General features: G+C 63.1%; 49 protein-coding genes, 1 tRNA gene and 1 pseudogene. 25 read left to right on the top strand and 26 right to left on the bottom strand.

What is annotated here, in order from left to right; translation table 11 throughout:
- The 4 genes and pseudogenes from CMN27_RS05405 to CMN27_RS05390 form a co-directional block, all read left to right on the top strand.
- Positions 1–331 (top strand): annotated as a pseudogene (locus CMN27_RS05405) (hypothetical protein); the annotation flags it as partial.
- 26 nt (positions 332–357) lie between these two features.
- Positions 358–609 carry a type II toxin-antitoxin system prevent-host-death family antitoxin gene (locus tag CMN27_RS05400; protein WP_293624661.1) on the top strand — a complete coding sequence of 84 codons (252 nt, stop codon included), beginning with the start codon at positions 358–360 and terminating at the stop codon, positions 607–609.
- Entirely contained in the window at positions 606–860 is a 255-nt protein-coding gene (locus CMN27_RS05395) for a Txe/YoeB family addiction module toxin (RefSeq protein ID WP_293624659.1), read from the top strand. Before CMN27_RS05400 ends, CMN27_RS05395 begins: the two co-directional genes overlap by 4 nt.
- 3 nt (positions 861–863) lie before the next feature.
- Positions 864–1,148, top strand: coding sequence for an RHS repeat-associated core domain-containing protein (locus CMN27_RS05390; RefSeq protein WP_293624657.1), 285 nt, complete (start codon positions 864–866; stop codon positions 1,146–1,148).
- Positions 1,149–1,369: 221 nt separating this feature from the next.
- Here the strand turns inward: CMN27_RS05390 and corA are convergent, their stop codons facing one another.
- Positions 1,370–2,326 (bottom strand): magnesium/cobalt transporter CorA, encoded by a 957-nt coding sequence (corA, locus tag CMN27_RS05385; RefSeq protein WP_366515406.1) that lies wholly within the window; start codon positions 2,324–2,326, stop codon positions 1,370–1,372.
- 841 nt (positions 2,327–3,167) lie between these two features.
- On the opposite strand from corA, the gene CMN27_RS05380 reads away from it, so the two are divergent.
- The 8 genes from CMN27_RS05380 (at position 3,168) to CMN27_RS05345 (ending at position 12,732) form a co-directional block, all read left to right on the top strand.
- Positions 3,168–3,437: a DUF4212 domain-containing protein gene (locus tag CMN27_RS05380; RefSeq protein ID WP_293624653.1), complete on the top strand. Its 270-nt coding sequence runs from the start codon at positions 3,168–3,170 to the stop codon at positions 3,435–3,437.
- Positions 3,438–3,446: 9 nt separating this feature from the next.
- Positions 3,447–5,213, top strand: a complete 1,767-nt coding sequence (locus CMN27_RS05375; RefSeq protein ID WP_293624651.1) for a sodium:solute symporter family protein — start codon at positions 3,447–3,449, stop codon at positions 5,211–5,213.
- Positions 5,214–5,578: 365 nt separating this feature from the next.
- Positions 5,579–6,832: a DUF445 family protein gene (locus CMN27_RS05370; protein WP_293624649.1), complete on the top strand. Its 1,254-nt coding sequence runs from the start codon at positions 5,579–5,581 to the stop codon at positions 6,830–6,832.
- 23 nt (positions 6,833–6,855) lie between these two features.
- Positions 6,856–7,605 (top strand): Abi-alpha family protein, encoded by a 750-nt coding sequence (locus CMN27_RS05365; RefSeq protein WP_293624647.1) that lies wholly within the window; start codon positions 6,856–6,858, stop codon positions 7,603–7,605.
- A gap of 145 nt (positions 7,606–7,750) precedes the next feature.
- Complete coding sequence (locus tag CMN27_RS05360) at positions 7,751–10,612, top strand: PAS domain-containing protein (RefSeq protein WP_293624645.1); 2,862 nt, start codon at positions 7,751–7,753, stop codon at positions 10,610–10,612.
- Positions 10,613–10,759: 147 nt separating this feature from the next.
- The gene (locus CMN27_RS05355; RefSeq protein ID WP_366515405.1) at positions 10,760–11,587 is read left to right on the top strand and encodes a M23 family metallopeptidase; all 828 of its coding nucleotides are present in this window, start codon (positions 10,760–10,762) and stop codon (positions 11,585–11,587) included.
- Between the two features lie 140 nt (positions 11,588–11,727).
- On the top strand, positions 11,728–11,958 hold the full coding sequence (locus CMN27_RS05350) for a DUF2188 domain-containing protein (protein WP_293624641.1): 231 nt from the start codon (positions 11,728–11,730) through the stop codon (positions 11,956–11,958).
- A gap of 402 nt (positions 11,959–12,360) precedes the next feature.
- A complete protein-coding gene (locus tag CMN27_RS05345) occupies positions 12,361–12,732 on the top strand; it encodes a hypothetical protein (RefSeq protein ID WP_293624639.1) in 372 nt (123 codons plus the stop codon).
- Between the two features lie 424 nt (positions 12,733–13,156).
- On the opposite strand, the gene CMN27_RS05340 is transcribed toward CMN27_RS05345, so the two are convergent.
- The 6 genes from CMN27_RS05340 to rpsU all read right to left on the bottom strand — a co-directional run bounded on the left by CMN27_RS05340 (position 13,157) and on the right by rpsU (position 21,213).
- Positions 13,157–13,233: transfer RNA gene (locus CMN27_RS05340), tRNA-Ile, on the bottom strand.
- A 336-nt stretch (positions 13,234–13,569) separates the two neighbouring features.
- On the bottom strand, positions 13,570–15,891 hold the full coding sequence (locus CMN27_RS05335) for an EAL domain-containing protein (RefSeq protein ID WP_293624637.1): 2,322 nt from the start codon (positions 15,889–15,891) through the stop codon (positions 13,570–13,572).
- Between the two features lie 772 nt (positions 15,892–16,663).
- Positions 16,664–18,469, bottom strand: a complete 1,806-nt coding sequence (gene rpoD / locus CMN27_RS05330; protein WP_293624635.1) for an RNA polymerase sigma factor RpoD — start codon at positions 18,467–18,469, stop codon at positions 16,664–16,666.
- A 114-nt stretch (positions 18,470–18,583) separates the two neighbouring features.
- Entirely contained in the window at positions 18,584–20,347 is a 1,764-nt protein-coding gene (gene dnaG, locus CMN27_RS05325; protein WP_293624633.1) for a DNA primase, read from the bottom strand.
- A gap of 115 nt (positions 20,348–20,462) precedes the next feature.
- Complete coding sequence (locus CMN27_RS05320) at positions 20,463–20,909, bottom strand: GatB/YqeY domain-containing protein (protein WP_293624631.1); 447 nt, start codon at positions 20,907–20,909, stop codon at positions 20,463–20,465.
- Positions 20,910–20,997: 88 nt separating this feature from the next.
- A complete protein-coding gene (gene rpsU, locus CMN27_RS05315) occupies positions 20,998–21,213 on the bottom strand; it encodes a 30S ribosomal protein S21 (RefSeq protein WP_006915178.1) in 216 nt (71 codons plus the stop codon).
- Between the two features lie 108 nt (positions 21,214–21,321).
- Between rpsU and tsaD the strand changes: the two genes are divergently transcribed.
- The 4 genes from tsaD (at position 21,322) to CMN27_RS05295 (ending at position 24,234) form a co-directional block, all read left to right on the top strand.
- Complete coding sequence (gene tsaD, locus CMN27_RS05310; RefSeq protein ID WP_293624629.1) at positions 21,322–22,356, top strand: tRNA (adenosine(37)-N6)-threonylcarbamoyltransferase complex transferase subunit TsaD; 1,035 nt, start codon at positions 21,322–21,324, stop codon at positions 22,354–22,356.
- Positions 22,357–22,456: 100 nt separating this feature from the next.
- A complete protein-coding gene (folB, locus tag CMN27_RS05305; RefSeq protein ID WP_293624627.1) occupies positions 22,457–22,813 on the top strand; it encodes a dihydroneopterin aldolase in 357 nt (118 codons plus the stop codon).
- The gene (gene folK / locus CMN27_RS05300; RefSeq protein WP_293624625.1) at positions 22,810–23,310 is read left to right on the top strand and encodes a 2-amino-4-hydroxy-6-hydroxymethyldihydropteridine diphosphokinase; all 501 of its coding nucleotides are present in this window, start codon (positions 22,810–22,812) and stop codon (positions 23,308–23,310) included. The genes folB and folK overlap by 4 nt, the downstream gene beginning before the upstream one ends.
- Positions 23,311–23,427: 117 nt before the next feature.
- Complete coding sequence (locus tag CMN27_RS05295; RefSeq protein ID WP_293624623.1) at positions 23,428–24,234, top strand: undecaprenyl-diphosphate phosphatase; 807 nt, start codon at positions 23,428–23,430, stop codon at positions 24,232–24,234.
- 13 nt (positions 24,235–24,247) lie between these two features.
- Here the strand turns inward: CMN27_RS05295 and CMN27_RS05290 are convergent, their stop codons facing one another.
- The 9 genes from CMN27_RS05290 to CMN27_RS05250 all read right to left on the bottom strand — a co-directional run bounded on the left by CMN27_RS05290 (position 24,248) and on the right by CMN27_RS05250 (position 35,950).
- A complete protein-coding gene (locus CMN27_RS05290; protein ID WP_293624621.1) occupies positions 24,248–25,471 on the bottom strand; it encodes a multifunctional CCA addition/repair protein in 1,224 nt (407 codons plus the stop codon).
- 12 nt (positions 25,472–25,483) lie between these two features.
- Complete coding sequence (locus tag CMN27_RS05285) at positions 25,484–27,433, bottom strand: transglycosylase SLT domain-containing protein (RefSeq protein WP_293624619.1); 1,950 nt, start codon at positions 27,431–27,433, stop codon at positions 25,484–25,486.
- A 318-nt stretch (positions 27,434–27,751) separates the two neighbouring features.
- A complete protein-coding gene (locus CMN27_RS05280; RefSeq protein WP_293624617.1) occupies positions 27,752–28,714 on the bottom strand; it encodes a hydrogen peroxide-inducible genes activator in 963 nt (320 codons plus the stop codon).
- A gap of 29 nt (positions 28,715–28,743) precedes the next feature.
- Entirely contained in the window at positions 28,744–29,667 is a 924-nt protein-coding gene (gene hemF, locus CMN27_RS05275) for an oxygen-dependent coproporphyrinogen oxidase (RefSeq protein WP_293624615.1), read from the bottom strand.
- Between the two features lie 2 nt (positions 29,668–29,669).
- Positions 29,670–30,269, bottom strand: a complete 600-nt coding sequence (locus CMN27_RS05270) for an L-threonylcarbamoyladenylate synthase (protein WP_293624613.1) — start codon at positions 30,267–30,269, stop codon at positions 29,670–29,672.
- Positions 30,270–30,299: 30 nt separating this feature from the next.
- Positions 30,300–32,816 carry a DNA topoisomerase I gene (locus CMN27_RS05265; protein WP_293624611.1) on the bottom strand — a complete coding sequence of 839 codons (2,517 nt, stop codon included), beginning with the start codon at positions 32,814–32,816 and terminating at the stop codon, positions 30,300–30,302.
- Positions 32,817–32,966: 150 nt separating this feature from the next.
- A complete protein-coding gene (locus CMN27_RS05260; RefSeq protein WP_293624609.1) occupies positions 32,967–33,437 on the bottom strand; it encodes a DUF494 domain-containing protein in 471 nt (156 codons plus the stop codon).
- Between the two features lie 49 nt (positions 33,438–33,486).
- The gene (gene dprA / locus CMN27_RS05255) at positions 33,487–34,608 is read right to left on the bottom strand and encodes a DNA-processing protein DprA (protein ID WP_293624607.1); all 1,122 of its coding nucleotides are present in this window, start codon (positions 34,606–34,608) and stop codon (positions 33,487–33,489) included.
- Between the two features lie 202 nt (positions 34,609–34,810).
- Positions 34,811–35,950 (bottom strand): LysM domain-containing protein, encoded by a 1,140-nt coding sequence (locus tag CMN27_RS05250; protein ID WP_293624605.1) that lies wholly within the window; start codon positions 35,948–35,950, stop codon positions 34,811–34,813.
- A gap of 296 nt (positions 35,951–36,246) precedes the next feature.
- On the opposite strand from CMN27_RS05250, the gene def reads away from it, so the two are divergent.
- From def to CMN27_RS05230, 4 genes are all read left to right on the top strand, one after another.
- Positions 36,247–36,768, top strand: a complete 522-nt coding sequence (gene def, locus CMN27_RS05245) for a peptide deformylase (protein ID WP_293624603.1) — start codon at positions 36,247–36,249, stop codon at positions 36,766–36,768.
- Positions 36,769–36,771: 3 nt separating this feature from the next.
- Positions 36,772–37,692, top strand: coding sequence for a methionyl-tRNA formyltransferase (gene fmt / locus CMN27_RS05240; RefSeq protein ID WP_293624601.1), 921 nt, complete (start codon positions 36,772–36,774; stop codon positions 37,690–37,692).
- Positions 37,685–39,016, top strand: coding sequence for a 16S rRNA (cytosine(967)-C(5))-methyltransferase RsmB (rsmB, locus tag CMN27_RS05235; protein WP_293624599.1), 1,332 nt, complete (start codon positions 37,685–37,687; stop codon positions 39,014–39,016). The genes fmt and rsmB overlap by 8 nt, the downstream gene beginning before the upstream one ends.
- 98 nt (positions 39,017–39,114) lie before the next feature.
- Complete coding sequence (locus tag CMN27_RS05230; RefSeq protein WP_293624597.1) at positions 39,115–39,681, top strand: type 1 glutamine amidotransferase domain-containing protein; 567 nt, start codon at positions 39,115–39,117, stop codon at positions 39,679–39,681.
- A 78-nt stretch (positions 39,682–39,759) separates the two neighbouring features.
- Here the strand turns inward: CMN27_RS05230 and CMN27_RS05225 are convergent, their stop codons facing one another.
- The 10 genes from CMN27_RS05225 to trkA all read right to left on the bottom strand — a co-directional run bounded on the left by CMN27_RS05225 (position 39,760) and on the right by trkA (position 48,725).
- Complete coding sequence (locus tag CMN27_RS05225) at positions 39,760–40,470, bottom strand: SIMPL domain-containing protein (RefSeq protein ID WP_293624595.1); 711 nt, start codon at positions 40,468–40,470, stop codon at positions 39,760–39,762.
- A 625-nt stretch (positions 40,471–41,095) separates the two neighbouring features.
- On the bottom strand, positions 41,096–41,881 hold the full coding sequence (hisF, locus tag CMN27_RS05220; RefSeq protein ID WP_293624593.1) for an imidazole glycerol phosphate synthase subunit HisF: 786 nt from the start codon (positions 41,879–41,881) through the stop codon (positions 41,096–41,098).
- Positions 41,878–42,633 (bottom strand): 1-(5-phosphoribosyl)-5-[(5-phosphoribosylamino)methylideneamino]imidazole-4-carboxamide isomerase, encoded by a 756-nt coding sequence (gene hisA, locus CMN27_RS05215; protein WP_293624591.1) that lies wholly within the window; start codon positions 42,631–42,633, stop codon positions 41,878–41,880. The genes hisF and hisA overlap by 4 nt, the downstream gene beginning before the upstream one ends.
- A 60-nt stretch (positions 42,634–42,693) precedes the next feature.
- Positions 42,694–43,338, bottom strand: a complete 645-nt coding sequence (gene hisH / locus CMN27_RS05210) for an imidazole glycerol phosphate synthase subunit HisH (RefSeq protein ID WP_293624589.1) — start codon at positions 43,336–43,338, stop codon at positions 42,694–42,696.
- A 30-nt stretch (positions 43,339–43,368) separates the two neighbouring features.
- On the bottom strand, positions 43,369–43,962 hold the full coding sequence (hisB, locus tag CMN27_RS05205; RefSeq protein WP_293624587.1) for an imidazoleglycerol-phosphate dehydratase HisB: 594 nt from the start codon (positions 43,960–43,962) through the stop codon (positions 43,369–43,371).
- Between the two features lie 111 nt (positions 43,963–44,073).
- Positions 44,074–44,514 (bottom strand): D-aminoacyl-tRNA deacylase, encoded by a 441-nt coding sequence (gene dtd / locus CMN27_RS05200; protein ID WP_293624586.1) that lies wholly within the window; start codon positions 44,512–44,514, stop codon positions 44,074–44,076.
- The gene (locus CMN27_RS05195) at positions 44,511–45,467 is read right to left on the bottom strand and encodes a homoserine kinase (protein ID WP_293624585.1); all 957 of its coding nucleotides are present in this window, start codon (positions 45,465–45,467) and stop codon (positions 44,511–44,513) included. The genes dtd and CMN27_RS05195 overlap by 4 nt, the downstream gene beginning before the upstream one ends.
- Complete coding sequence (locus CMN27_RS05190) at positions 45,467–45,790, bottom strand: tetratricopeptide repeat protein (protein WP_366515404.1); 324 nt, start codon at positions 45,788–45,790, stop codon at positions 45,467–45,469. Before CMN27_RS05190 ends, CMN27_RS05195 begins: the two co-directional genes overlap by 1 nt.
- A 34-nt stretch (positions 45,791–45,824) precedes the next feature.
- Positions 45,825–47,294: a TrkH family potassium uptake protein gene (locus CMN27_RS05185; protein ID WP_293624583.1), complete on the bottom strand. Its 1,470-nt coding sequence runs from the start codon at positions 47,292–47,294 to the stop codon at positions 45,825–45,827.
- 51 nt (positions 47,295–47,345) lie between these two features.
- The gene (gene trkA / locus CMN27_RS05180; protein ID WP_293624581.1) at positions 47,346–48,725 is read right to left on the bottom strand and encodes a Trk system potassium transporter TrkA; all 1,380 of its coding nucleotides are present in this window, start codon (positions 48,723–48,725) and stop codon (positions 47,346–47,348) included.
- A 208-nt stretch (positions 48,726–48,933) separates the two neighbouring features.
- Between trkA and hisI the strand changes: the two genes are divergently transcribed.
- Genes hisI through tatC form a run of 5 tightly spaced genes read left to right on the top strand, consistent with a single transcriptional unit; the run spans position 48,934 to position 51,232 of the window.
- Entirely contained in the window at positions 48,934–49,368 is a 435-nt protein-coding gene (gene hisI / locus CMN27_RS05175) for a phosphoribosyl-AMP cyclohydrolase (protein ID WP_293624580.1), read from the top strand.
- Positions 49,361–49,702 (top strand): phosphoribosyl-ATP diphosphatase, encoded by a 342-nt coding sequence (locus CMN27_RS05170; RefSeq protein ID WP_293624578.1) that lies wholly within the window; start codon positions 49,361–49,363, stop codon positions 49,700–49,702. Before hisI ends, CMN27_RS05170 begins: the two co-directional genes overlap by 8 nt.
- A 16-nt stretch (positions 49,703–49,718) precedes the next feature.
- Positions 49,719–50,021, top strand: coding sequence for a twin-arginine translocase TatA/TatE family subunit (gene tatA, locus CMN27_RS05165; protein ID WP_293624576.1), 303 nt, complete (start codon positions 49,719–49,721; stop codon positions 50,019–50,021).
- Positions 50,022–50,039: 18 nt separating this feature from the next.
- Positions 50,040–50,462 (top strand): Sec-independent protein translocase protein TatB, encoded by a 423-nt coding sequence (gene tatB / locus CMN27_RS05160; protein WP_293624574.1) that lies wholly within the window; start codon positions 50,040–50,042, stop codon positions 50,460–50,462.
- Positions 50,459–51,232 (top strand): twin-arginine translocase subunit TatC, encoded by a 774-nt coding sequence (gene tatC / locus CMN27_RS05155; protein WP_293624572.1) that lies wholly within the window; start codon positions 50,459–50,461, stop codon positions 51,230–51,232. Before tatB ends, tatC begins: the two co-directional genes overlap by 4 nt.
- Positions 51,233–51,654 lie beyond the last annotated feature (422 nt).

Below are 51,654 nucleotides of genomic sequence, written 5' to 3'. Positions count from 1 at the left end.
GTACAGCAACCGTCGCCATCGACGCACGGGTCACCTGTTTCAAGGCCGCTTCAAGGGCATTCTCGTCGACGGTGATAGCTATCTGCTGGAGTTGTCGCGATATGTTGTGCTCAATCCCGTTCGCGCACGTATGGTCGGGACTGCGAAGAACGGCAACTACGTGCTGGGCAGCGAGCGCTTTCAAAGCGAAGTCGAAGCGATGCTGGGTAGACGGGTCACGCCCGGCAAGGCAGGGCGGCTTAGACCGAGAAATCACGATTTGTCCCGTTACCTCGTTCCTTCGTTTGCCGCTGATTGCCAAAGCGTTAGGCGTACAATATTCTGTACATGAACATATACAGGTACATGGATGCTTCTATGGATGCCATCAGCTACACGGCCGCGCGGACCAATCTGGCGAGAACGATGGAGCAGGTCTGCGAAGATCATTCGCCCATGATCATTACCCGGAACAAGGCACGATCCGTGGTCATGATGTCTCTTGAAGACTATGAAGCGTTGCAGGAGACGGCGTATCTTCTTCGTGCCCCTAGGAATGCCCGTCGTTTGCTGGAGTCCGTTGCAGAGCTGGATCGTGATGGCGGGCAGGAGAGAGAGCTTATTGAATGAGGATCGTTTTTTCGGAAAACGCCTGGGCGGACTATTTGTACTGGCAGCAAACTGACGAAAAAACCCTGCGCCGAATCAATAAGCTGATTAAAGAGATACAACGAGAGCCGTTCAACGGTGTGGGCAAGCCGGAACCGCTGAAACATGGCCTCGCTGGCTACTGGTCCCGCCGAATTAACGAAGAACAACGTATCGTTTACCGGGTTGCCGACGGCGCCTTGCTCACTGCGCAGCTTCGGTACCACTATTGATTCATGCCGCTGGGGTCGGTCACGGTCAGGACCGACAGTTCGGGCGGCGTACAGAACCACTACTCGTACGACGCGTTCGGCAAACGCCGCGTCGACGACTGGGTTGCCAATCCCAGCGACTCGTTGCTCTACGATCTGGCGATCGAGCCCAAAAGGGGCTTCACCGGCCACGACCATTTGGACAACGTGGGGTTGATCCATATGAACGGCCGGGTCTACGCCCCGATTCTGGGGCGGTTCACGTCGCCGGATATCTATGTGCAGTTCCCGGAGACCACGCAGGGGTGAGGCGTCCCGGCCGTAACGGGCATCCAGACCGGAGGCAATCGTGAGGGAGGCGTTCGATGACTCGACCACTCGTCGCTACGAGCAGCAACGCTGTCTGGAATTCAATTATCCGAACTCTGGATATTGGAAATTACTAAGCGCTATGCCTCATGGATCGTCGAGGGTTTTCTACCACGACATCCCGCGCAAACCAATCCGAGGTCCGGTAGTGGGCTTTTTAGCTACAGCCAATTCTTATACTTGAAATAGGCGTAGGGCGCGATGCCGGCGAGTACCATCGCCACCAGTGCAATGGGATAGCCGTAGGTCAGGGCCAGCTCCGGCATGTGTTCGAAGTTCATGCCGTAGATGCTGGCGATAAGCGTGGGCGGCAGAAAGACGACCGCAGCGATCGAGAATATCTTGATGATCTGGTTCTGTTCGATATTGATGAAGCCCTGCGTGGAATCCATCAGGAAGTTGATCTTGTCGAACAGGAAGGCGACATGACTCATGAGCGTTTCTAGATCGTGTAGGCACTCACGTGCGGTGCTCGCGGCAACGGATGTAGTTGGTAGATGCCCCAGTAGAAACGATAGCGAGCGCTGCGTGTCCATCAGGCACAGCCGGATTTTGCCGTTGGAATCCTCGAGCTGGGCAAGTTGGTCGATGGCGTCTTCAAGGTCGGCTTCTTCATCTTCGAGTACCAGGTGGCTGACTTTTTCCAGTCGGTGGTGGAGGTCTTCCACCGTGTCGGCCAGATTCTCGACCTTTTGATCGAACAGGGTAGCCAGAAGGCTGGCTGCGGATTCAGCTTCGACCTGATGGCGGCGGGCGCGGATGCGGAGCAGTCGAAAGTCGGCGAGATCGCCCCCGCGAATCGATAACAGGCGCTCTTTCTGAAGGATGAAGGCGACGGTTTGTGTTCGATGTCGGCCTTCGCTCTGCGCCAGGAACAGCGAATGCACATGAATGCCGGCCGCGTCCACGAAATAGCGGGCCGAGGATTCGATGGAGTCGACGTCGTCGCCGTCCGGCAGTTCGACGGCAAGAAAGCCGGCCAAGGCCTCGCGCTCTTCGGCCGACGGGTCGTGAGCGTCAAGCCAGGTAGCGCTGGCCAGGGTGGCCTGATCCGGCAGGCCAGCCTCGTAACCTCGCTCGACGATGGTCTGATCAACGATTTCGAATGTGCGCAGCATACCGGTCACGCGGGTGTAGGCGGCGCCGGATAGTATCAAGAAAATGTTAAGACGGAATAACGCTGTTGCACATGACGGTTCGAGTGAGTTCCGCGAAGCAATGATTGCCGGTTTGCTTTTCGCTAAAGGCTATTGCGGGATACCCGGGGACAGTATGAGACGTCCCGGCTGTAACGGGCTCCCGGATCAGGACACAATCCTGACGGGGCATCATGACCGAACGACAAACGCTTTCAGCCGACGCCCCCGGTGGGATTAATAGCCGCCTCGACCCGGAGCGTTTCGGTTCAAATTGCCGCTTCTAGAGATATTCGTGCGGCCTGAACGGTTGAAGTCAGGCCGCCATTTTCCTCATTCGGCCGCTGGAAAAGCTGATTGACTGCATTCCTGTGTTCGCGCGGCGATGTCGTCTCTTGATTCGTAAATGGTCGTGGTTAGTTCAATGATGACCGAATTGGGCGCCATATCTGTCGCGGTGCCGCCGGATACTTGATCCGGCGCCAGAAAAGCTGCATCTCTCAGCGGTTTCCCACCTCATCGGCCCAACGTTGGGGCACTTTCGCCGGTCGTTTTTCAAGCGGTGCGTTCGTATACGCGGCCTGCCAACCCTAAACGTTTTCTGGTGGTAGGCCGGCTGAGTAAGCTCGAAGCATCGATGAAGGCGGTTTCGCTCACGGCGTGGTCTGAAAGCGTTACAGCTCATGCATGCTCAATACATTTACTTCTTCGGCGCTTTTTCGGCTTTGGCTACTCAAATGGTGGAATAGCCGAAAGTATCATTGCCGGTCGTACCCCGCTGGTCGAGGATTGCCCAGGACAATTCATAACAATGGAGGGGGATATGTCCGATCGGCCATCCGATTCGGCGGCAGCCTACTGGCAGGCCAATATCAGGCTTGTACTGAAGCTGCTCGTCGTTTGGTTCGTGGTGTCCTACGGCTGCGGCATTCTGCTCGTGGACGTGCTCAATAACTTCTATATCGGCGGTTACCCGGTGGGCTATTTCTTTGCTCAGCAGGGCGCCATCTATGTGTTTTTGTTCCTGATCTTTTTCTATGCATTTCGCATGAACAAGATCGATCGGGAATTCGGCGTAGAAGAAAAGGATTAGAGCACACCCATGGATACACAAACCTGGATATATCTCGCCGTGGGCGGCAGCTTTCTGCTGTATTTCGTGATCGCGATCGCCTCGCGTGCCGGCAGCACCGAGGATTTCTACGTTGCCGGCGGTGGTGTCGGCCCGGTCGCCAACGGCATGGCCACGGCCGCCGACTGGATGAGCGCGGCGTCGTTCATTTCCATGGCTGGGCTGATCGCGTTTTTGGGCTATAACGCCTCGCCCTATCTGATGGGCTGGACCGGCGGCTTCGTGCTCCTCGCGCTGCTGTTGGCACCGTATCTGCGCAAGTTTGGCAGCTTTACCGTGCCCGCCTTCATCGGCGCACGCTACTACTCGAACGTGGCCCGTACGGTTGCGATCATCTGTCTCATCGTGGCCTCGATCACCTACGTGATCGGCCAGATGAAGGGCGTGGGCGTGGCCTTCGGCCGTTTTCTGGAGGTTGAATTCGAAACCGGTGTGCTTATCGGCATGGGCGTGGTGTTCGTCTATGCGGTGATGGGCGGCATGAAGGGCATCACCTATACCCAGATCGCCCAGTACATCGTGCTGATCTTCGCGTTCACGGTGCCGGCGATCTTCATCTCGATTCAGCTCACCGGTGTGCCGCTGCCGCAGATCGGTCTGGGCTCGACCATGGCCGACGGTAGTGGCGTCTACCTGCTGGAGAAACTAGACGGGGTGATTACCGAGCTCGGCTTTGATCGGTTTACCAACCCCGAGCATTCGACGCTCAATATCTTCATGCTCACGCTGTCGCTGATGATCGGCACGGCGGGCCTGCCGCACGTGATCATCCGCTTCTTTACCGTGCGCAAGGTCAGCGACGCGCGTAAGTCGGTGGGCTGGGCGTTGTTCTTCATCGCCATTCTCTACACCACGGCCCCGGCTGTGGGCGCGATGGCACGCCTGAACCTCATGGAAACGGTACAGACCGGGCCGGTCGGCACCGAGAATTCCAACCTGGAATACGAACAGCGCCCGCAGTGGTTCAAGACCTGGGAAGGCACCGGCCTGCTCGGCTTCGAGGACAAGAACGGCGACGGCCGGATTCAGTACTACAACGACAAGAATCCGGATTTCGCCGCGACTGCCGAAGGCTATGGCTGGCAAGGCAACGAAATGGTCAACGTCGACCGCGACATCATGGTGCTGGCCAATCCGGAAATCGCGCAGCTGCCGGCCTGGGTGATCGCCCTGGTGGCCGCAGGCGGCGTGGCGGCGGCCCTGTCGACCGCAGCCGGGCTGTTGCTGGCGATCTCCTCGGCCATTTCGCATGACCTGCTCAAGAGCATGCTCAGGCCCGATATCAGCGAAAAGGGCGAGCTCATGGCCGGGCGTATCGCCATGACCGGGGCGATCCTGGTGGCCGGCTATCTGGGGATCAATCCACCCGGCTTTGCAGCCGAAGTGGTGGCCCTGGCGTTTGGCCTGGCGGCATCGTCGCTGTTCCCGGCGCTGCTCATGGGCGTGTTCTCCAAGCGCATGAACCGCGAAGGCGGGATTGCCGGCATGCTGGCCGGCCTGACCGTGACCATCGTCTATATCTTCCTGTACAAGGGGGTATTCTTCGTGCCGGGAACCAACCTGTTCGCCGATAGCGCGGCGAACTGGATGTTCGGCATTCAGCCCGAGTCGTTCGGCGCCATCGGTGCGCTGATAAACTTCGTGGTGGCGTTCCTGGTCTCGCGTGCGACCGCGGCACCGCCGGCGCATGTGCGCGAGCTGGTCGAGAACGTCCGCGTTCCGGGCGTCTTGCGCTAGCCGTTGCGCAACGCCGGCTGCTGCTTGAGGCCCCGCTTCGCGGGGCCTTTTTATTGCGGCGTATGCCTGACGCGGCGCCTTTCTGTGCAGGCCGTCGCGATTGCCAGCGCACGGCGCTTTTATGCCTCTGGCCACGCCGCAAGCCATGGTCCAGGTGCGCCGGTTTGGTCTTCAGTGCCCTGTCGTGGCCGGTTCGCCGAGGCGGGATCTGGCAATTATGGGAAAAATCGCCCGCAGCAGGCGACAACCCCGCTCAATAACTGTATGTTGATTCGAAAACGCGATCTTTTTAGAGCCGGTGACCGGCCGCCGAATCGCGACTATAAGAATAAGAACCCGTCAATGCAGGATACGAGGAGATCGGCATGATGGACCTGGCGTTTCTTGGAACGGCGACGTTCTGGAAGTATGCGTCCATGCCGTTTATCAGCGCGATAATCGGCTATATCACCAACCGGGTCGCGATCTGGATGATGTTTCATCCGATCGAGTTCGTGGGTATCTGGAAGCCTTTCCTCGGCTGGCAGGGCATCGTGCCGCGCAAGGCCGCCAAGATGTCGGCGATTGCCACCGATACCATCACCGAAAATCTCATCGACAGTGAAGAAATCTTCGCCCGCCTGGATCCGGACGAAGTCGCCGCCAAGCTCACCGGTCCGCTCAACGAAATGACCGCGGACCTGGTCAATGAGGTCATGGAAGAGCATCACCCCAGCGTGTGGGCGCGCACGCCGGAGGCGGTTCGCGACACCATCGTGGCCCGGGTTCAGGCGGCCGTACCCGGCGCCATTGCCGATACGGTGCGCGACCTGCGCAGCGATGTGAATCAGGTGTTCGATCTCAAGGACATGGTCGTCACCAATCTGGTGCACCACAAGGAGCTGATGAATCGCATCTTTCTGGAAACCGGGAAGGAGGAGTTCAAGTTCATTGCGCGCTCCGGGGCCTATTTCGGCTTCCCGCTGGGTGCCCTGCAAATGGTGGTCTGGATATTTTTCCAACCCTGGTGGCTGCTACCCGTATTCGGGATGATCGTGGGCTGGTTCACCAACTGGGCCGCGCTCAAGATGATCTTCAATCCGAAGAAGAAGTATCGCGTCGGCCCGTTCGAACTGCACGGGCTGTTCTTCAAGCGCCAGGCGGACGTCGCCCGAGCTTATGGCGATCTCGTGGCCAACGAGGTACTTGCCCCCGCCAATATCCTGCAGCAGGTACTCAAGGGCCCGTATTCGGATCGTATCTTCACCATCATCGCCCACCATGTGGGGGAAACGGTGGATGAGAGCGCGGGGCCGGTCGGCTCTTTCATGAGCTGGACGGTTGGCGACGTGAACTATATCCGGCTCAAGCAGACCGCGGTCGAGCGCTTGATCGAGTACACACCGGATGCGCAGGGCAGCGCGTCGCCGACCATGCAGGAATTCATCAGCTATACCAATCGCACCATGGCCATCGAACAGACGTTGGTCGAGCGCATGCAGCAGCTCTCGCCACGCAAGTTCGAGGGCATGCTGCGCCCCGCCTTCGAGGAAGACGAATGGATTCTGATCGCGGTGGGGGCCGGTCTGGGGCTGGCGGTGGGTGTGTTCCAGTTCATGGTCCTGTTCGGCGGCGGGTAAGCCGGGACAGCAAGGAGGCCTGTGTGAATCAATACGATTATGAACAGCAGCGCTACGATGCGTTTGCGCCGGAATTCGAGACGGAAAAGAGCGCGCCTCTGCCGCTGGAGTTATTGCGTCGAACCGCGCTGTGGCTGGGCCGCCGGCCGGTGGCCGGGCTGGGTATTCGCGCGCTGCGTCGTGCCGAATACCGCGCGCTCAAGAGCCTGGGCGACCGACTCGATCGTGCCGGCATCCGCCCGGCTGATCCGCTCGGCAACTCGAGCCCGAACAGCGACACGCTGCCGGCGCAGATCTTCGCCGAGCTGCTGGATGCCTCTCGCGGTACCGACCAGCAGGCGATCGAACAGGATTTCTATGTGCGGCTGCTGCGACAGCTCAATCCGTCGCAGGCCCGCATTCTGGTACTCATGGCCGACGGCAGTACCTGGCCAATGGTGCATGTAAACGCCGGGTCGCTGCCGGGCATTGGTAGCACCCGCGTGTTGTCTTATGCCTCAAGCGTTGGCAAGGAGGCCGGGGTGCTTTTACGCGCCCAGGTGCCGAACTTCATTGCCCATATGTATTCGCTGGGCCTGCTAACGGTCGGGCCGCAGGCACGCGAACTCGAACCCCAGTATGAAATCCTCGAGGCGGACACACTGGTGCGCGACGCCATGGAATACATCGAGGACGAGCTCAACCAGTATTCGAACATCGAGCGCTGCACCATCCGCTTGAGTGAATTCGCCGAGTCGCTGTGTGCGGTGGCTTTGCCGCACGGGCGCGTCTGACAGCACAAGGCCAGCAAGACGAAGCTGAAAAGGCAAGGTGCTGAAAACGTTGCAGTAAGAAGCTGTATAATGACGTAATGCCGTGTTTCTCGCCGCCGAACGAAGACTCGTTGAGCGCTTGCTGTAATTGCTCAGAGCCAGATCGATGCAGCTAAAAGGATTCGAAGTTCTCGAGCGCCATGGGCGTGCAGGCGTATGGTTCTACGACTTGGAAACCGGGCAGATTCGCTGGTCCGATGGGGTGTATACGCTGCATGGCGTCGAGCGCCGGACGTTTACCCCGCAGATCGACTCCGCGTTGGCGTTTTATACCGAGGATTCGCGAGAGGCCTTGAATAAGGCGCTCGCCGCGGCGCGCGAGACGGGTACGGGCTACAGCCTCATCGTCGAGCTGGTTCGCGCGGATGGCACGCATCGCTATATTCAGGCGATCGGCCAAGTCGAGCTACGCGACGGACGATTGCCTTTGCTGGCTGGCGCCGTAATTGACGTGCACGACCAAAACGAGGCCCTGGTTGCCAGTGCCGCGCGCGAGCGGCGGCTGCTTGGCGAGAATACGCGCTGGCGTACGGCCAGTGAAAACGCCGGGCTGGGTTTGATCGATATCGACATCGACGAAGATGTCTATCGACTCTATGGGCGCTTTAATAGCCGTATTGGGCTGAGTTTCGCTGACGAAACGGCCATTGAACGCGGCAAATGGTATTCCTGGATACACCCCGATGAACGCGATGCTCGCAGGGCCCGAATCGAGGCGCATCTGGCCGATCCGTCTTCGGAGTACTCGTTCGAGTACCGCCTGCTGTTGCCGGATCGTGCGCCGATATGGCTGCGCGAGCAGGGCAGCGCCGCGGATACGCAGCCGGCTCGGCGCATTATCGGAACCGTGTCCGATGTGACCGAGCAACACGAGGCACAGGATGCACTGCGCCGATCCAAGCGCCGGCTGACCCAGACGCTCGCCCACGCGCCGACCGGGATCGCGCTGGTATCGCCAGAAGGCCGCTGGATTTCCGTCAACCGCGCTCTCTGCGAGATTCTCGGCTACGACGAAGTCGAACTGCTGCAGCTGACGTTCCAGGACATTACCCATCCGGACGACCTGGAAACCGACCTCGATTACGTCGACGACCTGCTCAGTGGCCGCAAGCTCGCCGGCCGTATGGAAAAACGCTATTTCCATCGGCAGGGACACAGCGTCGATGTGCAGCTGGATGTGTCACTGCTTCGTGATGACGCCGGCGAGCCGCTGTATTTCATCTGCCATATTCAGGATATTTCCGAACGCAAGCAGGCCCTGCACGAACTGTTCGAGGCCAAGGAACTGGCCGACATCACCTTCGAGTCGATCGGCGAAGGCGTGATACGGGTCGATGCCGCAGGCCGTATCACCGAACTCAATTCAGCGAGCGCGGACCTGCTGGGCTGTACGCGTGAACAGATCGTCGGCGCCGAGTTCGGCGACGTCGTCCAGTTCTACGACGCCGACGACGAAGTGGCGCTCGACGATCCGTTGCCGAAGGTACTCAAGGACGGCGATCGTGTAAGGGTGCCGATCTTCACTCGTCTGCGACGTCGCGACGGGCAGTTCATCTCCATCGTCGATTCGATCTCGCCGATCCACGACGATACCGGCGCCATACGGGGCGCGGTGTTCGTGTTCCAGGACATCAGCGAAGCACGGCGGGCGACGCAGGAACTGGCCCACCAGGCGAGCCATGATGTGCTGACCGGGCTGCCCAACCGGCGCGGGTTCGATGAAGCGCTCATGCGGACCTGGCTGCGCGTGCAGCAGGGCGCGCTGCATGCCTTCGTGATGTATCTCGACCTGGATCATTTCAAGGCGGTCAATGACAGCTGTGGCCACGCGGCGGGTGACGAACTCCTGCGCGAGATCGCCCAGGCCATGCGCTCGCTGCTGCGCGATAGCGACGTGCTCGCCCGTCTTGGCGGTGACGAGTTTGCGGCCGTGGTCCATGCCAGCGATGCCGAGGGCGCACGTATCGTGGCAGACAAGATCATCCAGCGGGTCCGCAGCCATGAGTTTCGCTACGAAGGGCGTGTTTTCAACGTGGGTGTGAGCATCGGTGTGGCCGAGCTCGACCCCGCGCTGGATTCGACCGATTCCGTGCTGCTGCATGCGGACACCGCGCTCTATGCCGCCAAAAACGCGGGCCGCAACCGCTACGAGCTCTACCAGGAACGTGCCGACGCCGGCGAGCGCGCGATAGAAAATGAGGGTGCGGCCGAGCAGCTCCAACGTGGTCTGGACGAGGATCAGTTCGCGCTCTATTTACAGGCCGTGGTCGACGCCGAGGGCAACCCCGTGGGCTACGAGGCGTTATTGCGTCTGTGCGAACCCGACGGCGTGATTCGCCCGGAAACATTCCTGCCGATTGCCACCCGGCTCGGGATGATGAGCCGTATCGATCGCTGGGTGCTGCAGCATGCGCTCGAACTGATCGATGATTACCGGGAGCGGGGCCTCTGGCCGGAAGGGTTCTATCTGAGCATCAACATCAGCGCCGTCAGCATGGCGGACCCGCTCTTTCACCGTCAGCTCATCGCCATGCTCGATCAGTGGCAGGCCGAGGCAGGCCAACTGGTGTTCGAGGTGACCGAGAGCGAAGCCCTGTTCGGAGAACACTATCCTGCGTTGACCGAGCATCTGCGAGCGCGCGGCTTCCAAGTATGGTTGGACGACTTTGCCGGCGGCCATGCCGGGTTCGACGTGCTCAAGCAGGCGGTGGTGGACGGCATCAAGATCGATCGCGGCTTTGTGCGCAATCTCGAACACGATCCGATCGATCGGGCCGTGCTGCGCTCGATCGCGGATGTGTCGGCAACGCTGGATTTGCACGTCGTCGCCGAAGGCGTCGAAACCCAGGCAGCACTCGAGCTGCTCAAACGGGCGAACGTCAGGTACTTTCAAGGCTATTATTTTCACCGACCGGAGCCGGCCGAGGCCGCGCTCATGAAACCCGCTTCCGCGGGCGCGCCGTTGTAGAAGGCCGGGGCCGTCAACCCATCGCGACGGCGAATGCCGGGCACTTTCGACAGGCGCGTCTGCGATAGTGGGATCCGCTAAGCGGGCCCGTGAATTCCGTCTCGACAAGGTACGCGATCAATGAACCCTAAGCCTTCGACAAACCGCATGGCGCGTGGTGCGGCCATGGTTCTGCTGCCCCTGCTCTGGCTCACGCTTGCTTGGGCCAAACAGGCGTCTGCAGCCGAGGTGGTGGCACCGGCCCATGTGCAGCAGGGGGCGCTGGTTTATGCCCGCGTCCCCTCGGGCAGCCGGGTGAGCTACGAGGGCCGTTCTCTCAACGTGACCGATTACGGCACCGTGGTGTTTGGCATCGGGCGCGATGCCAAGGGCGTGGCCCGCCTGCACGTCACCCCGCCCGGGCAGGCCGAACAGGTCGTGACGGTCGAGATTCGTCCGCGCGACTGGCCCATCGAGCGGGTCAACGGCGTACCGCCCAAGACTGTTTCGCCCCCGCCGGACATCGCGCGCCGTATCGCCCGCGAGCAGAAAAAGGTCACGGCGGCACGCGCCGACTCGAATCAGGGGCTGGGTTTTGCCGAACACTTCATCTGGCCGGTCCGCGGGCGGATCAGCGGACGCTTTGGCAATCAGCGGGTCTACAACGGCACGCCCGGCTCGGCTCATTCGGGTATGGACATCGCCGTGCGCACTGGCACGCCAGTGAAAGCGCCGGCGTCCGGCACCGTCGTGCTGGCCGAACCGGATATGTACCTCACCGGCGGTACCGTACTCATCGACCATGGTTATGGCGTCGGCTCGAACTTCCTGCATCTGTCCAAACTCGATGTCGCCGTGGGCGATAGCGTCGCGCAGGGCGACATCATCGGAGAGGTTGGCGCTACCGGGCGCGCCACCGGGCCGCATCTGCACTGGGGCATGACCTGGTTTTCCACGCGTATCGACCCGCTGCTGGTTTTGCAGCGCGGGGACTGAGGCGGGCTGAATGCGTTCAGGGTGGGCGCATGAATAGCGGAAGGGCGTATTAACGGGCGATTAATAACAGCCTAAGTAGTTGTACGGACGTCGTCTTCTAGTTACCATCAGCAACTGACATCGCAACGCATTCGTCCGATATGACTGTGCAGGTTTATCGCGTGGTACGTAACAGTGCTTACTGGTATGTGGAGCAGTTGGGCACACCCCGGCCGTGCCGTGGCTACCGCTGCCGTGATAACGCGATTGCCAGGGCGATGGATCTTGCCAGCCGTCAGCGGCCGAGCCTCGTTCGGGTGGAGAACGCCGCGGGCGAGGTCGAAATAGAACGTAATTTCGGCCGGCCGGCCAGCTTCAGTCATGCTGGCTGATCCCGCGCGTCGAGCTGCGCCCCATGCCCCCTGGCGGTGTGTGGCACCCATCTAGAGTCGATCATCCGTTCTTTCGGTTCGTGCCAAGCCCGGCCCTGTTCCAGCGTTCGCGGATAAGCGCTCAAGATCTTGGCTTATCGATGCCGGCCGCCGCGCTTAATTCGCTAGACGAATATTGCGGCGAGCCGAGACTCCGTAAAAGACTGAAAATTAAAATTAAATAGTTGTCATAAAACGGCGTTGGCCATGCGCGTACGCCATCTTCAAATTCCCTTCGTTCTGTCGTTCGCTTGTCATCTTGAAGTCGCACCCTAGCGGGCACTTGAGGGGATGGGCGGTTCGATTCGGTCGGGCCAGCCCCGGTCTCGAACCATGAATTTGTCGGCAACGGAGGTGGCTTTCATGATTACGGCTGTCGAACATCACCCGGAAGCGCTTTACGGTTTTCTTGCCGCTATGGCGCAGAAGTATTTCCCGCGGGAACGCCTCGGCGAAACCGAACCCGCCGAGCGCATCGCCGCCCGGGTAATGACCGCGGGCACTTATCGCGACGTCTGCGAACTGGTCGATCTCGCAGGGCGCGATTATCTGTTGTGGGTTTTCAATACGTCACCGCAGCACTGGTTCAGTGCGCCGGCACGCGAGTACTGGCAGCGGCATTTCGATGCATCCGTTCGCAGCGCGACCCGCGCGCGTCGAATGGGCGCGCTCGGTCTCCAGCAGGCTGCCCAGGCACAGCAGCGAAGCGCGATCGGGCGCACGGCAAAACACTAGTCGGCGTACAGAAGCCCCGCCGTCGTTCACAAAACGGCTGGACAAGTCTGTGGACAGGCCCGGCGGGGCGTTGCTGCAAGCGAGTTTGAGCGCGGTGGTGATTTATTCGCCATCGCGTTTGCGCGAACGAGCATATGGCCGCGCCAGGCCGGAAAGTTGAGCCAGGACGCGATCCAATCATGTGCAGCGACGCGGGCGAACACCGGTGCGAAGAGCGCGTGGATGCCGGAGGTCTCGTCGGTACGCACCCTGTCTGCGTAACGCCGGCCTGTGTGCCGCATGCATGCTCGTTCGGGCGTGAGCGTGCATGAGCTCAGCGATAGCCACGCATCAAGTCGCGCAGGAGCAGGCGCCGATCAGCCGACACCAAGTGCTGAGTGGGGACGCGAGATACGGTCTGACTGGCGGTCAGCCGCTATGCAGATGGTGGGCCCGGCAGGACTCGAACCTGCGACCAAGGGATTATGAGTCCCCTGCTCTAACCAACTGAGCTACAGGCCCCCGTGCATGCGGGGAGCACTATATCGGTATAGCGGAAGGTCGCCAAGGAGGAATTGGCGCGGGCGGGGGCAGGGCGTTGATCGGCGTCGCAGCGAGCGCACCCCATCGGCACGATCCGATGGGCGCCGGCTGTGTTTAAGTCGGACTGAAACCCTCGGTTCGCGAGCAGAAGATATAGGCTTTCCATCCGGCCGGCCCAGGCATGCGCTATGGACTGGACGCAGGCGATGGATCGTTCCTGCGCGCATTGCCACACTTGTTGCCATCTCCTTATGCCTGCAGTCAATACGGCGCGGATTAGGTGGTTGGTTCGGTCGTATCGCGGGACGTTTACCCTCAGGGCTGTTGGTCGGTCGAGTAATCCAGCCAGCGCTCGCGGTTGGCATCGTGTTCGGCCAGCCAGGTGACCATGGCGTCGGCGGCCATGGGGCGCGACAGGTAATAGCCCTGGATGATGTCGGCGCCGCGATGCAGCAGATACTGCCATGACTCGGCGTTTTCGATGCCTTCCGCCACAACCTCGAGACCCAGTTTGTGCCCGAGATCGATGATCAGATCCACAATGAACTGATCGGCGGGCGTGTCGGCGAGCCCGAATACGAACGACTTGTCGATCTTGAGTTCGTCCGGCGCGAGACTTTTGAGCTGGGCAAGGGAGGAATAGCCGGTGCCGAAGTCGTCCACCGATATCCGGCCGCCCCGCGCCTGCAGGGCGCGCAGGTTCTGCAACGCGCTTTGCGGCTCGCGTAGAAGTGCGCTTTCGGTGACTTCCAGGGTAATGCGTTCTTTGCCCTCGCATAGCGTCAGCAGCGGCGCCAGGGTGGCCTCGAGCTCACTTTGGGCAATTTCGTCGGCGCACAGGTTGATTGCGACGCCCAGGTTGATGCCCTTGGAGCGCCAGTAGTTGAGATCGCGACAGACCTGCTGGACGACCCATTCGGTGAGCAGCCGGATCTGGCCGGAACGTTCGGCCAGGCCGATGAATTCGTCCGGCGAGATAGGGCCCAGTTCGGGATGGTGCCAGCGTGCCAAGGCTTCGACCTGAACAATACGGGCGTCGACCAGAGCCATCTTGGGCTGATACAGCAGCGACAGCTCGCCCTGTTTTATCGCGGGCGCGATACCCTGGATGATCGCCAGTTCGCGCTGATGCGCTTCATCCATTCCGGGCTCGTAGAGGAACGTTGCACAACGCTGTGCTCGCGAACCATCCCGTGCGATGACCGTGCGTCGCCAGGCGGATTCGATATCGTCGGCGTGTTCGGGTACACGCACCACGCCGATATCGAGCAGAAGCTGGATCGAGGTGTGCTCGAGGTGCAGCGGTTGTTCGACCTTGGAGCGCAGATGTTCGACCATCGCCAGCATGTCTTCATCGTCGGCATGACACTCCACCAGAACGAGAAAATCGTTCCCCTCGATGCGGCCTAGCGTGTGTTCCGTGCTGCAGGCGTTGTTGAGACGCCCGGCGACGGTCTTGAGTACTTCGTCGCCCAGTTTGTAGCCGAGCGCGCTGTTGATGCGCGAAAAGCCGTGCAGGGCGATACGCACGAGCGTGACGTGGCTGTCGTTGTTCATCTGCTCGTAGAGCACGTCGCGCACGGCGTTGCGGTTGAGCAGGCCGGTCAGGGCATCGTGCGTGGCCTGATGGCGTATGCGGTTTTCACGCTGGCGTACCGCGATCTGCATGTCGTTGAGGGCGTCGCTGAGCACATCGAATTCGCCGATGCCCTGGCCGCCCGGCGTCTCGTGATAATGGCCGGCCGCCACCGATTCGGCGAACTCGCTAAGCTCGCGTACCGGCTGGCTCAGCCGTCTTGCCAGGGCGATAGCGACGAATGCGCTCAGGGCGATCGTGATAATGAACACCAGAGTCAGACTGCTCGCCATGTCGTAGTAGGGCGAAAGTACGGTACGGCGCGACAACGACAGGGCAACATCCAACTGGTGGCCGTCGGCATCGAACAGCGTATGTCGTTCCACCATAAAGGCATCGCTGTCGGTCGCTGCCACGCTGCCGTCGGCGTCCTGCGGCCCGGTCGAATACAGTTCGTCGTCGCCTTCGCGCACGATGAAGTTGACGTGTACCCCGGTTACGGCCGCCACGTTGCGGGCAATATCGTCATCAACGAGGAAACCCATGCCCACCCAGGCAATCAGCCGCGGCGAATTCACCGGTGCGAGCACGTACTGATACGGCCGATCCTCAACCATGATGAGTCCGCTGGCGCTCCCCAGACGGCGCGCGCGATCGAGTACGCGGGCAAACGGATCGACCCCGAGCTCGGCCCGGTTACGGGGTACGAGGGTGATCAACTCGCCCGAGGGGGCGGCTAGCGTGGCCAGATCGGCATGGGCTCGGTCGCCGTAGTTACGTAGAACCGTGCGCTGCGTGGACTCGTCCTGGGTTCCGATCGCAGTCTTAAAGCCGTAATCGGAGGCCAGAACGTTTGCAGTGGTTAGAAGCTGTTCGGCACGTACTTCCAGCACCCGGTCTAGTACGCGGCTGGCGACCTGCAGCGTGTCGTGGGCCTGATCGACGCGCTGGTCGTACGTTCGCTGCAGAATCGAAATCGCAACCCCGAGTTCGGCGAGCAGTACGAAACCGAGCAGCGCAATCATGAGCTGGTTTCGAAACGTGCGCGGACGCAATGTCATTTGGCCATCCGATCGAATCGCTCTTGCATAGGCTAAATTCGTTTGGTGCGACGCCGACGGCGTCAAGGTATCAATAAGTATGATTACCGATATGGTATCGGCCGAAGCAAGGGCGAATACAGCGCCTGCTGCCTTCGGTGCGAATATTCATGCCAAATTGCGGGTTTAGGCGCTACCTTGCGGTGATGTCATGCGCAGCCGAGCGCCTGCTGTGGAGGGGCCGCGCGGTAGCGGCAGTCATGCGAGCGGCAGCCGGCTCATTCGTTGGATGCCCGGCGCGCGGGGATTGGACGCGTCTGTGGGGCGCGATCGCATGAGCGGCGATCGGGTCGTTGAATCGGGCGTTGTGTCTCGGGGGCGGCCGGCAAGAGTACTGCGGACACAAAGGCAATCCCGGGCAGGCAAACAGCGCCCGCGGCCGTCGTTCGGCACCGATCAACGCGAAAGCGGGCGTTCGCCCCTTTCACCTTTTGAAGAGTTGGCGGCCGCGGGGGCTGTTGCGCCAGCCGCCATAGTTCATCGACGAGCTGTTCGCGCGCTAAGCGTTCCAGCCCGTGCAGGCTGATTGGGTGAGCGCACCGCTAGGCGCGCGATGTGCGTCGAGCTCAGGCTAGAGCTTCCGACTCCCAATGGCTAGGGTAGGCGGGCCGGGCGTCGAGCTGAGATTGTTGCGCGCCCGGTCTGGGGCCACGCTCCGCCCGATTGTTTCTAGGGTTAGCCCGGCTGGCGAGCACGCCGCCGATGAGGCGACGGCGTGCTCACGCCCGAGTCATTACTCGTCCAGGAAGCTCTTCAGGAACGTCGCCCGCGACGGATGGCGCAGTTTGCGCAGCGCCTTGGCTTCGATCTGGCGGATGCGTTCACGGGTGACGTCGAACTGCTTACCGACTTCTTCGAGCGTATGGTCGGTATTCATGTCGATGCCGAAACGCATCCGCAGAACCTTGGCTTCACGCGGGGTGAGGCTGGCCAGCGTATTGTGCGTGGCCTCGCGCAGCGACTCGCCCGAGGCAGAATCGTCCGGGGCGACCGCGTTGACGTCCTCGATGAAGTCACCCAGATGCGAGTCCTCGTCGTCGCCGATGGGCGTCTCCATCGAGATCGGCTCCTTGGCGATCTTGAGAACCTTGCGCACCTTGTCTTCCGGCATCTCCATGCGCTCGGCGAGTTCTTCCGGCGTGGCCTCGCGGCCCATCTCCTGGAGCATCTGCCGGCTGATCCGGTTGAGCTTGTTGATCGTTTCGATCATGTGTACCGGAATACGGATGGTACGGGCCTGATCGGCGATCGAACGAGTGATGGCCTGACGAATCCACCAGGTGGCATAGGTGGAGAACTTGTAGCCACGGCGATATTCGAACTTGTCCACCGCCTTCATCAGGCCGATGTTGCCTTCCTGAATCAGGTCCAGGAACTGCAGGCCGCGGTTGGTGTACTTCTTCGCGATCGAGATCACCAGGCGCAGGTTGGCCTCGACCATTTCCTTCTTGGCGCGACGGGCCTTGGCCTCGCCAATCGACATCTTGCGGTTGATTTCCTTGATGTGATTGACGTTGAGCCCGTTTTCGGACTCGATTTCGCGAATACGGCCCTGTGCACGAACCAGGTCCTCACGTCGGCCGGCGATGGTCGACGAATAGCGACGCTTGGCGCGGATGAGCTTGTCGAGCCAGACCTCGCTGGTGAGGTTGTCCGGCAGCTGGCGCACGAAATCGCGACGCGGCATGCCGGCCTCGGTCACGCAGATGGCCAGCATTTCGCGTTCGATGCTGCGAATATCGAGCATCGTGGTGCGCAGCTGCAGGGTGAGATCGTCTGCGGTCTTGGGCACCAGCTTGAAGCGCATGAAGTGCGTGGCCAGCGCGTTGAGGGCTTCTTCCGTGGCCTCGTGCTCGCGACCGTGTTTTTCGAGCGTGGCGACCGCGGCTTCGTGTAGGCTCTTGAGCTGCTTGAACTGGGCCTTGGCTTCTTCGGGATCGGGGCCGTCGTTGGCGGGCGCGGAGCCTTCCTCGTCGTCGTCGCTGTCGGCTGATTCGTCCTCGTTGACTACCGGGTCGCCGGTGTCAGGGTCGACGAAGCCCACCAGCACGTCGCTCAGACGCTTGTCGTCGGATTCGACCTGGCTCCACAGCTCGAGCAGCCGGCCGGTGGTGGCCGGGAAGTAGGCCAGCGAGAACATCATCTCGGCCAGGCCTTCCTCGATACGCTTGGCGATCCGGATTTCGCCCTGCCGGTCGAGCAGTTCGACCGTGCCCATTTCGCGCATGTACATGCGCACCGGATCGGTGGTGCGACCGAACTGCGGGTCCAGCGCGGCCAGCGTGGCCGCGGCTTCTTCCGCATCGTCGTCATCGTCTTCGTTGACGGTGTTCTCGTTCATCAGCAGGCTGTCATCTTCCGGTGCGGACTCATGCACCGTGATGCCCATGTCGCTGATCATGTTGACGATATCCTCGATCTGCTCGGGATCGACGATATCGTCGGGCAGCGTATCGTTGACCTCGGCATAGGTCAGATAGCCTTTTTGCTTGCCGTGGGCAATCAATAGACGAAGCTGCGATTTCTTGTCTTTGCTCATGTGCTTTTGCTACGTGTGTTGGGCTCGTAGGGCGTGGCGAACGCTGCGATAACCGGCCATGATAACAACTCGCGCCAGTCGCGGCGACTTGCAGGGCCGGTAACCGGCTTCGTTCTAACCGGTTTGCTGGCGATAACGCCTGAGTTGCTGGTGTATCTGCTGCAACTCGTTGGCGGCCGCGGTATCCAGCGGGCCGCGGTTCTGTTGGGCGACCAGTTCGTCGTAGCGCCGGCGCAAAGACGCCAGCGATGCGGTATTCGAACCCAGTCGTGCAACGGTTTCATCGAATTCCTGTGCGCGGCTGTCCGGGTCGCCCGGCGGCGTCGTCGCCGCCAGTTCCTGTAGCCGGTCGAAAAACCGGTGTTCGCGGTAGCGTTCCAACCACTGCGATACCGATACGTTTGGGGTCTGTGCGAAAAACTCAATCGCCTCGGCCAGAATCGTGGACCCCGGCGTGTCCGTTTCGCGCAGCGCCGCGGTATCCTGCGCGCGCATTGCGAGTGCGGTATCGGCGAATAAAAGACTCAGCGCGCGGCTCACCGGTGTCACTCGGGTTTTTTGCTGTACATGGCCTTTATCGACCGCCGCGGGCGAGGTTGAAGGCGTGCGCGCATACATCGTGCGCAGATCGTCGGCCGGCAGGCGCGCCAGCTGGGCCAGTTCGCCGATCAACTCGGCGCGAAACGCTTCCGGGGGCAGGGCGTTGACGTACGGGCGTGCCTTTTCGATAAGCGTGGCTCGACCGTCGGGCGAATCCAGCGACAGGCCATCGGTGAGAGCGTCCATCAGCACGGCAGAGGCCGGGCGCGCAGCGTCGATAGCTGCCTGAAAACGCTGTATGCCGTCCTCGCTGCGTACCATCGAATCCGGATCCTCGCCCTCGGGCACGAACAGAAAGCGCACGCGTCGGGCCCCGCGCATGACCGGCAGGCTCTGATCGAGGGCCTTGCGTGCCGCACGTACGCCGGCCGCGTCGCCGTCGAAACAGAACACCACTTCCTGTGTATGTCGAAACAGCGTGGTCAGATGCGATGCGGTGGTGGCCGTGCCAAGCGTGGCCACGGCATTGGCAAAACCGTGCTGGGCGAGGGCGATGACGTCCATATAGCCTTCCACCACGAGCAGACGTGGCAGCTCGCGCATGGCTTGGCGCGCTTCGAACAGCCCGTACATATGGTCGGACTTGTGAAACAGCGGCGTTTCGGGCGAGTTGAGGTATTTGGCCTTGTCGTCGCCCAGGGTGCGCCCGCCAAAGGCGATGGTGCGCCCGCGGGTATCGCGAATCGGGAACATGAGCCGGTTGCGAAAGCGGTCGAAGAAACCGCCGCTGTCGCGCTCGATCAGAAGCCCGGCGCGTGCCGCGGCGCCATGGTCGCGCAGCTGGCGGGTAAGCCCGTCCCAGCTGTCGGGGGCAAAGCCCAGCCCGTACTGCTTGGCCATGGCGCCGGACACGCCGCGGCGTTTGAGATAATCGATCACGCCCGGATCACGGCGCAACTGGGCCTGATAGAACCGATCGGCCTGGCTCATGGCATCGAACAAGGGGTCGCGAGGCGGCCCGGCCGGGGCGCTGTCCTGGGCATCCTGCGGAATCTCGAGACCGGCCTGCTGGGCGAGCACATCCACGGCGTCGCGAAATTCCAGGCGATCGTATTCCATGAGGAAGCTGATCGCGCTGCCGTGGGCCCCGCAGCCGAAGCAGTGATAGAACTGCTTGGTCGGCGAGACGGTGAACGAGGGCGTTTTCTCGTCATGAAAGGGGCAGCAGGCGGCATATTCCGCGCCGGATTTCTTCAGCGCAACGCGCGCGTCGATCAGCGACACAATATCCGTGCGCTCGAGTAGCTGATCGATGAAATCCTGGGGGATGCGCGCCATATCAGGTCAGACCTCCGCTGATCCCGGTCATGATACGAGCCGCAGGCCGTGCGGCTCGTAACGCGCCGCACGGCGGCACGGTTTGGGCGCTGTCCTGGTGACGACAGCGCTGAAGCTATTGCTGCAGCCGAGCCTTGAGGCGTTGGCTGACCACGGCCATATCGGCCTGGCCCTGCAGCTGCGGCTTGAGCAGGCCCATGACCTTGCCCATGTCACGCATCGACTCGGCCTCGCTATCGGCAATCGCCTTTTCGATGGCCTGATCGATTTCGGCTTCGGACAGCTGGGTCGGCAGGTAGTTTTCCAGCACCGCGATCTCGGCGGCTTCCGCGTCGGCCAGTTCCGGCCGGTTGGCGTCGCGATACTGCTGTTCGGCATCGCGACGTTGTTTGACCATCTTTTCCACGACCGCCAGCACGTCGGCATCGTCGAGGTCGCCACGCTCGTCGACTTCGCGCTGCTTGACTGCGGCCATGAGCATGCGGATCACGGCAAGGCGTTCCTTGTCGCGGGTGCGCATGGCGGATTTCATGTCGTCCTGTAGCTGGGCTTTGAGGCTCAAGCGCGTTCTCCTGTCGAAATACCGTCTCTGCAACGAAAAACAGCGGCTCTGTGGCCGCTGTTATATGCGTCGCTATCGAAAGCCGTGCTTAGTACTGACGCGTGAAACGCTGCTGCTCGCGCTGGAGCTTCTTGGCGTGGCGCTTGACCGCGGCAGCGCGCTTGCGCTTGCGGGTCTGGCAGGGCTTCTCGAAAAACTCGCGACGGCGTACTTCGGTGACAACGCCCGCTTTCTCGCAGCTGCGTTTGAATCGACGCAGGGCGACTTCGAACGGTTCGTTTTCTTTGACGCGTACGCTAGGCATTGAGCAATCACTCTCCGGAAGAATCTGCGGTTTGTCGATCCAGCCATGGGCATGCTGTGGCCCGGCGGCTAGAATAAGGCGATGAAGTCTAATCCCTCGGCGCGCGCTTTGCAAAGAAAAAACGTCATCCTCGGTATCGAAAGCTCCTGCGACGAAAGCGCGGCGGCCGTCTACCATAGCGAACACGGTCTCTTGGCGCATGCGCTGCACAGTCAGGTTGCGCTGCATGCCGATTATGGCGGCGTGGTGCCCGAGCTGGCCTCGCGCGATCATATTCGCAAGCTCATGCCGTTGATCGAACAGGTGAGCGATGAAGCCGGGGCGCCCGCGCTGACCGGCATCGCCTATACCCGCGGCCCCGGACTGGTGGGCGCGCTGCTGGTTGGCGCTTCCATCGCAGCCGGGCTGGGCATGAGCCGCGGTCTGCCGGTGCTGGGCGTGCACCATATGGAAGGCCATCTGCTGTCGCCGCTGCTCGAAGAGCGCGCGCCTGCGTTTCCCTTCGTGGCCCTGCTGGTGTCCGGCGGGCATACGCTGCTGGTAGAGGTCGAAGGCGTGGGCCGCTATCGCGTGCTGGGCGAAAGCCTGGACGATGCGGTGGGCGAGGCCTTCGACAAATGCGCCAAGATGCTGGCGCTGGGGTATCCCGGCGGTCCGGCGCTGGCTGCATTGGCGGCGCAAGGTCGGCGCGATGCCTACGATTTTCCCCGGCCGATGCTCAAGCGAGCGGGACTGGACTTCTCCTTCTCCGGGTTGAAAACGGCGGTCATGCTCGCGGTCAAGGCCGCCGACGACACGCCCGAGGCCCGCGCCGATATCGCGGCAAGCTTCGAACAGGCCGTTGTAGACACGCTGGTTGCGAAATGCGCGCGCGCGCTCAAGCAGACCGGCTGGTCGCGGCTGGTCGTGGCCGGCGGCGTCGGTGCGAATCGTCATCTGCGCGATTCGCTGGCTGAGCGCGGCGCGCGCGACGGATTCGATCTCTATTTCCCGCAGTCACAATTCTGTACCGATAATGCCGCCATGATTGCGCTGGTGGGGAGTTTGCGCGCCGACGAGATGCAGGCCGGCATTGCTTGCGCCGACGCACGGGCCCGCTGGCCGCTCGATACGCTGCAAGTACCGGGCGCGGCGAGCGCTTAACGGCGTCGGCGACGGCGCGATGCGCCTGCGGCTGGTGGGCGTGTGGGTGACCGGTGATAGTATTGCGCGTGAGCGATAGGCCAGGTTTTCGGGAGGCGGTTTGGACACGATCTTTATCGAACAGCTCGCGGTTGATGCCGTGATCGGCGTCTACGACTGGGAGCGCGAGACAACCCAGCGTCTGTTCATCGATCTGGATATCGGTTTCTCGATTCGCGATGCCGCCGCCGACGACGACGTCGATCAGACACTGGATTACCAGGCCGTGGCCGAGCGGGTGCATGCCTTCGCGAGCGCGAGCCGTTACCACCTGATCGAGACGCTGGCCGAGGAAATAGCCCGCCTGCTGCTGACCGACTTCGAGGCGTTTAAGGCGACGGTACGAATCAGCAAACCGGGGGCCGTGCCTCAGGCCGCCAACGTCGGGGTCCGGGTGACCCGCTCCAGCGAAGCATGACGCGGGCGGTGGTCGGCATCGGCAGCAACGTCTCGCCGCATGCCCACATCGCACTCGCACTGGATATTCTCGAACAGAGCTTCGGCCCGCTATCGACCTCGTCGGTCTATCGCTGCCCGCCGGTGGGCATGTCGGGTGCGGATTTTCTCAATCTCGTGGCCGCTTTCGATACCGTCACCCCTCTGGAGGCGCTGCACCTGCAGCTACGCGATATCGAAGCCGCCTGTGGTCGGGATCGCAGCTTCGAGCAGACACCGCCCTGTATCGATATCGACCTGCTGCTGTTTGGCGACACGGTTCGCGAGACCGATCCCGAGCTGCCGCGGGTGGATATTCTCAAGCACGCCTTCGTACTCGGCCCGCTTGCAGAACTGCTGCCTGAGACGCGTCACCCGGTGTGCGGCCGCCGCTACGACGCGCTGTGGGCGCAAATGGCGGCGCGTTCGACCCCGCTGGAGCCGGTTGTCCTGCGCCGCGATGCGCCGTTGACGCCCTAGACACGCCACGGCAACCAAAACGTAACGCGTCCATGGACAGGCTCACGCTATAGTGCGCGCTCTTTGCGGCCGATAGGCGCAAACGCAGCCGACAGTTTTCTTGCCCGGGGCGAGTCTATGGAGTGGTATCAGATGGTGGTGCTTGCGATCGTGCAGGGCATTACCGAATTTCTGCCGATTTCGAGTTCGGCACATCTAATCCTGGTGCCGCATTTCCTCGGCTGGCCCGATCAGGGGCTGGGGTTCGATCTGGCCATGCATCTGGGCACGCTGGTGGCAGTGCTGGCCTATTTTCGCCACGACGTGGTTCGGCTCTGGCAGGCCTGGGTGCAATCCATGACCCGCGGCCGGCGGGACGGCGAGGTGGCGATGGCCTGGGGGCTGCTGCTGGCGACCCTGCCGGCCATCGTGTTCGGGCTCATTCTGGGACTTGTCGGTGAATCCATGCTGCGAGTCCCCGGCGTGATCGCGACCACGAGCATCGTGTTCGGCATCGCGTTGGGCTGGGTGGACTGGCGGGCGCCGTGCACGCGCGAACCCGATCAGATCGGCTGGCGTGCCTATCTGGCGATCGGTGTGGCACAGGCCATTGCGCTGATTCCGGGCGCCTCGCGTTCGGGCATGACCATACTGGGGGGTAGAGCCTGCGGGTTGAATCGCCAGGCCGCGGCACGGGTGGCTTTCTATCTCGCGATCCCGATCACCACCGCGGCGATCGCATTCGAAACGGTGCTGTTGCTACAGACACCCGCTGAAGATGCCTGGGGATCGATGGCCATGGCCGCGATACTTGCCGGCATCAGCGCTTTCGCGGCCATTCATTACTTTCTGCGCATGCTGCAGTCGGTCGGCATGATGCCGTTCGTCATCTACCGCGTGATTCTGGGCATTGCGTTGTTTGCGATCTTCGGCTGGAACGGCTGACGCCTGTCCCACATCAGCGCCGACCGATGGCCTCGGCGATCGCGCGCACACGTTCGCGTTTGAGCGCGGCGCCAATTTCCGGCCCCTGCAGCCCGCTTGCCGCCAGCGCGCCGGCATCGATCGAGCGGGCGGCCTCGAAGGCGGCGCGCGCCGTTTTCGGCTGTTCGTACTGGCGTTTTTCAAAGCCCAGGCGGCCGTGCACATCGGCGATGCATACGGCGATCAGCACGTCGAGACGCTCCGGCCGGCGAAACGCATCGATGCCTTCGAATACGTCCAGCATGGTCGCCGGGCGCAGCTCGTGCATGCGATGGATATGTGTATGCCAGCGCGTGACCACGGCCGCGGCTTCGCGCACTGCCTTGGGTACGCCCAGACGCTGGCTGCAGGCCTCGGCCAGCGGTACGCCCGCGGCTTCGTGGCCATGGTGGCCGGGCAGAATATGGGCCGGCGTGCGCGCCTTGCCGTAGTCGTGGCACAGGGCCGCATAGCGGGCGGCCAGCGGCTCGTTGGCGGCGGCGGTCTGGGCAAGAACCAGCAGCGTATGCACGCCCGAATCGATCTCGGGGTGGTGGCGTATGGGCTGAATTACCCCGAACAGGGCATCGAGTTCCGGAAACAGGCGTTCCAGCGCGCCGCATTCGCGAAGCAGGTAGAAGAATAGCTGCGGCTCGTCGTGCATGAGGGCGCGTTCGGTTTCTGCCCAGACCCGCTCGGGCACGAGATGATCGACCTCGCCCGAACTCACCATGTCCCGCAGCAGGGCCATCGTCTCGTCGGCCACGCGAAAGCCCAGCGGCGCAAAACGCGCGTAGTAGCGGGCCAGGCGCAGCAGGCGGACCGGGTCTTCGACGAAGGCGGGCGAGACATGACGCAACACCCGTGCTTCGAGGTCCGCGCGGCCGCCGCAGGGGTCCACCACGGTGCCATCGTCGGCGCGTGCGATCGCGTTGATCGTCAGGTCGCGTCGAACGAGATCGTCTTCGAGGCTGACATCCGCACCGGTATGGAACACGAAGCCGTGATAGCCGCGCCCGCTCTTGCGTTCGGTACGGGCCAGGGCATGTTCTTCGTGGCTGTCCGGATGGAGAAAGACCGGGAAATCGCGCCCGACCGGCCGATAACCGGCCGCGCTCATCTGCTCGGGCGTGGCGCCTACCACCACCCAGTCGCGATCGGACACGGGCAAGCCCAGCCATTCATCGCGCAGCGCGCCGCCTACCAGATAACGTTGCATGATCGTCGCGTGCTAGCGGCTGGCGCTCTGGTCGCCGTAGCCGGGTTTGATGTCGTCGATACGCTCGTCCAGGGGCACGATGTTCTCGTTCAGACGCGACTGGAAAACAGTCATATGCGACATCGCGCGCTGCACGTAGTTACGGGTTTCGGTATAGGGGATATTGGCAATCCAGATGGTCGGGTCCATATCGTCTTCGGGCAGCCAGCGGGCGATACGCTGCGGGCCGGCGTTGTAGCTGGCAGTGGCCATGGCGATGTTGCCGTTCCAGCGTTCGAGCATCTGGGCCAGATAGCCCGTGCCCAACTGGATATTGATTTCCGGTACGGTCAGCGCGCTGCTCGAAGGGGTGGCGGCCTCCATGCGCCGGGCCACCAGACGGGCTGTGCCGGGTAGCAGCTGCATCAAGCCCACGGCGCCCGCCGAGGAACGGATTGAGGGCTGAAACAGCGATTCGGTACGCATGATCGCGAACACATAGGCCGGATCGAGATCGTTGTCGTCGGCAAACTGGCGTACGGCATCGCTGTAGGGCGTGGGATAGCGAATATCCAGATCGTCCCAGTAGTCGGCCTTGGCCAGGGTGATGATGGCACGCGAATGCCAGCCCCATTCGTGGGCGATGCGTGCGGCCTGGGCGAGGGCGGCCTCGTCGAGGCCGTCGATCACGACGTTCCATTCCTGGCCGGCGGCATGGTCCATACCCAGCGCGCGCAGTTCGGCAGCCCGGGCCAGCGCGGGTTTGGCCTGCACACGCGCGAGCGCTGAGTTGTCAACGGCGAGTCGGCGTTCGTTGAGGCTGTAGTCCTGATTGAGCGCGTCCGCGGCGAGGTAGCCGTGGTAGCTGCGCTCCTGCGCGAGCGGCGCGTAGATCGCGCGGGCCTGTTGCGTACGGCCCATGGCTTCGAGCGCGCGGGCGTGCCAGTAGCGCCATTCCTCGTCGTCGGCGATCGCAGGCGGTAGATCGTTGATCGCATCGACCACCAGCGGCCAGCGCTGGTTGTAGATGGCAGCCCGTATTTCCCAACCGAGCGCGTGCTCGTCGTCGCGCATGCGGTTATGGTCCATGCGCGCGAACCAGACCAGGGCCTGCGATTTCTGACCCTGAGCATACAGCAGGGCCAGCTGGCGCTTCATGTCGTGGCGCTGGGCTTCGTCGAGCTGCAGGCGTTCGGCCAACGGCATGAACAGATCGGCCGCGCCGTTCAGATCGCGCAGGGCATAGCGTTTGAAGGCATAAACGGCGATGTCGCCATCGAGGCCTGCCGAGGCGTAATTCAGATTCGCCGGCGTTTCTGCCACGTTAAGCCATTGCTCGGTCTGTGTACGCCGGTCGGCGGGCAGCTGGCGGGCCAGATAACGGGTCAGCCCGTACTGGCCGGCGAGCACGGCCAGGCGTGCGCGTTCGAGAATCTCATCGGCGCCGAGCAGACCCTGACCCTCGAGCCATGCGAATACCGGGTCGCAGGCGTCCGGCTGGCTGCGACCGACCCGCCAGAGCGCGAGCGCTTCGCTGCGCGGGCTTTCGCCCATCTGAATACGGGCGTTGACGGCGCGACAGGTCGCCGTCGTGCCGTCGCTGTCGCGGGTATTCGCCCGCAGCGTCGACCAGCGCCCGCGTCGCGCGAGGCTCGGCAACCAGTTGCGGCGTAGGCTTTCGGCCGGAGGCAGGTCGGGATGGGCACTGATGAACGACTGGATCTGGCTGTCCAGCGCCGTGCTGGCGTTCGTGTCCAGGCGGTAGCGCAGCTCGGCCGCGCTCAGATAGTTGTAGAGCGGGTAGGTCTGCAGCTGGGAGCGCAGGTCTGGGCGCGCGTCGAGGCGGCCCTGCTGGGCAGCGGCGAGCGCATCACGGAAGACGGCCCGTTGAGCGCTGTCGGCGGCCACGCTGGAGCCCGCGCAGAGCAATAGTACGGCCAGGAAACACAGGCGCATGGTGATGGGGACGTTGGAGCTATTCACAGCCGCGAGTGTAACGCACGCCGGGCGGCCAGGCGGGCGTTAGGGAAGCTCTGCATAAACCTGTCACGGTCGCGCCGGCGTTCTTTGCGCGTGATTGACAAGGAAGTGAGAGCGTAGCGTGCTCGTTGCACGGTAGCGAACACTGACGCCGATCAAGCGCGCGCAAAGCCCCGGCCCGCAAGGGGTTCGGCCTCCCAGACGCCGCGGCCGCGTTGCCAAGCTTGACCTGCCAATAAGGCAGGCGCTGCGCTTGGACGCCTTGCCGCACCGTCTGTGAGGACTCGAACGCGATCCGTGAGAGGTTTATGCAGAGCTTCCTTAGTTCGCTGGCGTGTCGTCGTCGACGTTGACGGCCACCGCGTCGGGCAGCAGCGTGACCCCGCTCGGGTCGCACTGCATCACCGCATCGTGCAGGGCCGTGATCGCACGCGGACGCGGAAAACTCTTGCGCCAGGCGATGGCAATACGGCGCATGGGCGCATCGCCGGCGAAGGGACGCGTTTCCAGCAGGCGCGACTCTTCCGACAGCCCGGGGATCGATGATCGCGGCAATACCGTCACCCCGAGGCCACTTGCGACCATGTGGCGAATGGTTTCCAGGCTGGAGCCGGAGTGCGGCTGGCGTTCACGCTCGCGATCGCGACAGTCCTCGCATAGCGAGAGTACCTGGTCACGAAAGCAATGGCCCGGCCCGAGCAGGAGCAGGTTTTCCTCGGCGAGTTCGTTGGCATCGATCTCGTCGCGCTGAGTCCAGCGATGCGTCTGCGGCATGACCACGACGAAGGACTCGTCGTAGAGCGGCCAGCTGGCGAAACCGGCCACTTCATAAGGCATGGCCACGATCACGGCATCGAGTTCGTTGTTGCGCAGCTGCTGGGTGAGCGCGCCGGTGAAGTTCTCTTCGATGATCAACGGCATGTCCGGCGTGCTCTCGCGCAGCGCCGGAATCAGGTGCGGCAGCAGATAGGGGCCGACGGTATAGATCACGCCCAGTCGTAGCGGGCCCTTGAGTTCGTCGCGGCCCTGCTCGGCCACGGTTTCCAGGGCGCTGACTTCGCCGAGGATGCGATAGGCCTGTTCGATGATGCGCCGGCCGATCGGGGTGACCCGGGCCTCGCCGCGGTTGCGTTCGAATACGGTCACGCCCAGTTCGCCTTCGAGCTTCTTGACCGCCACGGAAAGCGTCGGCTGGCTGACAAAGGCGCGCTTGGCCGCCCGGCCGAAGTGGCGTTCCTTGTCGAGTGCGATCAGATAGCGCAGTTCGGTGAGCGTGATATGCATCGCGTGGCGAGTCTCATCCTGCAACCGGTTCAACCCACGCCGAGCCAGTCACGAGGCCTGAGAAAATCCTCGTAGAGCGTGGCTTCGGGGCTGCCGGGTATGGGCTTGTAGCCATATTGCCACGATGCCAGCGGCGGCATCGACATCAGGATGGACTCGGTACGCCCGCGCGATTGCAGGCCAAACAGGGTGCCGCGATCGTAGACGAGATTGAACTCGACATAGCGCCCGCGTCGATAGAGCTGGAAATCCCGCTCGCGCTCGCCGTAGGCGTGGTCACGCCGGCGTTCGACGATCGGCACATAGGCATCGATGAAGGCCTGGCCGACGCTGCGTATGAACGCGAAGCTGTCCTCGAAGCCGAGCTCGTCGAAATCGTCGAAGAACAGGCCGCCCACACCGCGGGTTTCTTCCCGGTGCGGCAGATAGAAGTATTCGTCGCACCAGCTTTTGAAGCGGGCATAGAGATCGTCGCCAAAGGGCGCACAGGCATCGCGGGCGGCCTCGTGCCAGGCGATGGCGTCGTCTTCGAACGGGTAGTAGGGCGTCAGGTCGAAGCCGCCGCCGAACCACCACACCGGCGCCTCGCCCTCCTTTTCGGCCACGAAAAAGCGCACATTGGCGTGGGCGGTGGGCGCATAGGGGTTGCGCGGGTGAATCACCACCGACACGCCGGTGGCGATGAACGAACGCCCGGCAAGCTCCGGCCGGCGTGCGGAGGCCGAGGCCGGCAGGTTGTCGCCGGTCACCCGCGAGAAATTCACGCCGGCCCGTTCGAAGGTTTCGCCGTCGGCGAGCACGCGGGTATCGCCGCCGCCGCCGGCCGGGCGCTGCCAGGCGTCGATATGAAAATCCAGGCCCGGCTCCAGATCGGCCAGGCGCTGGCAGATATGGTCCTGCAGTTCACGGAACCAGGCGATGACGCGATCGGAATCGATGCTATCGGCGCTCATGCTCAGCCTCCGCGCAGGGTGTCGCCGGTGCGCGCATCGCGAATGGTGCTGGCGCGCCCGGGTGTGTCCGGCACGCCGCCCAGAATCATGTCGACGCCGCCACCGGACTTTTTCAAGCGGGCACGGGCCTGCCAGCCATTACGGACCGGCGGGCGCGCGCTGACGTTGGCGCTGGTGGAAACCAGCGCGCCGCCAAAGGCACGACACAGTGCGGCGCTGTCGGCATGGGCGGTCTGGCGCAGGGCGATGGTGTCGTGCGCGCCGGTCAGCCACCAGGGCGTATCGTCGGCGGCGGGCAGTAGCCAGGTCAGGGCCGCCGGCCAGCTGTCGGTGGCACGGGCCCAGGCCTGATCGGCATCAGCCGAAACAAACGGCGCAAGCTGCTCGCGATCGGCGCCGATGACGATCAGGCCGCGATCGATATCGCGATGCTTGATCGTGAGCAGGCGCAGTACGGCGGCCGGATCCAGCGGATCACAGGCCAGCCCCCAGACACCTTCCGTGGCGTGGGCGACCACGCCGCCATCATGAAGAATACGCGCAGCGCGGCGCAGGCGATGGGGGCTTACACGCGCAACGGCGCGCTGGGGCTTACGGCTCATAGACAATCGGTCGAATCAGGCAGGCGCGGCTCAGGCGTCGCCCTTGCCGGCGGATTTCGTGCTCGACTTCGCGGGCGCCTTCTTGGCCGCTGTTTTCTTGGGGGCGGCCTTGGTCGTGTTCTTGGCCTTGGTCGCGGTCTTCGCGGCGCCGTTCTTTTTCGCCGTCGTGCTCTTGGCGGTCTTGGCCTTCGACGTCGTCGATTTGGCGCTGGACTTCGCGCTGTCCTTCTTCGCAGCCGCGCCCTTGCGCCCGCGTTTTTTCTTCTCCGGTGCCTTGGCAATGATCTCCTGGCACTGTTCCAGGGTGAGCTCGGCCGGCTCCTGATCCTTGGGCACGCTGGCGTTTTTCTTGCCGTCGGTGATGTAGGGGCCGAAGGGGCCGTGCTGGACCTTGATGCCCTCGGCCTCGAAGTGCTTGATCAGCTTCTTGGCGTCGGCTTCCTTCTTCTCGGCGATGACCTCTAGCGCGCGCTCCTTGGAGATCGTGTACGGGTCGTCTTCCTTGATCGACGCGAACTTCTTGCCAAAGCGCACATAGGGGCCGAAGCGGCCGATGTTGACCTGAATTTCCTCGCCCTCGGGCGTTTCGCCCAGATCGCGGGGCAGGTTGAACAGATATAGCGCCTCGTCGAGGGTGATCTTGTCCATGTCCTGGCCCTTGCGCAGGCCGGCGAACTTGGGTTTTTCCTCGTCGTCCTTGGAGCCGATCTGCACGAACGGCCCGAAACGACCGATGCGCACGATCACCGGCTTGCCGGATTTGGGATCGGTGCCGAGTTCGCGGGCCTGGGCGACTTCCTCGCGCGACAGATCCTGCTTGGATTCGATCTGCTCGGAGAATCGATCCCAGAATTCCTTGAGCAACGGCTGCCACTGTTCCTCGCCACGCGAGACGGCGTCGAGCCGGTCTTCGAGGTTGGCGGTGAACTCGTAGTCCACATAGCGGGTGAAGTGATCGGTCAGGAACTTGTTGACGATCTTGCCCAGCGGGGTGGGCATGAACGCCTTGCCGTCCATTTCGACGTATTCGCGATCCTGCAGCGTCGAAATGATCGAGGCATAGGTCGAGGGCCGGCCGATATCGTATTCCTCGAGAGTTTTCACGAGCGCGGCTTCGGTAAAGCGCGGCGGCGGCTCGGTGAAATGCTGGGTGGGAATGATCTCGGCGAGCTTGAGCAGCTCGTTTTCTTCCAGATGCGGCAGGCGCTTGTCGGCGTCGTCATCGGCCTTGTCGTCGTCCTTGCCTTCCTTGTAGACGGCAAGAAAGCCCGGTTCGCGCAGGGTGCGGCCCGAGGCACGAAAGAGGTGCTTCGCATCGTCGCCGGCGGCCAGATCGGCCGATACCGTATCGAACAGGGCATGCATCATCTGACTGGCGACGGTGCGCTGCCAGATCAATTCGTAAAGACGCGCCTGATCGCTGGTCAGGTTCGACTTGATTTCATCCGGAATACGCGCGCTTTCGGTCGGGCGGATGGCCTCATGCGCTTCCTGGGCGTTCTTGGACTTGGTCTTGAAGCTGCGCGGGGCGTCCGGCAGGTTCTTGTCGCCGTAGCGTTTGCCGATCATCGAGCGCAGTTCGTTGACCGCGTCCGCGGCCAGGCTGACCGAGTCGGTCCGCATGTAGGTAATCAGGCCGGTGGCCTCGGCGCCATCGATCGACACGCCTTCATACAGGCTCTGGGCCGTACGCATGGTGCGTTTGGCGGTAAAGCCGAGCTTGCGTGCGGCTTCCTGTTGCAGCGTGGAGGTCGTGAACGGCGGCGCCGGGTTGCGCTTGCGCTGTTTGCGGTCGACCTTGACCACCCGCAGCTGGCCTTGGGCGGCGCTGGTGAGTTTTTCCAGGGCCGCGTCGGCGCTGCCCTGGTTGTTGACCGTGAACTGTTCGACCTTTTCGCCGTCCAGCTGCGACAGGCGCGCGCTAAAGGGCTGCGCGTCCTTTTCCACCTGGGCTTCGATCTTCCAGTATTCCTGGGGGATGAACGCCTCGATCTCGGCATCGCGCTCGCAGATCAGGCGCAGGGCGGGCGACTGCACGCGCCCCGCCGACAGCCCGCGCTGAACCTTGCGCCAGAGAAGCGGCGACAGATTGAAGCCCACGAGATAGTCGAGCGCGCGGCGTGCCTGCTGGGCGTTGACCAGATCGTCGGAGATGGTGCGCGGGTTGGCCACGGCCGAACCGACGGCTTTCTTTGTGATCTCGTGAAAGACCACCCGGGCGACTTCCTTGTTTTCGAGCAGGCCGCGTTCGCGCAGCAGCTCCAGCAGATGCCAGGCAATGGCCTCGCCTTCGCGGTCGGGGTCAGTGGCCAGCAGCAGGGCGTCCGACTTCTTGAGCGAGCGGGCGATCTTGTCGACCTGCTTGGCATTGCGGTCGATGATGTCGTAGCGCATCGCGAAGTCGTGCTCGGTATCGACCGCGCCTTCCTTGGGCACGAGGTCGCGCACGTGGCCGTACGAGGCAAGCACCTCGTAGTCCTTGCCGAGATATTTTTCGATCGTCCGGGCCTTGGCCGGCGATTCCACGATGACGAGATTGCGACTCATCGATTCACGCTATATTTAAGGATTGGGGGCTGCACTGCTGCGCAGGGCGCTGCACACTAGCATAGCCTTTGAAGCATGCGCGACCGAGGCACGTCAACCGTGTCGGCCGTTTCGCGGTCGGCGCGGGCATGCGCCAGGCCAAGCACCTGCCTAGTGGCTGGCGCCCGGCGATTCGGCATGGATCATTGCTTCCATGCGGGCATAGGCCTGGTCCTGGCCGCTGGACGACAGCACCATCATCACCACCCACTTGAGCTGTTCGATCTCGGCGCCTTCGAACGCATCTTCGGCCAGCGCCATCATGCGATCGATCACGATCTCGCGGGCCGTGGCGCTGAGCACGCCGGCCTGCTGCAACGCGGCCAGATAGCCCCGGCATTCCGCGTCCAGAACCTGCATTTCCCGTTCGGCATACACGCGAATGGCATCGTCGCTGGGCGTGTCGGCCATGGACTGGCCCGCGGGGTCAGTGGCACGAATCCAGGCGAAGGCGTCGTCGATTTCGTCGTCGAAGAAGCCGGCATCGCCCAGATCGTCGCGCACGCTGGACATATGCTCGGCATCGGCCAGCGAGAAGTTCTCGAACAGATAGAGCAGTACGTCGAGCAGGTTTTCGTTCATCGGCGCAGATCCGTCGTATGTGAACCGTGGCGGTCAGTCAGCCCCTCGATCATGACACGGTGCGGGTATAGGCACCGCCGGGGCCTGCCTGGACACGACCTTCCAGTTCCAGGATGAGCAAACTGGATGATACCGCATCTGCCGACCAGCCTGTACGGGCCACCAGGTCGTCCACCCGTGCCGGGCCATGGCCGAGGGCGGCCAGTAGTGCTGCATGCGTGTCGTTCTCGGCGGCAGCGCCGGCCGGCTCGCCAGTGTCTTCGCTTGCATGATCAGCCGGATACGAAGCGGGTCGACGATAACCATCGAGTACGCCGGCGATATCCTCGAGGATGTGCTCGGTGGTTTCCACCAGCTTGGCGCCGTCGCGAATCAACTGATGGCAGCCGCGCGCCAGCGGGTTGTGAATCGAGCCGGGCAGGGCAAACACTTCGCGCCCGGCCGCACTGGCCATGCGCGCGGTGATCAACGAGCCCGAGGCTCGGGCGGCTTCGACGACCAGCGTAGCGGTACAAAGCCCGGCGATGATGCGGTTGCGACGCGGGAAGTTACCGCGGTTGGGCTCGGTGCCCAGGCTGAACTCCGAGACCATCAACCCGTTGTCAGCGATGCGCTCGGCCAGATCCCGGTTCATGGCCGGGTACACGCGATCGAGGCCGGTGCCACAGACCGCGATCGTCATGCCGTCGGCGGCGAGCGCGCCTTCGTGGGCGGCGGCATCGATACCCCGGGCCAGGCCCGAGACGACCACGAGCCCGGCGCTTGCCAGCGCATGGCCGAATTCGCGCGCGGCCTCGAGCCCGGCCGGGCTCGGGTTGCGGCTGCCCACGATCGCGATCGCCGGATAGTTGAGCAGTTCGGTATCACCCACGCCGTACAGCCAGGGCGGGGCCGGGTCGAGTTCGGCCAGCGCGTTCGGGTAGTGGCGATGGTCGCGGGAGATGAAGTGACGGTTCGGTGCTTCGAGCCAGCGCTCGGTCTCGTCGACCCGGGCGTTGTCGTGGGCCGCAAGCGTGGCACAGGCCGCGCGCGGCACGCCCAGTTCGCGCCAGGCGCGCTCACCAGCGGCCACGGCTCGTTCCGCGCTGCCGAAATGGTCGATCAGCCGGCTGCCCAGAACCGCACCGATGCCCGGCGTGCAGGCCAGCCGAAGGGCGGCGCGGCAGCTCATGGTTGGGTTGGCGCTTGCCGGGCTGCCGTCAGGCACGGGTCAACGGCGCAGCAGCCAATCCGCTGCAGGACCCAGCCTTCCTTAATAGAAGAAAACGACACCTGTATGGCTTTATTTCTCAGAAAAGCCCCGGCTGAAATCGCGGCTCGCAAGGCGAGCCGTATTCGCAATATCCATCAGCATGAAGGCATTTCATGCCGTATCAATAGCGCTTGGGCGTGCGTACGAAGTCGTCGATATGCACCGCGCGCTCGGCACGCATGATCACCGCGAAGCTCACGCGTGCGTCGGTCTTGAATACCAGCAGCTCGCCGGACTTGAGTTCGGGCAGGCGCACCTGACCGCCCTTGACCGGATCGAGCACGACGCGCCCGGCTTCGAAGATATCCAGCACATGGCCGCGTTCGATACCGTCGTTACGGCCCACGCTCAGGGTGACCACCTGATACTGGCCGATGGCCGACACGCCGTCGTAAACGGAGATGATGCGGCCCTCGACGGCGCGCTCCGGCGCATGCGGATAGAAATCGCGAACCAGATCCTCGGTTTCCAGTGGCAGCAGGCGGTCGGCCACCAGCGCTTCGCGATAGCTCTTGGTGATCTGCGCCTTGGCGACCGGGCCGGGTTCGATGATCTGGATTTCACCCACGGGAACGGCCTGCTGGCCGATGATTTCGCCGGTGTCCGGGTCCTTGTACGGGCCGGCATCGCGCACCAGGCTGAAGCGGCCGTCGGCCGGGCCCTGGTTGTCCACGCCGCGCACGTAGCTGACCGTGCCCTTGCCGCCGACCAGATGCTCGTCGATGAAGGAGACGATATAGGGTGCGTCGGCCAGTTCTTCGGCGCTCACCAGGCGTGGCCCGGTAATAAAGGGTCGGATCGCGTCCATGGGTATGGTGACGATCGATTCCAGCGAGCTTTCGCGGATACGCGGCGAAAGCACCTTGGTGCCGGCGCGGCGCAGCTGGAAGTTGCCGTCGGCGTCACGGGTGAGAATGAGCACATCACCCGGATAGATCAGATGCGGGTTGGCGATATCCGGATTGGCGTACCACAGCTGCGGCCAGTACCAGGGGTCGCGCAGGTAGTAGCCGGCGATATCCCAGAGCGTGTCGCCCTTCTTGACCACATAGCGCAGCGGCGCATCCGCGCGTAGCTGCTGGTTGACCGTGTTTTCCCGCACGACGGGCGGCGCGCGTTCCGGCAGCGGCGTGGACGGCGCGGGGGCCAGGTCGGGCTCGGGCTGCTGATGAGCGCAGCCGCTCAAAACGGCCGCCAGGGCCAGGGTGAGACCGGTGCCGGCACACTTCATGGCCTGCTTCAAATCGTTATACTCTCGCATCCAGGACGCGCCCCCCAATGATTGACCCCACACCAAGACAGCTGACGGTCAGCCGTCCTGCAACCCCTGCACAAACAGATGACGGCTTTTGCCCGGCATTTGTTTTTGCAGGCTTCGCGGCCGCTGGCCGCGGCGCGCCTGCCTGTGCATACTCGCGCTATTGCGCCGATATGGAAAGTGTTTTCCTGTCGGGTTGATAGCGCTCGAACGTGCCATGCCACGTGCTTTTTCGTTATCGGCCAGTCAGATGGTTTATTGATGGCCGGCCCACTTGTGACGCACACCACCGATAGAATATGGCGATTCTCGAGATTTTGCATTTCCCCGATCCGCGGCTGCGCGAACGCACCGAGCCGGTCACCGAGTTCGACGAAACGTTGTCGCAGTTTATCGACGACATGTTCGAAACCATGTACGACGCCCCGGGCGTGGGTCTGGCCGCCACACAGGTGGGCGATACGCGTCGCGTGGCCGTCATGGACTGTTCGGAAGACCGCAACGAACAGATCGTGATGTGCAATCCGGAAATCCTCTCCGCCGAGGATCTGGAAACCGTGGACGAAGGCTGTCTGTCGGTGCCGGATCACTACGACAAGGTCAAACGCTACGCCCGCGTTCGTTTTGCGGCCCAGGATCGCCACGGCGAGCGCTACGAGATGGACGCCGAAGGCCTGCTCGCCCAGTGCGTTCAGCACGAGCTGGCACATCTCGACGGCGGGCTTTATATCGACCAGCTTTCCCGGCTCAAGCGCGAGCGTATTCGCCGCAAGCTGGCCAAGGCCGCCCGCCAGCAACCCGCGACCGAAAGCGACGAATAAGCCGTGAACATCGTTTTTGCCGGCACGCCCGAATTCGCGCTGCCCTGTCTCGACGCCATCGCAGCGAGCTCGCATCGCCTGACCGGTGTACTCACCCAGCCGGATCGACCGGCCGGGCGGGGCCGCAAATTGGCGGCGTCGCCGATCAAGCAGCGTGCGCTGGAGCTGGGCGTGCCGGTTCAGCAGCCGCTATCGCTCAAAAAAGAGGCAGCGTTCGAGGAACTCGCCGCGCTCGAACCCGATCTGATGGTGGTGGTCGCCTACGGCCTGTTGTTGCCTAAAAAGGTACTCGCACTGCCGCGTTACGGCTGTATCAACGTGCATGCCTCGCTGCTGCCGCGCTGGCGCGGTGCCGCGCCGATCGCCCGCGCGATTCTGGCCGGCGATAGCGAAACCGGCGTGACCCTCATGCAGATGAACGCCGGACTGGATACGGGCCCCATGCTGGTACGCCGGGCGGTGCCGATCGATAGCGATACCACCGCGGGCGAGCTGCACGACCGTCTCGCCGCTCTGGGCGCCGCGGAGTTGGCAGAGCTGCTCGGGCGCGTCGAACAGGGTGTGAGCGGGGAAACACAGGACGATGCCCAGGCCTGCTATGCCCGCCGACTGGACAAGGGCGAGGCCGCGATCGATTGGCGTGCCGGCGCCGACGAGATCGCCCGCGCGGTACGTGCTTTCGTGCCGTGGCCGGTGGCCCATGCCCAACTCAACGGCCAGCCGGTACGCTTCTGGCGGGCCGCCCCTGCCGCGGGTACGGCTGGCGAACCGGGTGCGGTGGTCGCGGCCAGCCCCAAAGGTATCGATATCGCCACCGGCGCGGGCACGCTGCGGGTGACAGAGCTGCAGCTGCCCGGCAAGAAGCGCATGGACGCCGCCGCGGCAGTGAACGGGCGCGACTGGGTCGGACAGCGTTTTGAGTAGATCGCGACCCCGCGAAAAGCAGCCAGCCGTAGAGGAAGGCGCAGCGCCGCGCGCCTTGGCCGCACGCTGTGTGTCGGCGGTAATGAACGATCGGCGCAGCCTCGACGCTGCCCTGGCCGAACTGCCTGCGCAGATGAACGGCGCCGATCGGGCGCTGACCTCGGCGCTGGCCTACGGCGTATTACGCGACTATCGCCGCCTCGAGGCGCTGCTTGCACCCCGGCTGTCGCGCAAGCCGCAGCCGTTGCTGCGTGCACTGTTGCTGGTCGGGCTGTTGCAGCTCGAGGCCATGCGTATTCCCGCGCATGCCGCCGTGCATGCAACGGTGGCGGCCACGGCGATGCTCAAGCTCGGCAAGGCACGCGGTATGGTCAACGCCATTCTGCGAGGTCATCAGCGCGAGGGCAGTCGGCTCGATTCGGCAGAGCTGGCGGTCGGCGTGCGCTACGGCTACCCCGACTGGCTGGTGCGCATGGTCGAAACCGACTGGGGCAGCCTGTGGCCGGACGTGCTCGCGGCCGGCAATCGGCCTGCGCCAATGCATCTGCGCGCCAACGCCCGTCGCGGCGATCGGCACGGCGCGATACAGCGGCTGGCCGACGCCGGAATTTCCAGCGAAGCGGTCCGCGTCTGCGACAGTGCATTCACCCTCGACACGCCGATACCGGCACGGGATCTGCCCGGCTTTGCCAGCGGCGACGTCTCGATTCAGGACGGCGCCGCCCAGCTTGCCGCGGGCCTGGTGGGTGCACGCGCCGGCGATTACGTGCTCGACGCATGCGCGGCCCCCGGCAACAAGAGTGCTCATCTGCTCGAACGCGGCGATATCGATCTGCTGGCGCTGGATATCGACCCGGCACGACTCGAAACGCTCGATGAAACCCTGCGGCGTGTCGGTACCCGTGCGCAGGTCAAGGCTGCTGATGCGGGCGCAGTCGATGACTGGTGGGACGGCCGCGCCTTCGATCGCATCCTGCTCGATGCGCCCTGTAGCGGTACCGGCGTGATTCGTCGCCATCCGGATATCAAATGGCTGCGTCGGCCGAGTGATATCGCTGCCGCGGCCGAACGACAGAACGAGCTGCTGGACAACCTCTGGCGAACGCTCGCGCCCGGTGGACGGCTGGTCTATGCCACCTGCTCGATCCTGCGTGCCGAGGGCGTCGATGTGGTCGATGCCTTTCTAGAACGCACCCCTGACGCGTACGAGCAGGTCATCAATGCGCACTGGGGCTTTGCCGAACGCTATGGCCGGCGTATCGCGCCCGGTATGCACGGCTTCGACGGCTTCTATTATGCGGTGCTCGAACGCAGCGCGACCTGAGCTTCGTCGTCCACGGTAAGTAGCATTACGGAGTTGAAACGACCACGCACAGCCGCAGGATTGGTAGTGTACTGATTCATCAACCAATTGGAGTTGTGATGAGCGACGAACTCAAAGGCAAGAAGGTCGCCTTTCTGGCCACGAACGGTTTCGAGTATTCGGAGCTGACCCAGCCGTGGGACGAGATCAAGGCAGCCGGCGCCGAAGTGGAACTGATCTCGCTCGAAAACGGCAAGATCCAGGGCGAAAGCGGTGGCGAGCCCAAGGGTGATCCGATCCCGGTCGACAAGACCGTCGACCAGGTATCGGCCCAGGGCTACAACGCCCTCGTGCTGCCGGGCGGTCTGGCCAACCCGGACACGCTGCGCATGAACGACAAGGCTGTGCAGTTCGTGCGTGACTTCTTCGCCCAGCACAAGCCGGTTTCCGCGATCTGCCACGGCCCGTGGTTGCTGGCCGAAGCCGACGTGCTCAAGGGCCGCACGGTGACCTCGTTCCCGTCGATCAAGACCGACCTGCAGAACGCCGGTGCCAAGTGGGAAGACCGCGAAGTGGTCTGCGACGAAGCGCTCGTCACCAGCCGCACGCCGGACGATCTGGATGCCTTCTGTGCCAAGACGATCGAAGAGATCGCCGAAGGCAAGCACGAAGAACAGACCACCTGATCGAACCATGCACTGCCATGTGCAAAGCAAAGCCCGGGTTTCAACCCGGGCTTTTTTGTGCCCGGCGTTCCTGCGGCGCTAGTCTTCGAGGGCGTAATCGATGGTGGTCACAACGCGGATTTTCTTCACGTCCGGCGTATAGCTGTCCAGATCCTCGATCGAGAAATAGCCTTGCGATGCGGAACGGATGGCGCCGACCTGGTTGCCCGAATCCTCGGCGAACTGGCGGGCGGCCTTACGCGCATCGGCGGTGGCCTGGGCAATCATTTCCGGCTTGATCGATTCCAGGTCGGTGAACAGGAACTCGGTGCGATATTCATAGTTGGGCGACAGCACCACGCCCTGGCTCACCAGTTCGCCCACGCGCGGCATGGCCTGTTTGACCGTGTCGATTTCGGGCGTGCGTACCAGCACCGTGGCCTCGGCGGAATACCGCGTGGGCGGGCGTTGATCGCCATAGCTGTTGGCGTAGCGATCGGTCACCTGCGGCGAGGTCAGCGAGATCGAATCCGCCTTGAAGCCGGCATCGGTCAGAAAGCTTCGGATGATGTCGGCCTGGCGATTGACCTGATCCTGCACCGCGCCCAGTTCGTCGCCGGTCACGGTGAAGTGCAGCGGCCAGAGGGCAAGATTGGCCCGCACCTCGCGTTCGGCCAGCCCCTTGACCGTGACCGCACGCTCGGCCGATTTCCATTGAATGGCCGCGCTCTTGAGATAGCTACCGCCAACGATGAGCCCCACCGCCAGACACAGCCCGAGAATGGCAGCCGCCAGGATATTGTTCTTCATCGCATACGCCGAGAGGGTGGAAACACAAGCCAGCCGAGTATCGAGCGCCCAAGCTTACGGCTGGCTTAAGCAGCGAGCACCAGAGCGCCCGCGGCCCCGGCTGATTCGCGTGCACGCACGGGCCGATCTTGCGCGCCCGGCGATCAATCGAGCTTCAGCGGCCGTTTCAAGAAGGGCAACCGCAGATTGTGCCGATTACGCAGACCAAAAGCGCGGAGCTATTCGGGGCTGGCCGTTTGTTGGCGCCCCTGGTGAGTTTGAGCTGTGGCAGCAAGATCGAAACGCCCGGCTTTCGATCTGCGTTCATCTGCGTCGATCTGCGGATAATACTTGTCGGGCTTGGCTGGTAGCCTACTGCTGCATAGGCCGAAAAGGTGTCCGCGTTTAACCGTACAGGTTATGCCTGCGGAAGAATCTGTCCGCAGATCGACGCAGATCGACGCAGATGGTGGTCACAGCCTCCGGATCGCGCTTCATCGAGACGCCGAAGCATCTGGCAAGGCGCAAATTCGAGCTCAGCTGTCTTTTAACTCGGCGTTATCGGCGGATCGCCTGCATAACGGGCACGAGGCTCGCGCCGAGTCGCCGGCGCCGCGCGGGCAGGGCACCCGGGCGACGGGTGGCGCTAGCGGTAGATCGGGTCGCGTACGACCACGCCGCGTTCGGCGAGGTAGCCCTTGGCCTGCTGGATCGTGTACGTGCCGAAATGAAAGATCGATGCGGCGAGCACGGCATCGGCGGCGCCGATCTCGAGGCCGTCGTGCAGGTGTTCGAGGTTGCCGACCCCGCCGGAGGCGATCACTGGCACGTCCACGGCGTCCGAAATCGCGCGGGTGAGCTTGAGATCAAAGCCGGACTTGGTGCCGTCCTTGTCCATGCTGGTCAGCAGCACTTCGCCCGCGCCAAGCGAAACCAGCTTCTGTGCCCATTCGATGGCATCGATGCCGGTGGATTTACGCCCGCCGTGGGTGAAGATTTCCCAGCGCGGCGCCTCGCCCTTGCGGGCGACGTTCTTGGCGTCGAGCGCGACCACGATGCACTGCGACCCGTAGCGATAGGCCGCTTCGGCCACGAAGTTGGGGTCCGAGATGGCGGCGGTGTTGATCGACACCTTGTCGGCCCCGGCCGAAAGCAGCCGCCGCACGTCGGGCAGGGTTCTGACGCCGCCGCCAACGGTCAGCGGGATGAACACTTCGCCAGCCACGCGTTCGACCACTTCCATGAGCGTGCCGCGATCTTCGTGGCTTGCCGTGATGTCGAGAAAGACGAGTTCATCGGCGCCCTGCTGATCGTAACGCCGCGCGATCTCGACCGGATCGCCGGCATCCTTGATCTCGAGGAACTTGACGCCCTTGACGACCCGGCCCTTGTCGATATCCAGGCAGGGGATGATGCGTTTGGCCAGGCTCACGCGGACCCCTTCGACTTGGACTGACGGTCGTTGACCAGCTTGCGTGCTTCGGCGAGGTCGATCGTGCCTTCATAAAGCGCGCGGCCGATTACTGCGCCGGTCACGCCGTCTTCCTCGGCGGTGAGCAGGGCTTCGATATCGTCGAGCCGGGTCACCCCGCCCGAAGCGATCACGGGAATGGTGAGTTCGGCGGCCAGCGCGCGGCTGGCTTCGACATTGACGCCCTGCATCATGCCGTCGCGGCCGATATCGGTATGGATGATGGCAACCACGCCATCGTCCTCGAACTGCTGTGCCATTTCAGCCACGGTGTTGTTCGACAGCTTGGACCAGCCGTCGGTGGCCACCATGCCGTCCTTGGCGTCGAGGCCGACGATGATATGGCGCGGGAATTCCACGCCGGCATCGGCCACGAAATGGGGTTCGGAAACCGCGCGCGTGCCAAGGATGACGTACTCGACGCCGCGCTCGAGATAGGTTTCGATCGCGGCTTCGTCGCGGATGCCGCCGCCCACCTGTACCGGCACATTGCCGCAGGCGGACACGATCTGGCCGATCACGCGGTCGTTGACCGGGTAGCCTGCCTTGGCGCCGTCGAGATCGACCACGTGGATCCGATCCGCGCCCTCGGCAAGCCAGCGTTCGGCTACGGCCACCGGGTCTTCGTCGAAGACGGTGACGTCGTCCATGCGGCCCTGGCGCAGGCGTACGCACTGGCCGTTCTTGATATCAATCGCAGGTATGAGTAGCACGCCGATAATCCTCGTCTACGGCTTGAATGGTCGAAACGACTGGATGCTTGCGAAGGGCGCTCAGGCGGCGCCGTCCCATTCCAGAAAATTGGCCAGCAGCTGCAGGCCGGCGGACTGGCTTTTCTCCGGATGAAACTGCACCGCGAACACGTTCGGACGCAGAATCACCGAAGCAAAGCGCACGCCATAGTCGGTGGTGCCGGCGATATGACGCTCGTCGCTGGGCACCACGTAATAGCTGTGCACGAAATAGAACCAGCTGGCCGGCGCGATATCCTTCCACAGCGGATGATGGCGTTCCTGGCGGACCTGGTTCCAGCCCATATGCGGAATCTTGCGGCGCACGCCGTCGGGCTGCGCGTCGGGGGCCGCGAAATGCACGGTGTCGCCGGGAAAGGCGCCCAGGCATTCCACGCCACCGGATTCCTCGGAATGGCCCATGAGCGCTTCAATGCCCAGGCATACGCCCATCAGCGGCTTCTTGCCCAGCTGTTCGCGCAGCATGTCGTCGAGTTCGAGCCGATGCAGCTCGTCCATGCAGTGGCCGATCGCGCCCACGCCGGGCAGCACCAGGCGATCCATGCGCGCGAGCACGTCGGGGTCGAAGCTGACCTCGATCTGCTCGTCCGATGCGACGTAGCGCAATGCCTTGGCAATCGAGTGCAGATTGCCCATGCCGTAGTCGATGATGCCGACGGTTGCCATAGTAAGATCGCGTACGAAAAAGAAAGGGGTTTAGAGGCTGCCCTTGGTGGACGGCATGCTGTCGCCGCTGCGGGCGTCGGCCGAAACGGCCATGCGCAGGGCGCGGCCGAACGCCTTGAACAGGGTTTCGGCCACATGATGGGCATTGTGCCCCTTGAGCGCGTCCATATGCAGGGTCAGCGCCCCGGCGCTGGCTACGCCCTGAAAGAATTCGCGCACCAGTTCGACGTCGAAGGTGCCGATCTTGTCGCGGGTGAAGTCTGCGGCGAAGAACAGGCCCGGGCGGCCGGACAGATCGACAACAACGCGTGACAGCGCTTCGTCGAGCGGTACATAGGCATGGCCATAGCGGGTGATGCCGCGCTTGTCGCCCACCGCTTCACGCAAGGCCTGGCCGATACAGATGCCGACATCCTCGACCGTGTGGTGATCGTCGATATGCAGATCGCCGGTCGCGCGCACGTCCAGGTCGATCATGCCGTGGCGGCTGATCTGGTGGAGCATGTGATCGAAGAAGCCGACGCCCGTGTCGGCGGCGAACACGCCGTCGCCATCGAGATCCAGCGTGACCTGGATATCGGTTTCTGCGGTCTGGCGTGCGATCGTTGCGCTGCGTGCCTTCATTGGCTGAATAGAGCCTTTCCATCACCCCGAAGCGCGGAATAATACGCCCATTGGTTTGGCAACGCGAACGCCGCGGGCCTCGCCCCTCATCGGGCCCAGCCGTGTGGGCGGTTATGCCTGTAGCCAGAAGGTCACGGGGCCATCGTTGAGCAGTGAAACCTGCATGTCGGCGCCGAACACGCCCTGTTCGACATGCTCGGGATGACGGGCTTTCAATGCGTCAACAAAGGTATCGAACAGCCCTTTGGCGCGCTCGGGCGGGCAGGCCGTGGAAAACCCCGGCCGGTTGCCGCGCCGCGTGTCCGCGGCGAGGGTGAACTGGGGCACGGCGAGCACCGCGCGCCCGGTTTCCAGTGCGCCGTGGTTCATGCGTCCGCTCTCGTCGGCGAATATGCGATAGCCGAGCACGCGTTCGGCCAGGCGCTCGGCCTGGGCCGGGGCATCGTCGGGTTCGGCGGCCACGAGGGCGAGTATGCCGGGGCCGATAGCCGCCACCGTCTTGTCGTCGATGGCCACGGCTGCCTGGGTTACGCGTTGAATGAGCGCGATCACGGCGCGTCTAACAGCGCGGGCGGCGCCTCGCGGTGGGCGCGCAGCAGGCGCTCGAACGGGCTCGGGTCGTGGATATGGGTCACGTCGCCGTCCATCGGGAAGTGGTAGTCGATCAACCGCGAGGCCCAGAAGCGCAGTGCCGCGGCACGCAGCATGGCGGGCCAGGCGCCATGTTCGGCGTCGGTGAGCGCGCGCCGGCGATGGTAGGCATGAATGAATGCCTGCCAGTGTTCGTTTCGATACAGCCCGTCATCGTCGAAGGCCCAGTCGTTGCAGATCACGGCCAGATCGAACAGCAGGTAGTCGTGGCAGGCGTAGTAGAAATCGATGACGCCGGAAACGCGGTCGTCTTCGAACAGCACGTTGTCGCGAAACATGTCGGCATGAATCACCGCCTCGGGCAGGCCGCGATAGCGAGTACGCGCATTGTCGCGCTGAAAGGCGATCTCGTCGTCGAGAAGGGCGGCCGTATCCGTGTCGAGGCGCTCGGCCAGCCGATCGCGCGCCTGTGCAATCCAGTCCAGCCCGCGGGGGTTGGGCTGGGCCTCGCCGAAAGAGCGGACCGCACGGTGCATTTCTGCCACCACGCCACCCAGCGATGCGCACTGGCTGCTGCTGGGCGTTTCGATGCTCGCCCCGGCGAGCCGATAAACCAGCGCGGCCGGGCGATCCTGTACGCGGCTGAGAAAACCGCCGTCGTTGCGGGCCACCGGATGGGCGCCGGGCACGCCGTGGCCGGCCAGATGGTCCATCAGCTGCATGAAAAACGGCAGCGAGCCGTTGTCCATCTGCTCGAAAAGGGTCAGCACCCAGCGACCCGTGGACGTATCCACAAAATAATTGGTGTTGGTGATGCCGGCGGTAATACCGCGGAAATCCTCGAGTTCGCCAATCGAGTATTCGGCCAACAGCTCGCGCAGATCGTCTTCGGTGACGCGTGTATAGACCGACATCAGTGATCCGCGGCCTGTTGCTTGCGCGCACGCTTGGCGAACACCTGCATTTCACGCGCAGCCTGGTTGTCGCCCCGGGCTTCGGCCACGGTGATTCCGTGTTCGAGCACGTCGAGGCCGGCGGTGAGATCGCCGGCTTCGACCAGCGCCCGGCCGTAGAGCTTCCAGGCCGCGGAGTAGTCCGGGTCGTGCGCTACCGCCTCGGCCAGATGGGTGGCCGCGTCCGCGTAGTGGCCATCCTTGTAGAGCAGTTCGCCGAGCGAGAAGCGCAGCAGCGCATTGTCCTCGCCGGCGGCAAGCATTTTTTCGAGTTGATCTTTCATCGCCATGACGCCCAGTGTACCGATACAGGCAGGGTTATCGGCGCCAGAAGGCCGGCGTGAGAATCACCAGCAGCGTGAATATCTCCAAACGGCCGAGCAGCATGGCCAGGCACAGTACCCATTTGGCCAGGCCGGGCAGGCCGGCCATGTTCGACGAGACTTCGCCCAGGCCGGGGCCCAGGTTGTTGATCGAGGCGGCGACGGCCGAAAACGCGGTGAGTTCGCTAAGCCCGGTGGACAGCAGGATGAGAAACATCACCACGAACACGGTGATATAGACCGCAAAAAAGCCCCAGACCGCCTGAATCACGCGGTCCGGTATGACCTTGCCGCCCATCTTGATCGGAATTTCGGCGTTGGGATGCACCAGCCGGCTGATCTCGCGCGAGCCCTGTTTGGCCAGCAGAATGAAGCGCACCACTTTCATGCCGCCGGTGGTCGAGCCCGCGCAGCCGCCCACGAAACTGCCCAGCAGCAGGAACATCGGCAAAAAGCTCGGCCAGAGCGAATAGTCGGTGGTGGTGAAACCGGTGGTGGTGCCGATCGACACCACCTGGAACATGGCCTTGATGAGCGCATTCGGCAACGATACATAAGTGCCGGCAATCAGCAGTACCGCACAGCCGAGCAGGGTCGCGCTGACGACCATGATCAAAAAAGTGCGGGTTTCCGAATCGCGCCAATAGGTCATCGGATTGGCGCTGCGCCAGACCGCGAAATGCATGCCGAAGCTGATCGAGCCCACGATCATGGCGATGATCGCGGCGATCTCGATGATGGGATCGTCGTGATGGCCCAGAGACAGGTCGTGGTTGGAAAAACCGCCGGTCGCGATGGCCGAAAAGGCATGGCTGATCGAGTCGAACACGGTCATGCCCGCAATCCAGAATACGATTGCACACACGCCCGTAAGCGACAGGTAGAGATACCACAATGCCTTGGCAGTCTCGCGAATACGTGGTGTGAGCTTCGAATCCTTGACCGGACCCGGCGTTTCCGCCCGGTAGAGCTGCATGCCACCGACGCCCAGCATCGGCAGCACGGCCACCGCCAGTACGATGATGCCCATGCCGCCCATCCAGTGCAGCAGCTGGCGCCAGAACAGAATGGCGTGGGGCAGGGTATCGAGACCCACGAGCACAGTGGCCCCGGTCGTGGTCAGCCCGGAGACGGCTTCGAACACTGCGTCGGTAACGCCGATATCCGGTCGTTCAGCCAGATACAGGGGCACGGCACCGAACAGGCTCAGCACCAGCCAGAACAGCACCACCACCAGAAACCCGTCCCGGATCTTGAGTTCGCGCCGCACGTGGCGCACCGGCAGCCAGGCGAGCAGGCCCGTAAGCAGGGTAATAACGAAGCCGATGGCGAACGCGTCGGCCTCGCCGTCGCCATAGGCCAGGCCCATGACCATCGGGACCAGCATGCTGGTGGAGAAGATCATCAGCAGGATACCGAGCACCCGCTGGACGACCGCGAAGTAATAGTTCAGCGACAGTTTCATACGTCGGCCGGCGGTCTTGAGGCCGGGGCGATTCGTAAGCGCATGGCCGGGCTAGACATACGACACGCCGACCTGGAAGAGCTTTTCCACGTCCGCGGTATGTTTCTTTTCGATGATGAAGAGCATGACGTGGTCGCCGGACTCGATCACCGTATCGTGGTGGGCGATGAGCACGTCGTCGCCACGTGCAATCGCGCCGATGGTGGTGCCCGGCGGCAGCTTGATCTCGTCGATACGTCGGCCCACCACGCGCGAATTGGAGCGCTCGCCGTGGGCGATGGCCTCGATTGCCTCGGCCGCGCCACGACGCAGGGTGTGCACGCGCACCACGTCGCCACGGCGCACATGGGCGAGGAGCGCGGAAATGGTGGATTGCTTGGGCGAAATCGCGATATCGATCTGTGTGCCCGAGGATTCGATCAGGTCCACATAGGCCAGCCGATTGATCAGCGACATCGCCTTGCGCGCGCCCAGGCGCTTGGCCAGCATTGCCGACAGGATATTGGCCTCGTCGTCGTTGGTGATCGCACAGAACACATCGACCGATTCGATGTTCTCCTCGACCAGCAGCGATTCGTTGGCGGCATCGCCCTTGAGCACGATGGAGCGATTCACCTTCTCGGACAGCCAGGCAGCGCGGGTGGGGTTGTTCTCGATGATCTTGACCTGGCAATGATTCTCCAGCGCCAGTGCCAGGCGCAGGCCGATATTGCCGCCGCCGGCGATCATCACCCGTTTGACCGGGCGGTCGATCTTGCGCAGTTCGCCGATCACTTTCTTGATGTTGCGCCGCGCGGCGACGAAAAAGACCTCGTCGTCGGCCTCAATCACGGTATCGCCTTCCGGGATCATCGGCTTGCCGCGGCGGTAGATGGCCACCACGCGCGTATCCGCCTCCGGCAGGTGCTCGCGCAGTGCGCGCAGTTCCTTGCCCACGAGCGGGCCGCCGTAATAGGCCTTCACGCCCACCACCTGGACCTGACCGTCGGCGAAATCCACCACCTGGAGGGCGCCGGGGTACTGCACCAGGCGCTTGATATGTTCGGTGACCAGCTGTTCCGGGCTGATGCTCATGTCGATCGGGATCGCGTCCTGATGGAACAGGCGATCCTCGATCAGATATTCGGCCGCACGGATGCGCGCGATCTTGGTCGGCGTATGAAACAGCGTATACGCGATCTGGCAGGCCACCATGTTGACCTCGTCGGCCGCGGTGACCGCGATGATCATGTCGGCATCGTTGGCGCCGGCGCTGCGCAGGATGTCCGGGTGCGCGGCATAGCCATGCACCGCGCGGATATCGAGGCGGTCCTGAAGCGGGCGCAGCAGCGCTTCGTCGGTATCGACGACGGTTACGTCATTGGATTCGTGGGCAAGGTTTTCCGCCAGCGTTGCGCCAACCTCGCCCGCCCCCAGAATGATGATCTTCATGCGCGGTAGTGTAGTCCATCCAAGCGGTGATCCTGCGAAAGCCTGCCAGAAACCACGCCCTGCGTGCGTGCATGGCAGGGATCAAGCCACGGCGGCACGCCCGGAACGACCGTTGCGCCGCCGATCGCACCACGCAAATTTTGTTTGCGCTGGGTTTGCGATCGGTGAAAGCGTAGGATGACGCCCTACAGTTTGGAGCGTTGAAACCGTGAGTCAGGACAACACGAACCAAGACACCGAAGGCGATCGATCGGCCGACTGGCTCGACCAGGTCGCCTGGAACGAACAGGGTCTGGTACCGGCCATTACCCAGGCCTACGACACCCAGCGCGTGCTCACGCTCGCCTGGATGAACCGCGAATCGCTTGCGGCAACGCTGGACAGCGGCTTTGCAACATATTGGTCACGTTCGCGTGCCAAGCTCTGGCGCAAGGGCGAATCGTCGGGCAATCTGCAACGCATCCGCGAGGTGCGGCTGGACTGCGATAACGACGCCGTGCTGCTGATCGTTGAACAGATCGGCGGCGTCGCCTGTCATACCGGGCGAGAGTCCTGTTTTTTCCAGGTGTACGACAACGGCCGCTGGGTAACACGTGACCCGGTGCTGGTCGATCCCAGCGAAATGTACGGTCTACATGAGTAATTCCGATATCCTGGCTCAGCTCGATACGGCGCTGGCCAAGCGCCGCAACGCCGATCCCGCGACCAGCTATACGGCGTCGCTTTATGCGGGCGGTACACCGGCGATCACAGCGAAGATTACCGAAGAGGCCGCCGAGGTGGTCGAAGCCGCCGCCGAGGCCGACGATGCGCATCTGGTCCACGAGGTGGCGGATCTGTGGTTTCACACCCTGGTTCTGTTGCAGGCACGTGGGCTGGATGCGACTGCCGTGCAAGCAGAGCTCGCCCGGCGTTTTGGCGTATCCGGCATCGAGGAAAAAGCAGGCCGCGGCCGCCCCGACACGCCGGCTAACTGATTGAAACGAGGTAGATATGATTGGTGGTATCAGCATTTGGCAGTTGCTTATTCTCCTGGTGATCGTGGTGCTGATATTCGGCACCAAGCGCCTGCGTAACCTGGGCGGCGATCTGGGCTCGGCGCTCAAGGATTTCCGGGGTGCCATGAAGGACAGCGAAGGCGACAAGGAAGACGAAACGACTCAGGACGCTCGTAAGCGCCCCGAGGATCCGCAGCTGGTCGACGATCTGGGCAAGACCAAGCCCAATACCGGTCCGGTTGAAGAAGCCCAGCGTCGCAACGCCCAGAAAAGCGAAACCGACGACAAGCAGGACTGATCGAGCCGGACCACGCCTATGTTCGATATCGGTTTCTGGGAGCTGACCGTCATCGCGGTCATCGGCCTGATCGTGCTCGGCCCGGAACGTCTACCCGTGGTCGCGCGTACGCTCGGCACCTGGGTGGGGCGAGCGAAGGGCTATGTGCGCGGGTTGACCAGCGAACTCGAACGCGAGGTCAACGTCGAGGATCTGCGCTCGGAGGTTCGCCGCACCCGCGAGCGTATCGAGGCCGGCACGCGCGATACGGTGGATTCCGTTCGTAAGGTCGACCCGCGCGAGGCCAATCGCGCACCGCGCCAGACCCAGGCGCCGACCGCGCACACGAGCGAGGCCGGCGACAGCGCCAATCCGGTTGCCGACGCCGCCGACGAACGGGCCGAGCCCGCCGCTAAATCCGAGGCGGCGACGCGCGCCAACGATAACGAACGCAACGCATGAGCGACGACCAACTAGGCGAAGAACAACCGCTGATCGCGCACCTGCTGGAGTTGCGTACGCGCCTGCTGCGCGTTGTCATCGGCATACTGGTGGTGTTCCTGCCGATGGCGTATTTCGCCCGGGATCTGTTCACCTTCCTCTCCGGGCCGTTGCTCGCCCATATGCCGGAAGGCAACAGCCTGATCGCGACCGGCGTGGCAGCCCCGTTTCTTGCGCCCTTCAAGCTGTCGATGCTGTTGGCCGTGGCGGTTTCGCTGCCCTGGACGCTCTATCAGGTCTGGATGTTCGTTGCCCCTGGCCTGTATGCCCAGGAACGGCGTCTGGTCACGCCCCTTTTGATATCCAGCACCGGGCTGTTTTATCTCGGGATGGCGTTTGCCTACTACGTGGTCTTTCCCGTGGTGTTCGGCTTCTTCATCTCCGTGGCCCCGGCCGGGGTGGCGGTGATGACCGATATATCGGCCTATCTCGACTTCGTGCTCGGTATGTTTCTGGCCTTCGGTATCGCCTTCGAGCTGCCCGTCGGCATTTTCCTGATCGTCTGGGCCGGCTTTGTCACGCCGCGGCAACTCGCCAGCTATCGGGCGTATGTTGTCGTGGCTGCCTTTGCGGCCGGCATGCTGCTTACGCCCCCCGACGTGATTTCGCAGACGCTGCTCGCGGTGCCGATCTATCTGTTGTACGAAATTGGCATCGTGATGGCGCGTTTGTTCGTGCCGGGCATGCGGGAAGTCGAGGCACAACAGGATGAGCAGTCCGGCGGGCCCTAGGGCGTGTCGTCATAAGATATGACGTCGCATTGCCCGCGCCGGGCGTGTCAGGCAAGGCGCGGGCCGCCGAGCGTGGCGGGCCCACGGTCAAGACCCGCAACGCCGCATGGCGCGTCCGGCGCGGGCAACCCGAAGGGTCGACGGCCAAGCCCCGGCAATCCCGCGCCATAGTCGATTTTCAGGGGCTCGCTTACGTGGAACAACCACGCGACGCTCGCGATGCCTTGTCTTGCCGCGGCTTGGCCGCCGATGCGCCGCCTTATCTCATGACGACACGCCCTTGGGAAGCTCTGCACAACCCGTCGCGGTCGCGCCGGCGTGCTTTGCGCGCGATTGGCAAGCAAGTGAGAGCGTAGCGTGCCCAAGCCAATAACAAGTGGCACGGTAGCGAACACTGACGCCGATCAAGCGCGCGCAAAGCC

Origin of the sequence: Salinisphaera sp. (assembly GCF_002729955.1) — a bacterium.
Classification (GTDB): Bacteria; Pseudomonadota; Gammaproteobacteria; order Nevskiales; family Salinisphaeraceae; genus Salinisphaera.
The sequence above is the reverse complement of the archived record's forward strand: the minus strand, read 5'-3'. Positions and strand labels throughout refer to the sequence as shown.

Excerpts from the sequence above, each read along its gene's own strand:
- CMN27_RS05400 (WP_293624661.1), top strand. The coding sequence starts at position 358 with ATGGATGCCATCAGCTACACGGCCGCGCGGACCAATCTGGCGAGAACG.
- CMN27_RS05395 (WP_293624659.1), top strand. The coding sequence starts at position 606 with ATGAGGATCGTTTTTTCGGAAAACGCCTGGGCGGACTATTTGTACTGG.
- CMN27_RS05390 (WP_293624657.1), top strand. The coding sequence starts at position 864 with ATGCCGCTGGGGTCGGTCACGGTCAGGACCGACAGTTCGGGCGGCGTA.
- corA (WP_366515406.1), bottom strand. The coding sequence starts at position 2,326 with ATGCTGCGCACATTCGAAATCGTTGATCAGACCATCGTCGAGCGAGGT.
- CMN27_RS05380 (WP_293624653.1), top strand. The coding sequence starts at position 3,168 with ATGTCCGATCGGCCATCCGATTCGGCGGCAGCCTACTGGCAGGCCAAT.
- CMN27_RS05375 (WP_293624651.1), top strand. The coding sequence starts at position 3,447 with ATGGATACACAAACCTGGATATATCTCGCCGTGGGCGGCAGCTTTCTG.
- CMN27_RS05370 (WP_293624649.1), top strand. The coding sequence starts at position 5,579 with ATGATGGACCTGGCGTTTCTTGGAACGGCGACGTTCTGGAAGTATGCG.
- CMN27_RS05360 (WP_293624645.1), top strand. The coding sequence starts at position 7,751 with ATGCAGCTAAAAGGATTCGAAGTTCTCGAGCGCCATGGGCGTGCAGGC.
- CMN27_RS05355 (WP_366515405.1), top strand. The coding sequence starts at position 10,760 with ATGGCGCGTGGTGCGGCCATGGTTCTGCTGCCCCTGCTCTGGCTCACG.
- CMN27_RS05350 (WP_293624641.1), top strand. The coding sequence starts at position 11,728 with ATGACTGTGCAGGTTTATCGCGTGGTACGTAACAGTGCTTACTGGTAT.
- CMN27_RS05345 (WP_293624639.1), top strand. The coding sequence starts at position 12,361 with ATGATTACGGCTGTCGAACATCACCCGGAAGCGCTTTACGGTTTTCTT.
- CMN27_RS05335 (WP_293624637.1), bottom strand. The coding sequence starts at position 15,891 with ATGACATTGCGTCCGCGCACGTTTCGAAACCAGCTCATGATTGCGCTG.
- rpoD (WP_293624635.1), bottom strand. The coding sequence starts at position 18,469 with ATGAGCAAAGACAAGAAATCGCAGCTTCGTCTATTGATTGCCCACGGC.
- dnaG (WP_293624633.1), bottom strand. The coding sequence starts at position 20,347 with ATGGCGCGCATCCCCCAGGATTTCATCGATCAGCTACTCGAGCGCACG.
- rpsU (WP_006915178.1), bottom strand. The coding sequence starts at position 21,213 with ATGCCTAGCGTACGCGTCAAAGAAAACGAACCGTTCGAAGTCGCCCTG.
- folK (WP_293624625.1), top strand. The coding sequence starts at position 22,810 with ATGACGCGGGCGGTGGTCGGCATCGGCAGCAACGTCTCGCCGCATGCC.
- CMN27_RS05295 (WP_293624623.1), top strand. The coding sequence starts at position 23,428 with ATGGAGTGGTATCAGATGGTGGTGCTTGCGATCGTGCAGGGCATTACC.
- CMN27_RS05290 (WP_293624621.1), bottom strand. The coding sequence starts at position 25,471 with ATGCAACGTTATCTGGTAGGCGGCGCGCTGCGCGATGAATGGCTGGGC.
- CMN27_RS05280 (WP_293624617.1), bottom strand. The coding sequence starts at position 28,714 with ATGCATATCACGCTCACCGAACTGCGCTATCTGATCGCACTCGACAAG.
- hemF (WP_293624615.1), bottom strand. The coding sequence starts at position 29,667 with ATGAGCGCCGATAGCATCGATTCCGATCGCGTCATCGCCTGGTTCCGT.
- CMN27_RS05270 (WP_293624613.1), bottom strand. The coding sequence starts at position 30,269 with ATGAGCCGTAAGCCCCAGCGCGCCGTTGCGCGTGTAAGCCCCCATCGC.
- CMN27_RS05265 (WP_293624611.1), bottom strand. The coding sequence starts at position 32,816 with ATGAGTCGCAATCTCGTCATCGTGGAATCGCCGGCCAAGGCCCGGACG.
- CMN27_RS05260 (WP_293624609.1), bottom strand. The coding sequence starts at position 33,437 with ATGAACGAAAACCTGCTCGACGTACTGCTCTATCTGTTCGAGAACTTC.
- dprA (WP_293624607.1), bottom strand. The coding sequence starts at position 34,608 with ATGAGCTGCCGCGCCGCCCTTCGGCTGGCCTGCACGCCGGGCATCGGT.
- CMN27_RS05250 (WP_293624605.1), bottom strand. The coding sequence starts at position 35,950 with ATGCGAGAGTATAACGATTTGAAGCAGGCCATGAAGTGTGCCGGCACC.
- def (WP_293624603.1), top strand. The coding sequence starts at position 36,247 with ATGGCGATTCTCGAGATTTTGCATTTCCCCGATCCGCGGCTGCGCGAA.
- CMN27_RS05230 (WP_293624597.1), top strand. The coding sequence starts at position 39,115 with ATGAGCGACGAACTCAAAGGCAAGAAGGTCGCCTTTCTGGCCACGAAC.
- CMN27_RS05225 (WP_293624595.1), bottom strand. The coding sequence starts at position 40,470 with ATGAAGAACAATATCCTGGCGGCTGCCATTCTCGGGCTGTGTCTGGCG.
- hisH (WP_293624589.1), bottom strand. The coding sequence starts at position 43,338 with ATGGCAACCGTCGGCATCATCGACTACGGCATGGGCAATCTGCACTCG.
- hisB (WP_293624587.1), bottom strand. The coding sequence starts at position 43,962 with ATGAAGGCACGCAGCGCAACGATCGCACGCCAGACCGCAGAAACCGAT.
- CMN27_RS05195 (WP_293624585.1), bottom strand. The coding sequence starts at position 45,467 with ATGTCGGTCTATACACGCGTCACCGAAGACGATCTGCGCGAGCTGTTG.
- CMN27_RS05190 (WP_366515404.1), bottom strand. The coding sequence starts at position 45,790 with ATGAAAGATCAACTCGAAAAAATGCTTGCCGCCGGCGAGGACAATGCG.
- CMN27_RS05185 (WP_293624583.1), bottom strand. The coding sequence starts at position 47,294 with ATGAAACTGTCGCTGAACTATTACTTCGCGGTCGTCCAGCGGGTGCTC.
- trkA (WP_293624581.1), bottom strand. The coding sequence starts at position 48,725 with ATGAAGATCATCATTCTGGGGGCGGGCGAGGTTGGCGCAACGCTGGCG.
- CMN27_RS05170 (WP_293624578.1), top strand. The coding sequence starts at position 49,361 with ATGAGTAATTCCGATATCCTGGCTCAGCTCGATACGGCGCTGGCCAAG.
- tatA (WP_293624576.1), top strand. The coding sequence starts at position 49,719 with ATGATTGGTGGTATCAGCATTTGGCAGTTGCTTATTCTCCTGGTGATC.
- tatB (WP_293624574.1), top strand. The coding sequence starts at position 50,040 with ATGTTCGATATCGGTTTCTGGGAGCTGACCGTCATCGCGGTCATCGGC.
- tatC (WP_293624572.1), top strand. The coding sequence starts at position 50,459 with ATGAGCGACGACCAACTAGGCGAAGAACAACCGCTGATCGCGCACCTG.